At 36.0% G+C, this 57671-nt stretch carries 55 protein-coding genes (1 of these 55 running past the window's edge); 5 read left to right on the plus strand and 50 right to left on the minus strand.

Translation table 11 applies throughout. The features are described from left to right. Nucleotides 1–149: 149 nt before the first annotated feature. From murC to fmt, 14 genes are all read right to left on the minus strand, one after another. Nucleotides 150–1457, minus strand: a complete 1308-nt coding sequence (murC, locus tag ACTND6_RS02190; protein WP_441021590.1) for a UDP-N-acetylmuramate--L-alanine ligase — start codon at nucleotides 1455–1457, stop codon at nucleotides 150–152. Beyond that, nucleotides 1457–2287 carry a hypothetical protein gene (locus ACTND6_RS02195; RefSeq protein WP_441021592.1) on the minus strand — a complete coding sequence of 277 codons (831 nt, stop codon included), beginning with the start codon at nucleotides 2285–2287 and terminating at the stop codon, nucleotides 1457–1459. Before ACTND6_RS02195 ends, murC begins: the two co-directional genes overlap by 1 nt. 82 nt (nucleotides 2288–2369) lie before the next feature. After that, entirely contained in the window at nucleotides 2370–3083 is a 714-nt protein-coding gene (locus ACTND6_RS02200; protein ID WP_441021594.1) for a hypothetical protein, read from the minus strand. 5 nt (nucleotides 3084–3088) lie between these two features. Beyond that, complete coding sequence (trmB, locus tag ACTND6_RS02205) at nucleotides 3089–3739, minus strand: tRNA (guanosine(46)-N7)-methyltransferase TrmB (RefSeq protein WP_441021596.1); 651 nt, start codon at nucleotides 3737–3739, stop codon at nucleotides 3089–3091. Nucleotides 3740–3788: 49 nt separating this feature from the next. Then, nucleotides 3789–4730 carry a hypothetical protein gene (locus ACTND6_RS02210; RefSeq protein ID WP_441021598.1) on the minus strand — a complete coding sequence of 314 codons (942 nt, stop codon included), beginning with the start codon at nucleotides 4728–4730 and terminating at the stop codon, nucleotides 3789–3791. A 44-nt stretch (nucleotides 4731–4774) separates the two neighbouring features. Continuing rightward, entirely contained in the window at nucleotides 4775–7003 is a 2229-nt protein-coding gene (gene pnp / locus ACTND6_RS02215; protein WP_441021600.1) for a polyribonucleotide nucleotidyltransferase, read from the minus strand. Between the two features lie 126 nt (nucleotides 7004–7129). Continuing rightward, nucleotides 7130–7375, minus strand: coding sequence for a GIY-YIG nuclease family protein (locus ACTND6_RS02220; RefSeq protein WP_441021602.1), 246 nt, complete (start codon nucleotides 7373–7375; stop codon nucleotides 7130–7132). Continuing rightward, nucleotides 7372–10683 carry an FtsX-like permease family protein gene (locus ACTND6_RS02225; RefSeq protein WP_441021604.1) on the minus strand — a complete coding sequence of 1104 codons (3312 nt, stop codon included), beginning with the start codon at nucleotides 10681–10683 and terminating at the stop codon, nucleotides 7372–7374. Before ACTND6_RS02225 ends, ACTND6_RS02220 begins: the two co-directional genes overlap by 4 nt. Next, the gene (locus tag ACTND6_RS02230) at nucleotides 10677–11378 is read right to left on the minus strand and encodes an ATP-binding cassette domain-containing protein (protein ID WP_178175767.1); all 702 of its coding nucleotides are present in this window, start codon (nucleotides 11376–11378) and stop codon (nucleotides 10677–10679) included. The genes ACTND6_RS02225 and ACTND6_RS02230 overlap by 7 nt, the downstream gene beginning before the upstream one ends. A 69-nt stretch (nucleotides 11379–11447) precedes the next feature. Continuing rightward, the gene (rpsO, locus tag ACTND6_RS02235; RefSeq protein ID WP_178175768.1) at nucleotides 11448–11714 is read right to left on the minus strand and encodes a 30S ribosomal protein S15; all 267 of its coding nucleotides are present in this window, start codon (nucleotides 11712–11714) and stop codon (nucleotides 11448–11450) included. A gap of 116 nt (nucleotides 11715–11830) precedes the next feature. Then, nucleotides 11831–12205 carry a DUF4190 domain-containing protein gene (locus ACTND6_RS02240; RefSeq protein WP_178175769.1) on the minus strand — a complete coding sequence of 125 codons (375 nt, stop codon included), beginning with the start codon at nucleotides 12203–12205 and terminating at the stop codon, nucleotides 11831–11833. 8 nt (nucleotides 12206–12213) lie between these two features. Next, entirely contained in the window at nucleotides 12214–13308 is a 1095-nt protein-coding gene (hemW, locus tag ACTND6_RS02245; RefSeq protein WP_441021607.1) for a radical SAM family heme chaperone HemW, read from the minus strand. After that, complete coding sequence (lepA, locus tag ACTND6_RS02250) at nucleotides 13292–15100, minus strand: translation elongation factor 4 (protein ID WP_441021609.1); 1809 nt, start codon at nucleotides 15098–15100, stop codon at nucleotides 13292–13294. The genes hemW and lepA overlap by 17 nt, the downstream gene beginning before the upstream one ends. Before the next feature lie 2 nt (nucleotides 15101–15102). Further along, nucleotides 15103–16041 (minus strand): methionyl-tRNA formyltransferase, encoded by a 939-nt coding sequence (gene fmt, locus ACTND6_RS02255; RefSeq protein WP_441021611.1) that lies wholly within the window; start codon nucleotides 16039–16041, stop codon nucleotides 15103–15105. 112 nt (nucleotides 16042–16153) lie between these two features. On the opposite strand from fmt, the gene rpsT reads away from it, so the two are divergent. After that, nucleotides 16154–16417, plus strand: a complete 264-nt coding sequence (gene rpsT, locus ACTND6_RS02260; RefSeq protein WP_178175773.1) for a 30S ribosomal protein S20 — start codon at nucleotides 16154–16156, stop codon at nucleotides 16415–16417. Between the two features lie 39 nt (nucleotides 16418–16456). Here rpsT and ACTND6_RS02265 read toward each other — a convergent pair whose 3' ends face one another. The 7 genes from ACTND6_RS02265 to ybeY form a co-directional block, all read right to left on the minus strand. Continuing rightward, nucleotides 16457–17116, minus strand: a complete 660-nt coding sequence (locus ACTND6_RS02265) for a tRNA (adenine(22)-N(1))-methyltransferase (protein WP_441021614.1) — start codon at nucleotides 17114–17116, stop codon at nucleotides 16457–16459. Continuing rightward, nucleotides 17116–18420 carry an RNA polymerase sigma factor RpoD gene (gene rpoD, locus ACTND6_RS02270; protein WP_441021615.1) on the minus strand — a complete coding sequence of 435 codons (1305 nt, stop codon included), beginning with the start codon at nucleotides 18418–18420 and terminating at the stop codon, nucleotides 17116–17118. Before rpoD ends, ACTND6_RS02265 begins: the two co-directional genes overlap by 1 nt. Further along, nucleotides 18389–20152, minus strand: coding sequence for a DNA primase (gene dnaG, locus ACTND6_RS02275; protein WP_441021617.1), 1764 nt, complete (start codon nucleotides 20150–20152; stop codon nucleotides 18389–18391). The genes rpoD and dnaG overlap by 32 nt, the downstream gene beginning before the upstream one ends. A 13-nt stretch (nucleotides 20153–20165) precedes the next feature. Further along, nucleotides 20166–21557: a glycine--tRNA ligase gene (locus ACTND6_RS02280; protein ID WP_441021619.1), complete on the minus strand. Its 1392-nt coding sequence runs from the start codon at nucleotides 21555–21557 to the stop codon at nucleotides 20166–20168. Nucleotides 21558–21618: 61 nt separating this feature from the next. Further along, nucleotides 21619–22416, minus strand: coding sequence for a DNA repair protein RecO (gene recO, locus ACTND6_RS02285; protein ID WP_441021621.1), 798 nt, complete (start codon nucleotides 22414–22416; stop codon nucleotides 21619–21621). Then, nucleotides 22364–23257 carry a GTPase Era gene (gene era / locus ACTND6_RS02290; RefSeq protein ID WP_441021623.1) on the minus strand — a complete coding sequence of 298 codons (894 nt, stop codon included), beginning with the start codon at nucleotides 23255–23257 and terminating at the stop codon, nucleotides 22364–22366. The genes recO and era overlap by 53 nt, the downstream gene beginning before the upstream one ends. A 9-nt stretch (nucleotides 23258–23266) precedes the next feature. Then, a complete protein-coding gene (gene ybeY / locus ACTND6_RS02295) occupies nucleotides 23267–23719 on the minus strand; it encodes an rRNA maturation RNase YbeY (protein WP_178175780.1) in 453 nt (150 codons plus the stop codon). Between the two features lie 130 nt (nucleotides 23720–23849). Between ybeY and ACTND6_RS02300 the strand changes: the two genes are divergently transcribed. Then, entirely contained in the window at nucleotides 23850–25508 is a 1659-nt protein-coding gene (locus ACTND6_RS02300) for a Na/Pi cotransporter family protein (protein ID WP_441021626.1), read from the plus strand. An 18-nt stretch (nucleotides 25509–25526) separates the two neighbouring features. On the opposite strand, the gene ACTND6_RS02305 is transcribed toward ACTND6_RS02300, so the two are convergent. The 12 genes from ACTND6_RS02305 to ACTND6_RS02360 form a co-directional block, all read right to left on the minus strand. After that, nucleotides 25527–26489 carry a PhoH family protein gene (locus tag ACTND6_RS02305; RefSeq protein WP_441021628.1) on the minus strand — a complete coding sequence of 321 codons (963 nt, stop codon included), beginning with the start codon at nucleotides 26487–26489 and terminating at the stop codon, nucleotides 25527–25529. A gap of 81 nt (nucleotides 26490–26570) precedes the next feature. Then, on the minus strand, nucleotides 26571–26753 hold the full coding sequence (rpsU, locus tag ACTND6_RS02310; RefSeq protein WP_178175782.1) for a 30S ribosomal protein S21: 183 nt from the start codon (nucleotides 26751–26753) through the stop codon (nucleotides 26571–26573). Between the two features lie 65 nt (nucleotides 26754–26818). Next, entirely contained in the window at nucleotides 26819–28186 is a 1368-nt protein-coding gene (locus ACTND6_RS02315) for an MATE family efflux transporter (protein ID WP_441021630.1), read from the minus strand. An 83-nt stretch (nucleotides 28187–28269) separates the two neighbouring features. After that, nucleotides 28270–28908, minus strand: a complete 639-nt coding sequence (deoC, locus tag ACTND6_RS02320; RefSeq protein WP_178175783.1) for a deoxyribose-phosphate aldolase — start codon at nucleotides 28906–28908, stop codon at nucleotides 28270–28272. Continuing rightward, complete coding sequence (locus ACTND6_RS02325; protein WP_441021633.1) at nucleotides 28909–30387, minus strand: UDP-N-acetylmuramoyl-L-alanyl-D-glutamate--2,6-diaminopimelate ligase; 1479 nt, start codon at nucleotides 30385–30387, stop codon at nucleotides 28909–28911. After that, nucleotides 30365–31639, minus strand: coding sequence for a tRNA (N(6)-L-threonylcarbamoyladenosine(37)-C(2))-methylthiotransferase MtaB (gene mtaB, locus ACTND6_RS02330; RefSeq protein ID WP_441021635.1), 1275 nt, complete (start codon nucleotides 31637–31639; stop codon nucleotides 30365–30367). Before mtaB ends, ACTND6_RS02325 begins: the two co-directional genes overlap by 23 nt. After that, nucleotides 31636–32358: an RsmE family RNA methyltransferase gene (locus ACTND6_RS02335; RefSeq protein WP_441021637.1), complete on the minus strand. Its 723-nt coding sequence runs from the start codon at nucleotides 32356–32358 to the stop codon at nucleotides 31636–31638. Before ACTND6_RS02335 ends, mtaB begins: the two co-directional genes overlap by 4 nt. 21 nt (nucleotides 32359–32379) lie before the next feature. Next, nucleotides 32380–33642, minus strand: coding sequence for a hemolysin family protein (locus tag ACTND6_RS02340; RefSeq protein ID WP_441021639.1), 1263 nt, complete (start codon nucleotides 33640–33642; stop codon nucleotides 32380–32382). 121 nt (nucleotides 33643–33763) lie between these two features. Further along, nucleotides 33764–34633, minus strand: a complete 870-nt coding sequence (locus tag ACTND6_RS02345; protein WP_178175787.1) for an alpha/beta hydrolase-fold protein — start codon at nucleotides 34631–34633, stop codon at nucleotides 33764–33766. A 2-nt stretch (nucleotides 34634–34635) separates the two neighbouring features. Beyond that, nucleotides 34636–35052 carry a C-GCAxxG-C-C family protein gene (locus tag ACTND6_RS02350; protein WP_441021641.1) on the minus strand — a complete coding sequence of 139 codons (417 nt, stop codon included), beginning with the start codon at nucleotides 35050–35052 and terminating at the stop codon, nucleotides 34636–34638. 46 nt (nucleotides 35053–35098) lie between these two features. Further along, nucleotides 35099–36205 (minus strand): cell division protein FtsZ, encoded by a 1107-nt coding sequence (ftsZ, locus tag ACTND6_RS02355; protein ID WP_178175789.1) that lies wholly within the window; start codon nucleotides 36203–36205, stop codon nucleotides 35099–35101. A 13-nt stretch (nucleotides 36206–36218) separates the two neighbouring features. Further along, a complete protein-coding gene (locus ACTND6_RS02360; protein ID WP_441021643.1) occupies nucleotides 36219–37487 on the minus strand; it encodes a cell division protein FtsA in 1269 nt (422 codons plus the stop codon). 165 nt (nucleotides 37488–37652) lie between these two features. Between ACTND6_RS02360 and rpmB the strand changes: the two genes are divergently transcribed. Beyond that, nucleotides 37653–37856 carry a 50S ribosomal protein L28 gene (gene rpmB, locus ACTND6_RS02365; RefSeq protein ID WP_178175791.1) on the plus strand — a complete coding sequence of 68 codons (204 nt, stop codon included), beginning with the start codon at nucleotides 37653–37655 and terminating at the stop codon, nucleotides 37854–37856. Nucleotides 37857–37885: 29 nt separating this feature from the next. On the opposite strand, the gene ACTND6_RS02370 is transcribed toward rpmB, so the two are convergent. Genes ACTND6_RS02370 through priA form a run of 8 tightly spaced genes read right to left on the minus strand, consistent with a single transcriptional unit; the run spans nucleotide 37886 to nucleotide 46881 of the window. After that, entirely contained in the window at nucleotides 37886–38491 is a 606-nt protein-coding gene (locus ACTND6_RS02370; protein WP_441021645.1) for a thiamine diphosphokinase, read from the minus strand. Then, entirely contained in the window at nucleotides 38482–39126 is a 645-nt protein-coding gene (rpe, locus tag ACTND6_RS02375) for a ribulose-phosphate 3-epimerase (RefSeq protein ID WP_441021647.1), read from the minus strand. Before rpe ends, ACTND6_RS02370 begins: the two co-directional genes overlap by 10 nt. Then, nucleotides 39126–39986, minus strand: coding sequence for a ribosome small subunit-dependent GTPase A (gene rsgA / locus ACTND6_RS02380; RefSeq protein ID WP_441021649.1), 861 nt, complete (start codon nucleotides 39984–39986; stop codon nucleotides 39126–39128). Before rsgA ends, rpe begins: the two co-directional genes overlap by 1 nt. A 14-nt stretch (nucleotides 39987–40000) precedes the next feature. Beyond that, on the minus strand, nucleotides 40001–41704 hold the full coding sequence (pknB, locus tag ACTND6_RS02385) for a Stk1 family PASTA domain-containing Ser/Thr kinase (RefSeq protein ID WP_441021651.1): 1704 nt from the start codon (nucleotides 41702–41704) through the stop codon (nucleotides 40001–40003). Next, the gene (locus tag ACTND6_RS02390; protein WP_178175797.1) at nucleotides 41704–42447 is read right to left on the minus strand and encodes a Stp1/IreP family PP2C-type Ser/Thr phosphatase; all 744 of its coding nucleotides are present in this window, start codon (nucleotides 42445–42447) and stop codon (nucleotides 41704–41706) included. Before ACTND6_RS02390 ends, pknB begins: the two co-directional genes overlap by 1 nt. Next, entirely contained in the window at nucleotides 42444–43490 is a 1047-nt protein-coding gene (gene rlmN, locus ACTND6_RS02395; RefSeq protein WP_178175799.1) for a 23S rRNA (adenine(2503)-C(2))-methyltransferase RlmN, read from the minus strand. The genes ACTND6_RS02390 and rlmN overlap by 4 nt, the downstream gene beginning before the upstream one ends. A 19-nt stretch (nucleotides 43491–43509) precedes the next feature. Further along, the gene (gene rsmB / locus ACTND6_RS02400; protein ID WP_441021654.1) at nucleotides 43510–44709 is read right to left on the minus strand and encodes a 16S rRNA (cytosine(967)-C(5))-methyltransferase RsmB; all 1200 of its coding nucleotides are present in this window, start codon (nucleotides 44707–44709) and stop codon (nucleotides 43510–43512) included. A gap of 9 nt (nucleotides 44710–44718) precedes the next feature. Then, nucleotides 44719–46881 carry a replication restart helicase PriA gene (priA, locus tag ACTND6_RS02405; RefSeq protein ID WP_441021656.1) on the minus strand — a complete coding sequence of 721 codons (2163 nt, stop codon included), beginning with the start codon at nucleotides 46879–46881 and terminating at the stop codon, nucleotides 44719–44721. Between the two features lie 91 nt (nucleotides 46882–46972). Here priA and proC point away from each other — a divergent pair, with 91 nt between their 5' ends. Next, nucleotides 46973–47782: a pyrroline-5-carboxylate reductase gene (gene proC, locus ACTND6_RS02410; RefSeq protein ID WP_441021658.1), complete on the plus strand. Its 810-nt coding sequence runs from the start codon at nucleotides 46973–46975 to the stop codon at nucleotides 47780–47782. 34 nt (nucleotides 47783–47816) lie between these two features. On the opposite strand, the gene ACTND6_RS02415 is transcribed toward proC, so the two are convergent. From ACTND6_RS02415 to sufC, 9 genes are all read right to left on the minus strand, one after another. Continuing rightward, nucleotides 47817–49535: a Na/Pi cotransporter family protein gene (locus ACTND6_RS02415; protein WP_441021660.1), complete on the minus strand. Its 1719-nt coding sequence runs from the start codon at nucleotides 49533–49535 to the stop codon at nucleotides 47817–47819. A 95-nt stretch (nucleotides 49536–49630) separates the two neighbouring features. Then, entirely contained in the window at nucleotides 49631–50353 is a 723-nt protein-coding gene (locus ACTND6_RS02420) for a hypothetical protein (RefSeq protein ID WP_178175809.1), read from the minus strand. Nucleotides 50354–50395: 42 nt separating this feature from the next. After that, nucleotides 50396–51271, minus strand: coding sequence for a hypothetical protein (locus ACTND6_RS02425; protein WP_178175811.1), 876 nt, complete (start codon nucleotides 51269–51271; stop codon nucleotides 50396–50398). Between the two features lie 74 nt (nucleotides 51272–51345). Then, on the minus strand, nucleotides 51346–51867 hold the full coding sequence (locus ACTND6_RS02430; RefSeq protein WP_178175813.1) for a 5-formyltetrahydrofolate cyclo-ligase: 522 nt from the start codon (nucleotides 51865–51867) through the stop codon (nucleotides 51346–51348). 46 nt (nucleotides 51868–51913) lie between these two features. Next, nucleotides 51914–53329: a Fe-S cluster assembly protein SufB gene (gene sufB, locus ACTND6_RS02435; protein ID WP_441021663.1), complete on the minus strand. Its 1416-nt coding sequence runs from the start codon at nucleotides 53327–53329 to the stop codon at nucleotides 51914–51916. Then, on the minus strand, nucleotides 53326–53781 hold the full coding sequence (sufU, locus tag ACTND6_RS02440) for a Fe-S cluster assembly sulfur transfer protein SufU (protein WP_441021665.1): 456 nt from the start codon (nucleotides 53779–53781) through the stop codon (nucleotides 53326–53328). Before sufU ends, sufB begins: the two co-directional genes overlap by 4 nt. Nucleotides 53782–53793: 12 nt before the next feature. Next, nucleotides 53794–55011 (minus strand): aminotransferase class V-fold PLP-dependent enzyme, encoded by a 1218-nt coding sequence (locus ACTND6_RS02445; protein ID WP_441021667.1) that lies wholly within the window; start codon nucleotides 55009–55011, stop codon nucleotides 53794–53796. Next, on the minus strand, nucleotides 55005–55805 hold the full coding sequence (locus ACTND6_RS02450) for a SufD family Fe-S cluster assembly protein (protein ID WP_441021669.1): 801 nt from the start codon (nucleotides 55803–55805) through the stop codon (nucleotides 55005–55007). The genes ACTND6_RS02445 and ACTND6_RS02450 overlap by 7 nt, the downstream gene beginning before the upstream one ends. Then, nucleotides 55805–56650 (minus strand): Fe-S cluster assembly ATPase SufC, encoded by an 846-nt coding sequence (sufC, locus tag ACTND6_RS02455; RefSeq protein ID WP_441021671.1) that lies wholly within the window; start codon nucleotides 56648–56650, stop codon nucleotides 55805–55807. Before sufC ends, ACTND6_RS02450 begins: the two co-directional genes overlap by 1 nt. Before the next feature lie 164 nt (nucleotides 56651–56814). On the opposite strand from sufC, the gene ACTND6_RS02460 reads away from it, so the two are divergent. Further along, nucleotides 56815–57671, plus strand: the 5' portion of a protein-coding gene (locus ACTND6_RS02460) for a peptidylprolyl isomerase (RefSeq protein ID WP_178175252.1). Its footprint extends 214 nt past the window's final position; only the first 857 of its 1071 coding nucleotides appear in the window; it begins with the start codon at nucleotides 56815–56817; its stop codon lies beyond the right edge, outside the window.

Raw genomic sequence — 57671 nt, forward strand, 5'->3', positions numbered from 1 at the left:
TAGCCAAATATATTTTTAAATCTCATCCAATGACCCGCAGACAGATTACGAATGCTTTGAATGCTGCTTTTCCTATTTTTGCTCAATAGTGAATCTGATGGTTAATTATGTAAATAAAACTCATATAGAAAACTATATGAGTCTTGATTTTATTGAATTTTCTTTAAAAGATTTGCCAATCCGTAAATATCTTTACTTGACATAAACAAGAAACATGCTGGTCTTTCTTTTGCGAGCAGTTCTGCACCTTTCTCATCTTCTGTAATGACCTTAGAATCTGGAATCATCTTCTGCAGATATGTGATATCAATATCTGTTCCATCCTGCTTGTCATCAATACTTGTGAAATCACAAAGATAAACAGCATCAGCTTTCATCAACTGTTTCTTAAAGTCTTCCGCAAAATACTTTACACGAGAAGCACGATGTGGTTTAAATACCGCTACAAGTTTTTTGTCAGGGAATCTTTTTCTCGCAGTATCAATTGTTACGCCAACTTCTGTTGGATGATGTGCATAGTCATCAATAAAGATATTATCTTCATGTTTTTCTACAACAAATCTTCTCTTGACACCTTTGAAATGAGACAGGCCTTCTTCAATCAAGTCTTTTGGAATTCCTTCTAGAATAGAAACACCAATGACAGCTAAAGAATTCAATAACAGGTGATGTCCAACAAGTGGTGTAGAGAAATGACCAAATGGTTTTCCTTCAAATATTACATCAAAGTCCATGCCATCACTTCTTTCATCAACATTGACAGCCTGAATATCATCTGTATCTTCTAGACCATACCAGTATACTTTTGTACCATCCAGCTGCAGCATTCTTGCCTGTTCATCTTCACCATAGATGATCATTGCTTTTGTAACGTTCTTTGCAAATTCTTCATAGGAACTTCTATAATCCGCTTCATCCTTGAAATAATCAACATGATCGATTTCTACGTTTGTTACAATAGCATATTCAGGATGATATGCTAAGAAGTGTCTGCGGAATTCATCAGATTCCAGACAGAAATATTCTGTATCCTTTTCAAGATGTCCTGTGCCATCTCCAATGAGGTATCCTGTTTTCTTATACTGTCCCATTACAGTAGATAACATACCTGTTGTAGTTGTTTTTCCATGTGAGCCAGCAATAGAAATCAAATGATAGTTCTTCAAGAAATCACCTAAGAATTCATGATATCTAGCGCAGATACAAGTTGGATTGTTTCTTGCGGCGATAACTTCAGGAAAATCCTCTAGAAATGCATTGCCAATAATGACATGCATACCATCTTTGATATTTGCAGGATCAAAGTCATAGATTGGAATATTTCTCTCAATCAATCCTTGTTCTGTAAAGAAATGCTTTGAAAGATCAGATCCACTGACTTCATTTCCAAGATCTTTTAACATGCATGCCAAGGAAGACATACCTGTTCCTTTGATACCAATAAAATAATAATTCATTAGTCTAGACCTTCATCATCTGGGAACAATGTCTTGTCTAAAACCATTGTCTGATCATTTACTGGCTGTTTTTTTGGTGCAGGTGCTTCTGGATGAATATCTTCTTTAAATTCATTATCACTAGCTAATAGAATATCATCTAATGAGAATTCAGGAATATCATCTTCAGCTTTATAATTCTTTGCATTGCCAACTGTCTTTTCTAATACTTCACTCTTTTCAACAGTATCTGCAATCATGCTTGGTGCGTCTTCTGAATCTGCACCATACATTGGAGAAATAATTGGAGTGATATTAGAATCATTCTTGATTTTTTCTGTTGCACTGTACTTGCGAGCAGTATTCTTGACAGCGTTTAAATCCTTTTCATCAACACCGAAAATTGGTGAGATAACTGGTTTAAACTGATATCCTGTTACTGTTGGCTTTTGCTTTGGCTTGCTATTTGTAACTGGTTTAGCAACTGGTTTTGATGCTGGCTTCACAACTGGCTTTTCTTCCACTTTTTCTTCTGTCAATGTAATGCCAAGCTTTTTAGCTGGCTTTGGCTCTTCTTTCTGTTCTACCTGAAATAAAGAATCAAAAGAAGGTTCTACCGGTTTTTCAGCAACTGGCTGATTTACATCAATATTATTGAAAGATGGCTGTTCATTCCTGACGACAGGAGCAGGTTGAACAGGTGCTGGAGCAACAGGTTCTGCAAGTGGCTGTTGTTCTGGAACAACATGGTGTTCTTTCTTGACACGTTTAGGTTTTTCTTCAATTTCTTCCTCTTCGTCTTCCATATCATCATCTTCTTCGAATAAAAGATTCTGTAATTTCTTTAACATTATGGATCTCCTTTCCCGTCATATTCGTTTTGTGACAATAATCCATGAATAATTTTATCACAAAATATATGATTTTTAAGCCTTATTCTGAAACATCCTCAGAATTTGTGAACTGTTTTGGTCCATCTTCATTTCTCTGAGATGTATCTTCTTTACTGGATGGTTCTTCAAACAGTTCTTCAATTCTTCCACTTTCAGGAACAACCTGTTTAAATAACTCAATTTTTTCAGATTTATAATTTACTGTATTTCTATTTGCATAAGCATCAATGACTTTCGCATCATCGACTTTGACACTTCTAGCAATCTGCATCATATCTTTTACAATTTCAACAGAACTTAATGCATCCTCTACTGCATAAAAGATTACCGTATCACTTGTAAATTCCGTCATATACCATCCATTCTTTTCATAGATGTTTACAACATAGCGATGTGTTGCTTCTTCACTGTCTACATATTCACCTTCACTATGAACAACAGGATCAAGAAAGCTGACAAGCGCTGTATTAGACGTCGCATCATCTTTCTGAGTGATGGAAGCAACATTTAAATTCATCACAAACCGTTTTCCATGATCATTGAGCACTGTAGAAATTGAAGTAGATGTGTGTCTGCCAATCGATGGTGCAAGATAATAGGAATACAATGGTTTATTCATATTTGAATCAAAGATCTTCGCAGATAATACCTGCTGCAAGACAGTATCAATTTCATCTTGCATATGAATGTTCTTTTTTACAGTACATCCACATAAGCTCATCGCTAAGATCAATATACAAATAACTTTTTTCATGATATTCACTCTTTATGATCAACAACAGCACACAATCGATAGATCGGCATACCCTGTTCCAAAAACTTGCTTTCATATTCAGTAATTGCATCTTCAGAATGTTCTTCTCTTCTAAAATCAACAGAGAAATCTGTCAACGTAAATCCATTCTGCAAGAAATATAGAACACTGTCTTCAAACAGATCTTTATTATCTGTCTTCATTAATATCTTCCCATTTTCATTCAAAAGTGTCTTATAAATATTTAAAAATTTTTCAGAAGAAAGTCTTCTTTTATGACAATGCTTCTTTGGCCATGGATCAGAAAAATTCAAATGAATGACATCAATTTCATTTTCTTCAAACCAGTCCAGCATAAATTCAGCATTTCCACAGATCATATGATTGTTAGACAAATCATAATTTCCTTCCACTGCTTTTCTTGCGGCAACCGCTGCTGCACTTGGATCTCTTTCAATACCTACCCATGCAGCTTCTGGATACATCTTAGACATCTGACGAAGATAATCCCCTTTGCCCATGCCAATTTCAACATGAAGAATATCTTTATTCAACATCTTCTTCCATTGTCCTTTATAGTCTTGCGGCGTACTTGTAATATAGTCAGAATGTTCTTCCATCCATCCTTCTGCCCATTTCTTTTTTCTCATTCTCATATGTAATACCTCAAATCATCGTTATTTTACCATGGAAACGATAAGATACTCAATCCATAGCCGTTTCATTCACATTCGTAGAAAATTGCATATCTGTTATTTTCTGTGCAGTATAGAATGGAATCATGCGATGTTCAAAATGACCATATTCTATATCTTTTCTAGAAACTGTGTAACTGTCTCTTGTACCTTCCAGTGTAATATCTTCCAATTTTTTTTCTTGTAGAATGTCATATAAAACTGTTGAAGCAATCTGATACTGTTTCTGGTATGTATAAACATCTAAAGCAGTCCATGAATCTTCATCATTCGCCCGAATATAAATTTGATCTAGATCTTGCCTGCAGGAAGCAATCTCCTGTTTGGAATAATCTACAAGTGCATCATAGTTTTGATAAATCACACTATTTAATAAATGTGGTGTATCAATTTCTTCAAAATTTTTTAAATTAGAAATTGAAATTACTTCTTTTCCATTTGTAAATTTAACATGCAATGGATAATTTAATGTTTTATCAGAGTATTGTGCATTTTCTTCAATAACACCACTTTGAAATTCCATTAATAATGCATATGCCTCTTTCAATTCATCACGATTTTTAAATTCCTTCAAGAAAATGATTTCTGACTTGTATCCATCTAGAAAACGATAGGATATGTTAAAAAACTTACATAAATCCTCATAAGAAGATAGATAGTGATCCATCACAATTGTCTGATAATTATTCATCAGTACATTTGTTTCATAAAACGAAGCAGAATCCATTGTATGATGATCAATTGTCTGCCACTGTAATCCGCGATCAAAAGATTCCTGAAATGTCCATACCGTATCTTTATTTACTTTTTTCACGCTGATCATTTTTGCCTTTGAAGACTTTGTTGTCTGCAGGTTGTAGTCAGAAACATCAGCACTTGTATAGCGAATCACTTTACTTTGACAAGAAGACAATAACAAACCCAAAACCAATACCAGTATTCCTTTTTTCATATTCCCTCCTTAATCAAAGAAAGGCCTCAAACGAGGCCTGTCAATTATTCTGCAGTTTCTTCCTTCTTCTTGAATACACGCTTTTCAACGTTTGCTTCATTCTGAGGTTTGAAACTTCTTCTTTCACCTTTGTGTGGACGAGAAGGTTTTTGTGGTTCTACATAACCTTCTGGCTTTTCAAGACATTCCTTTGCAGATACCTTGATCTTTCCACTTTCATCAATATTGATGACCTTTACATGAACTGTATCACCAACATGCAATTCTTTCTTGATATCATCTACTCTTTCCCACTTCAGCTGAGATACATGCAGAAGTCCATCTGTGGAACCAAATAATGTAACGAATGCAAATGAATCACGTACTTCAGATACAACTGCATCATATTCTTCGCCAACCTTGGCTTCACGAATGAGGTCTTCAATCATCTGTCTTGTCTTATCAAGAACTTCCTGGCTTGTATGATAGAGAACTACCTTTCCATTATCATCAATATCGATCTTAACGTTATCGCATTCAGCAATGATCTTATCAATTGTTTCTCCACCCTTACCAATGACAATTCTGATCTTGTCTGTTGGAATTGTAAATGTAGAGAATTTTGGAGCCCACTTAGATAATTCCTTACGTGGTTCACTGATTGTAGCTTCCATGTTATCTAAGATCTGCATTCTGCCCTTATGTGCCTGCGCAAGAGCTTCTCTTAAGATATCCATAGAAATACCTGTAACCTTGATATCCATCTGTAAAGCTGTGATACCTTCACGTGTACCAGCTACCTTAAAGTCCATATCGCCATAGTGGTCTTCTGCACCCTGAATATCTGTCAAGATAGAATATGTATCACCAACAGTAATCAATCCCATTGCAACACCAGCAACCATTCTCTTGATTGGAACACCTGCTGCCATTAATGACATTGTTCCAGCACAGATAGATGCCTGAGAAGAAGAACCGTTAGATTCACATACTTCAGCGACTGTACGGATTGTATATGGGAATTCTTCTACTGATGGCAATACCTGAAGAAGTGCTCTTTCGCCTAATGCACCATGTCCAATTTCTCTACGACCTGGTGTACCCATTCTGCCAACTTCACCAACAGAGAATGGTGGGAAGTTATATTGATGCATGAATCTCTTTTCTGTCACTGTTGTAAGATCTTCAACTAACTGTGCATCAGACAGAGGACCTAATGTTGTAACAGAAATAACCTGTGTTTCTCCACGAGTGAACATAGCAGAACCATGTACACGTGGCAATAAATCAACCTGTGAGTTTAATGGACGTAATTCATCAAGCTTACGGCCATCTGGTCTAACCTTATCTTCAGAAATCAATCTTCTGATTTCAGCAGCTTCAACTTCTACACAATATTCAGCAGCCTGCTTCTGTGCTTTGATCTGTGCAGCTTCATCTTCATATTCCATTGCACCGATTTCTTCAACCATCTGGTTCTTTAATTCTTCGATACGGCCATAGCTTTCAAGCTTACCCTTAATAGAAACAGCCTTACGAATTTCATCAGCAGCATGTTCATCAACATATGCCTTGATAGATGGATCAATTTCATAAAGAACAACTTCCATCTTTTCCTTCGCACATTCAGCAATGACTTCTTCTTCAATGGCACATAATTCCTTGATTGCATCATGTCCAATCTGTAAAGCAGTTAACATTTCATCTTCACTGACTTCTTTTGCACCAGCTTCAACCATGTTAATTGCCTGCTTTGTACCAGCAACTGTCAAAGACAATACTGCTCTTTCAGCCTGTTCAACAGATGGGTTGATCACATATTCATCATCAACTTTCGCAACAACAACACCAGCAACTGGACCGTTGAATGGAATGTTAGATACACAAAGTGCTAATGAAGACCCAAATAAAGCAGTCATTTCACTGCTTGCATCTGGATCACAAGACATGACTGTATTTACAACCTGTACTTCATTACGGAAACCTTCTGCAAATAAAGGACGAATTGGTCTATCAATCAAACGAGCAGTTAAAGTAGCATGCTCTGTTGGTCTACCTTCTCTTCTTAAAAATCCTCCAGGAATCTTTCCTGCAGCGTACATTTTTTCATTGTACAAAACTGTTAATGGGAAGAAATCTGTATCCTTTGCCTGATTACTTGCAGTAGCTACAGATAATACAACTGTATCATCGTATCTGACAACAACACTTCCTCCTGCCTGTTTGGCAATTTCACCATTTTCAACTGTTAATGTTCTTCCGTGAAATTCCCAGCTTTTCTTAAACTTTTCCATTTTTCTTTTCTTTTCCTTTTCACTATTCGACTTTTTTAATCACGTAACGTTAGCAATTATATCACAGATAACTATATAAAACTATGAATATTTACGCTTAAAAAACAAGCGATGAATCGTGATTCATCACTTGTTTCCTTTGATTAGATTTTCTTTTTGAAGATGTGAAAACTGTTTGATTTCATATTCTCTTTTCATTGCCTGAATACGATCTTCAAATTCTTCAAAATATGCAATTCGAAGCGGATGATGCGTTCTCGTATATTTTGCACCTTTTCCTTTACAATGCATTGCAAAGCGTCTATTAAGATCATTTGTCCAGCCAGTGTAATAGGAACCATCTTCACATTCCAGTATATATACATAATTCATTCAACAGATTTCAAGCTTTCTACCATTGCAATTGCGGAAAGTTTCTTACGCATCAGAAGATTCACAAAAATTCCAAAGGCTGCCGTCAATATGACAGACAAGAATAAACTGAGCGGCATAACATCTACGCCATACATCACATACGAGAATTGCAATTCACGCATGATCCAATGATGAATTGCAATACCAAGAGGCAATCCTGCAACAGCTCCAAGCAATGTCAGTACATTATTTTCTTTATAGACATATGACTGCACTTCTTTCTTTCTAAAACCCAGAACCTTTAGTGTTGCGATTTCTCTTTGTCTTTCAGAAATATTGATATTCATCAGGTTGCCTAGTACAACAAATGCCAATGCCATAGAAGAAACAATCAATACAATAATAATATAATTCAATGTGCTGACCATCTGATTAAAGTTTTCTAAAGTGACATCATAGAAACTGATGGAATCAATATGGGAATCATTTGCAAGCATCTTCTGCAGATGTGTAGAATCATCTGTTGAACATGTGATAAACATCGTATCATCTTCTAATGTTGTATCAAACAGTTTTTCATACAATGGTTTAGAAATAAATGCATAATGCTGAATATACATTTCACAGATTCCACTGACCTGTACTTTCTTTCTGACACCCTTTTTACTTTCAATTGTAACCGTATCACCAGTGTGAATATTTAGATCTTCAGACAGCTTTTCAGAGATGATAATACCTTCATCTGTTAATGGAATTGGTTGATGTCCTTTTCTTGTACGTATCGTATACAGCTGTTCAATTTCTGCATTGTTTTCAAATACCTGTGTCAGTACCGTTTCATCTTCATCATTAAATGTAACAATACCTGTATAAGATGCTGCTGTCAGATTGCTTGCTGCTTCTTTATCAGCATTCACTTTTTCAATAAGTGCTTTTTTGTCTTCACTTGATGTTTCCGCATTGATTTTAGCAGAACCATCATAGTGAGTGATATCTGTAAACTGAAGTTTTACCATCTGATTGATGGAATCTCGAATTCCAAATCCAATCACCATTAAAGCAGAACATCCACCAACACCAATAACCGTCATAATCAAACGACGCTTATAGCGTAATAAATTTCGAACAGTCACTTTCCATGTAAACGATAAATGATTCCAGATAAAACCAATATGTTCAATGAATGTTGATTTTCCTAGCTTTGGAGAAGCTGGCCGCAACAATTGTGATGGTACTTCTTTCATGGATTGATGACATACATAGTATGTTGTAAAACACATGACAATAAGAAATGAAATCGTTGCGATGATAATCAAACGGAAAGGAATATATAAATGCATATCTGGTTCGATATAAAGCATTTTCCAGGATTCATAGATGATTTTTGGAAATGTTAATGTTCCGATGATAGAACCAATCATGCACCCAATCAAAGTTGCACTGAATGCATAGAATAAATATTTAAATGCACATTGAAACTGTGTATAGCCAAGCGCTCTTAATATTCCAATCTGTCCTCTTTCTTCATCAATCATTCGCGTCATTGTTGTAAGACAAACTAAAGCAGAAACAAGGAAAAAGAAGACAGGGAAAATATTACCAATTGCGGCCATCTGATCTACAGTTCCAGAATATGTTTCCATACCATAATGCTGTGTACGATCTAAAACTGTCCATTTTGCCTTTTCTAGATCTTCAATATCCTGTTTTGCCTTATCAAGTTTTTCTTTTGCTTCATTTAACTTTTGCTGACCAGTTTGTCTTTGTTCTTCCAGTGTCTGTTTTCCTTCTTCTAAAGAAGTTTCTCCCTCGTTGATCTTAGATGTATTGTTTTTGATTTCTGCCCATCCAGAATCAATCTGTGACTGGGAAGAAGAACGTGTTGCTTCTAACTGCTGATAAGCAGCATCCAGTTGAGACTGTCCAGAAATAACTTGTGTCATGCCTTGTTCATATTGTGCTAAGCCATCATCATATTCTTTGATCTTTGCACGTATTTCATCGATTGACATGCCAGCTTCTTCAATGATTTTTGCCTGTGCTTTATCAATGATAGATGCAACAGTAGAAACAAGAATCTTTCCATCATTTAAATTGCTGTCTGGTGGAAGAAATGCACTGAATTTCTTTAACTGTTCTAATAATTCCTGATATTGTGGATCATCACTGAGATCCTTATCTTCTTCTGGAAGACGAGATTTGATAGAACCTAACGTATCATAAGTATTCACAAGATTTTTTGCCTGACTGATTTCATCTGCATGTTCATCTAACTGTTTCTTACCATCTTCCAGTTTTGCTTTTGCCTGGTTTAATTCGTTTTGTTTTTCATCAAGTGTTGCCTGATTCAAACTGATTTGTTCATTTAATGTATTTTGAGAATCTATCAGCGTCTGTTTTCCTGAAGCAATCTGTTCTTTTCCACTTGTCAGTTCGTCTTCCGCATCTTCTAATTGTTTCTCTCCATCTTTGATGCCATCATTGAATTCTCTTAATGCATCTCTATATTCTTCATAGCCTTCCTGGTATTTTTCTTTTGCCTGTTCAATGATCGTATCTCTTCTATGTTTGCTTTGAACAATCCCTAGATCCTGGATATTTTCTTTTACTTCTGCACAATATTCTTTATATGCATCAGAAAAAGCATATAAGCTCTTTCCTTGTTTGGTTAATACATTGATTTCTGTGAAATAATCCATAGAAAAAGCATCAGAAGGAATATACATATATGTCGCAATATATTGATTCGATAATGTAGAAGTTTCTTTTGTTTCATTGATATATAAAGGTGTATCAATTAGACCAACAACTTTTACTTTTTCAACGCTCAAAAAATCGGATAAGTCATGTTCAGGGCGAGATAGCGTAATTTCATCTCCAACCGCAAAAAGATCCGTCATCTCTGTTCCACTTTCACATACAACTTCATTTTCATTTTGCGGAAGACGTCCTTCTTTTAATACAAATTGATTGATTTCATTATTAGCATCATAGGAATGCACTCTTGTAACTTTTGACATACGAGAGTTGCTTGCCAGTACATCAACAAACTTACTGCCTTCTGCTTTATCAACTTTACTCATTTGTGATATCGCATCTACATCTTCATCATCAAATCCATAATTTGAATAAATTGTAATATCTTTCAAATTTGTATCATCTGCATAGGCATCTACATTTTTTCCCATGATATATGAACTGCCTGATACACCGACGAAAAAGGCAACACCAATAATGATAATTGCCACAAGCGAAAAGAATCTTCCTTTCGTATTCTGGATCAGTCTAACGATATCCTTTTTTTGCGTTTCGTATATTTTTACCATTCGATTGTTTCAATATCCTGTGGATGTTCATTGACTGTATCAGATACAATCAATCCATTCTTAACTCTAAGCACACGATCTCCCATAGGAGTAATCGCAAGATTGTGTGTAATCACAATCACTGTCATATTCTGCTTTCGACAAGTTTCCTGCAAAAGCTTTAAAATCTGTTTGCCAGTCACATAATCCAAGGCACCTGTTGGTTCATCGCACAATAAAAGCTTTGGATTTTTTGCCAGTGCACGTGCAATTGCTACTCTTTGCTGTTCACCGCCAGATAACTGTGAAGGAAAGTTGTTTTTACGATCCTGCAGTCCAACTTTATCCAGAATTTCATCTGGATCCAGTGGGTTCTTGCATATTTCTGTTGCCAGTTCAACGTTTTCTAACGCAGTTAAATTCTGTACCAGATTATAGAACTGGAACACAAATCCAATATCAAATCGACGATAATCCGTCAGCTGTCTCTCGTTCAAAGAGTCAATTCTTTTCCCATCTACTAGAATTTCACCACTTGTACATGTATCCATACCACCAAGAATATTTAATATTGTACTTTTTCCAGCACCAGAAGCACCCGCAACGACAATAAATTCTCCTTTTTCTACTTGAAAAGAAGCACCTGCCAATGCATGAATGTCTACTTCACCGACATGATATGTCTTTTTTACATCACGAAATTCAATATAACTCATCTTTTTTACCTTACATGTATTATAAAAAAAACACTAGCTTTATGCTAGTGTCATTTTGCTTGAAATGTATTACTTTCTTAAGCCTAACTTCTGAACAAGATCTCTGTAACGGTTAACATCCTTGCTCTTTAAGTGAGCTAATAGACTTCTTCTACGTCCAACCATCTTTAATAGACCACGGTTAGAAGAATAGTCCTTCTTGTTAGCCTTCATGTGCTCTGTAAGAACGTTGATCTGTTCTGTTAATAAAGCAACCTGTACTTCTGTAGAACCTGTATCGCCTTCCTTACGGCCAAAGTTCTTTACGATTTCAGCTTTCTTTTCGTTTGATAACATTTTTATTTTCCTCTTTCTTTCTTATAACTTTTACACCGAGCATATCGTCAGAGGAACGGTATTCCCAGTCCTAAAAGCTTTGATACTATATCACTAATCCAGTCGATGTGCAAGATTTATTGATGAATTACACCTGTAATAAATAAGACAAATAATACTGCAGTAATCAATCCCACAACAATATCTGCAATTGCGATGTAATAGAACTTGTCTTTTTTATCTGCATTTCTTTTCATGCCTAAAAATCCAAGCACAAGTGCAACAAGTGAAAAAATACCAATCTGGTTGAACAAGACTGATAAAAATGCACCAATCAATCCATACAATGGGAACATTGTATCAATTGCATTCTTGTTGTAATTCTTTTTCTTTCTGATTGCTGCATCTTTCTTGGCTTGTTCTTTTTCTTGTTCTATACGTTTTTCTTCAGCCATGAGCTCTGCTCTTTGACTTTTTTTCTTAATATTTGATTTTTTTAATCCGCCTGCCATAATTTCTCCTACATCAGCTCTACAAGAATCGAATTCATAATTTCAAATCCTTGTTCGCTGCAACGAAAATATCCATTTTCTATTTCAACAAGATTTTTCTGCATTAAAGGTTTGATTTTTTCTCCATAAACATCTATAAATGATGTCTGGAAAGTCTTTTCAAATGCATGAATGTTCATTCCTTGTTTCATTCTTAAAGACATCATAATATTTTCAAACATTTCATCTTTTTTATCTAAGAGAATTTCTTCCTGTTGAAATGGATCTTGTATATATTGTCTGATATCTTTACTTTTTTCATATCGGATATGATTTTCTTTCCCGCTTGCACCAGCACCACATCCATAAAAATCTTCATATCTCCAATATGCCTGATTATGTTGTGATTCATATCCTTCCAATGCAAAATTTGATACTTCATATTGATGATAGAAAGAAGCATTGAGTTTCTGTACGATCCATTCATACATATCAGCTTCTGTATCTTCATCCAGATGATCATATCCTTTTCTTTCAAAGACAGTGTTTTCTTCAATTGTTAAAGAGTAGAGTGATAAATGTGTTGGATGCAAAGACAATGCATCATTAACACTCTTCTTTAGAGACTCCATTGTTTGAAATGGCAAAGAATACATGATGTCTAATGAAATGTTTTTAATTCCATATTGCTTTAACAAAGAAACAACAGACTGAACACATGAAAATGTATGATGTCGATTCATCAGCTTTAAAAGCTTGTCTTCTGTTGTCTGCAATCCAATCGAAACACGATTTACACCATGCTTCTTCAAAATCTGTATCTTTTCTTCTGTTAACGTTTCTGGATTGATTTCAATCGTATATTCTTTCACTTCAGATACATAGCTGTCAAAAAGTGATAGTAATCTATCCAGTTGTCTTTCATTGAGACTTGTTGGCGTACCTCCACCAATATAAATTGTCTTTAAACTAGAAATCTCTTTGCTTTCTATTTCTTTCTGTAATGAAAAAAGATACGCATCTACGATATCTTCCTGATATACACGATGAACAAAGTCACAATAGTAACAAATCGTTTTACAGAATGGAATATGAACATATAAATAATCAGCTGTTGTCATCATCCATGGATAGAACTGCCATGAAAGCTTCCTGTGGAATGACTACAGAACCAACTGCCTTCATACGTTTCTTACCTTCTTTCTGCTTCTCTAACAATTTCTTCTTTCTAGAAATATCACCACCATAGCATTTTGCCAAAACGTTTTTACGTAAAGATTTAATATTTGTACGTGCGATGATTTTCCCACCTAAAGCAGCCTGTACTGGAATTTCAAACTGCTGCTTAGGAATCAGATCCTTTAATTTTGAAGTAATTTCACTGCCTCTGCGATAACTTTCAGAACGGTGAATAATCACAGACAATGCGTCGACAGCTTCCCCATTCAAAAGAATATCCATTCTCACAAGATCATCCTTACGATAGCCAATCAATTCATAATCCAAAGAAGCATATCCCTTAGAACTTGACTTCAAGCGATCAAAAAAATCAAAGATGATTTCTGACAATGGCATTTCATAGATAATTGTATTTCTTCCAGCATCAATCACTTCCATTGTCTGATAGATACCTCTTTTTCCTTGGCATAGTTCCATAACAGCACCAATGAATTGATCTGGTACCATGATGGATGCTTTGACATACGGTTCCTCTACATGATCAATCGAAGAAGCATCTGGCATTTTTGCCGGGTTATCAATTTCAATCATTGTTCCATCAGAAAGATACACATGATAAATAACAGATGGCGCTGTTGCAATCAAATCCAGATTGTATTCTCTTTCTAGTCTTTCCTGGATGACATCCATATGTAAAAGACCTAAAAATCCACATCTGAATCCAAATCCAAGTGCCTGAGATGTTTCTGGCTCATATTGTAATGAAGCATCATTCAGCTGCAGCTTGTCTAATGCATCGTGCAGATCCTGATATTTCGCCGCATCACTTGGATACAATCCACAATATACCATCGGATTCATTTTGCGATATCCTTCCAATGGCTTTTCACATGGACGATCTGCATTTGTAACCGTATCACCAACAAGTACTTCATGAATATCTTTCATACTTGCGGCAAACCATCCAACGTCGCCATTGATCAGTTTATTGACTTTGACTTCTTTTGGATTTCGAATACCAGCTTCTAGAACTTCATATTCTGCTCCTGTTTCCATAAAGCGGATCTTATCACCCACTTTTAATTCACCTTCACGAATTCTAACCAAAGCAATAACACCACGATATGGATCATAGAAGGAATCAAATACAAGAGCCTGTAAAGGTGCATCTTTATCTCCACTTGGACAAGGAATCTTTTCTACGATCTGTTCCAGTACCTGATCTACATTGAGACCGCTTCTTGCGGAAATCAATGGTGCATCACTGCAGTCTAAACCGATGATATTTTCAATTTCTTCTTTTGTGACTTCAGGCTGTGCATTATTCATGTCTACTTTATTGATAACAGGAATAATTTCAAGATCATTATCTAAAGCAAGATATGTATTTGCAAGTGTCTGTGCCTGCACGCCTTGTGTTGCATCTACCACTAAGATTGCACCTTCACATGCAGCAAGAGATCTGGATACTTCATAGGAAAAGTCTACGTGACCTGGTGTATCAATCAGATTAAAGAGATATTCTTCTCCATTTTTTGCGGTATAGGAAAGCTGTACCGCATTGAGTTTGATTGTAATTCCTCTTTCTCTTTCTAGATCCATATCATCAAGCAGCTGTGATTTCATATCACGCTGTTGAACAGTATCCGTCATTTCAAGAATACGGTCAGCAAGTGTTGATTTGCCATGATCAATATGGGCAATAATACAAAAATTTCGAATGTGTTTTTGATCCATTTTTATTCAAATACCTTTCCTCTCACTTCACTTACATAACCATTTTTAAATGCATCTGCATCCATTTTCTTTTTTCCTTCCATCTGCAGTTCATAAATCTTTAAGATACCGCCAATACAGGCAACTTCAAGTGCATGATCTTTAAAACCAATGACTTCTCCTGCTTTTTGTGTAACTTCACAAACCTGTTTACGCACTTTATGGAATTTAATACGTTTTCCATCTAATACACCATATGCAATTGGCCAGTCAATCAAAGCACGAATATGGTCGTAGATTTTATGAATATCTTCAGAGGCAAAATGTACTTCTTCCTCTTCTTTTGTGATGTTATTACCAATGGTTACTTTTGATTCGTCTTGTTCAACACCAGGAAGCTTTCCATCAATATAATCTTGCAGATTGTCTTTTAGCAATTGACATGCTGCATGGTTTAAACGAACAGATAATTCCTGTTGTGTTTCATCTTCCCCAATTGGCAATTCCACCTGAGCATATACTTTACCTGCATCCATTTTTTGAATCATCTGCATCAAAGAAACACCAGTCTTTGTTTCAGATGCCATGATTGCATGATGAATTGGTGCACCACCTCTAAACTTTGGCAGTAAAGAAGGATGAATGTTAATACAGCCATATTTTGGATAGTTCAAAATCGTACCTGGCACAAACTGACCATATGCACATGTAATAATGAGTTCTGGTTCATATGCAAATACTGCATCAACTTCTTTTGAAAGTTTTTCTGGCTGAATACATGGGATATTATGTTCAATACATAATGCATGTACTGGTGTTGGTGTGATCACATGTTTTCTTCCAACGGGACGATCTGGCTGGGAAACACACGCAACAACATTACAATTTAAATCTATTAATGTCTGTAAAATGGAGACCGCAAATTCTGGCGTTCCAAAAAATATAATTCTAGTCTTGTTCATAGGTACCTCCTACTGTCGTATAATTATACAGTAAACGGATAACTATTTCATTGCATTTTTATACTTGATTTGTTATAATCACTTCTGCTAAAAGAAGGATGGAGGTGTTCTCATGGCAAATATCAAGTCACAGAAGAAACGTGCATTGACTAACCTTAAGAGACAGAATGCCAAAGCTGGTCAGAAGAGTGAACTCAAGACAGCTATTAAGAAGGTTCTTGTTGCTGTAGAAGCAGGAAACAAGGAAGAAGCTGTTAAGGCATATAACGTTGCTAACAAGGCTCTTGATAAGGCAATCGTATCTTCTATTAAGAAGAAGAACTACGTAGCTCGTCAGAAGTCTAGACTCGCTAAGGCAGTAAATTCAATCGCTTAATGAATTGCATAAAAAAAGGCTTCAATCGAAGTCTTTTTTTCATTGTTTTAAGAATTCCTTGAAGATAAGGAATTTTTTTTGTATAGAAGCATCCGATCTTCCAGAAGATCTTTCAAGAATTGTTTTATATTTTTCATATTGCTTTTGACAGTATGCAATATAATCATCTTCATTTTTCTGCATCAATACAGGTCCTAACAGAATTTCTTCTTCTGTATAGGAAGGATGATATTCACATGTAAAGCTCATAATGACATAGTCATGATTTCTTTCATGAACATATCTTTCTTCAACAATTGTAAAATTGTGAGAAGAAATCCATTTTCTCATTTCATCTGGATCACGATTGATTTCTAGAATAATCTGCTTGAAAGAAGGTAGGCGATGCATCGCCGCATCCAGAATACCACACGCAGTTAAATATCCCATTCCCGCTATTACTGCAACTTCACTATCAGCAGGAACATGTTCAAATCCATTGGATAAAATCGTTTGAATCAAAGAGGAATAGTGATACTTTTCAATATTTGTCTTTGCAGAAGCTAAAGGTCCTTCCGCAATATCACAAGCATACACTTTAGTAGATTTGTTATTTTGTACAAGCAGAATAGGTAAGAGAGCATGGTCTGTACCAATATCTGCTACTACCATGCCCTCTTTTACCATATCCGCAATTGTTTCAATACGGGTATTTTTCATTATTTATCAAAGAAATCCTTTAATCTCTTGCTTCTTGTTGGATGTTTTAACTTACGCAAAGCTTTTGCTTCGATCTGACGAATACGTTCACGTGTAACGTTAAACTCTTTACCAACTTCTTCCAGTGTTCTAGTACGTCCATCGTATAAACCAAAACGCAGACGAAGTACTTTTTCTTCTCTTTCTGTTAAACCAGAAAGAACTGCATTGATTTCATCTTTTAACAGCTGATTACTTGCATACTGATCAGGACTCATTGCATCCTTATCTTCAATGAAGTCACCTAAGTGAGAATCATCTTCTTCACCAATTGGTGTTTCCAAAGAAACAGGTTCTAAGGCAATCTTCTGAATTTCTCTGACCTTTTCTGCAGAAATACCATCCATCTTCGCAGCGATTTCTTCTGCTGTTGGATCACGTCCTAATTCCTGTACTAACTGACGCTGGATACGTGTTAATTTATTGATTGTTTCAACCATATGAACAGGAATACGAATTGTACGTGCCTGATCAGCAATGGCACGCGTAATTGCCTGTCTGATCCACCATGTTGCGTATGTAGAGAATTTAAATCCCTTCGTATAGTCAAACTTTTCAACTGCCTTTACAAGACCCATATTACCTTCCTGGATCAAATCCAAAAACAGCATGCCTCTACCAACATATTTTTTAGCAATAGATACAACAAGTCTGAGGTTAGAAGTAATCAGGATATTTCTTGCTTCTTCATCGCCTTCTTCAATTCTCTTTGCGATTTCTGGTTCATCTTCAGGTTTTAATAGAGGAACTCTACCAATTTCCTTCAGATACATTTTTACTGGATCGTTCAGTTGAACCTGTGTATTTCCATGCATTACTGCACGAGAAATCTGATCAATTGTACGAATATCTACATCAGCCTTTGGATGTTCATCATCGTCATCATCAACATCGTCAGTATCATTACCAAGTAAATCTGCTTCCATTTCATCCTGGATATCTTCATCTTCAGAGATATCGATATTTTCATTTCTGAACCAGTCCCACAGGCTATCAAGATCATCGTCATTCATATCCAGCTTTTCTAATGAAGCCATGATATCTTTCTGATAAATCATTCCTTCTTCAGCATAAATCTTTTTATAATCTTCTTTCAATTCATCCAGTGTCTTTACTTGGGAATTGCCGCCTTTGCCTTTTGTACCTTCGATCTTCTTTTCTTCTTTTTTCGTTTTCTTAGCATCTGTCTTCTTTACAGAGGCCTTTTTTGTCTGTGTTGTTTCTTCTTCATTTTCACTCATTGCTGCTGTTTTGGTTTTCTTCATTTAATAATCTCCTCTGTTCTTTTAGACACTCGTTATATTTATTGATTAACAAGCTTAAACTTTCCCCATTCAGTGCGTGATTGATCTGCTGTTTGAGTTGCGCAGACTGCATTGACAATACTGCCATTTTGATCTTACGTACAGCACCTTTCATCTTTTCTTCGTCAAATGCCTGATCATAGTCATCTCTTGTCACAAGCCTTGTAACTAGATTTCTGCTGGCTTGATCACTTGATGCATCAATCAGCACTTGAATATCACATTTTCCTCTTTCGCGAGAAATATCTAATATCGTTAATGCAAGCTTCGAATATGTATCTTCAATTAAATACCCAAGATCATTTTCAAATATCTGTGTTGCCTGATAGGATTTCAGCATCATGCTTAATATCATTTCTTCAGCATCTTTTGTTCCATCTGGAACAACAAGACGAATCGAAGGCGTGACATTCTTTGTAACAGGTACATTGACATCAAAATCACTATGCAGTTTCGTTACTTCCTGAATTTTATCAATGAAATAAGAACGATCTGTGGAATCCGTTAATGTTTGAATATCTTCTTTTGCTTTTTGAATCAATTCTTTTTTTTCTGAATAACTATTTAAATTTGTATTTTCAACTAGATAGTTGTAAAGAAACTCAACCCATGTAATCGGTGTTTTTACAAGATTGATCAATCCTTCATTTCCATACATTCGTATGATTTCATCTGGATCTTTCCCCGTCTTGTTTAATACAATTCCAACCTGTGCTCCTAAAGATAAAGCAAGCTTACATGCTTTATAGGTAGCTGATTGACCTGCATGGTCACCATCGTAACAAAAGATGAGTTTTGTACTGCATCTTTTCAACAATGATAACTGATGCTGCGTACATGCGGTTCCTAATGTACATACCGCATTTTTTATTCCAGCCTTATAAAAAGCAATAACATCCGTAACACCTTCACATAGATAGATACATTTATTTCTGCGTGCTTCGTTTTTGGCACGATGCAGATTATAAACAATATCACCCTTTGTAAAGATATCTGTCTGGTTTGTATTGATGTATTTGCTAGGATTGTCTGGATCCATTGTACGCGCTGAAAAACCAATTGGATTTCCATTCATATCATGAATTGGAAACGTGATTCTTTCTGCATATACATCAAACAAGCCATTTTCATTGACTCTGGATACATTTGAAGAAACAAGATCTTTTTCTTCAAATCCTTTTGCCCTTAGAAACTTTGTCACTGAAGTACGATCTGGATCATATCCAATCTGAAATTCTTTTCTTGTTTCAGCATCAATGCCTCTTTTTTCAAGATACTCTTTTGCGTGAAGCGCAACACTTGTATCTAATTGATACATCGTATAATTGATTGTCTCATTTAAAACGTTATACAACGCTTTCTTATGAGGATCAACTTCAGCTTTACTGACTGCCGGTTTAGAAGAAAGGTGGAATCCCGTCAGTTCGGCAACTTTTTCAACTGCCTCAACAAACGATACTTTTTCAAAGTTTTGAACAAATGTGAATACATTTCCACCATTTCCACAAACAAAGCATTTATAGATTTGCTTATCAGGCGAAATTGACATAGAAGGATCATGGTCATTATGAAACGGACAAATTGCTTTATATCCTTTTCCACTTCTTTGAACAGGAATGTAATGTGAAATCACATTAACAATATCTGCTTGATTTCTTAATGCATCAATTTCTTCTTGTTCAATCCTCGCCATCAATATCCTTTCCTTAGAAACGGATTTCGTCTAAGATCTTAGATCTTACTTTTTCAACAGAAAGTCTTTCCTGTTCCATTGTGTCACGATTTCTAATTGTGACTGTTCCGTCTTCTAATGTCTGATCATCAACTGTAATACAGTATGGTGTACCAACTTCATCCATTCTTCTATATCTCTTGCCAATACTTCCAGCATCATCATAAGCAACTGCGAAATCATAAGATAAGGACTTATAGATTTCCTGTGCCTTTTCAGAATGTGCCTTCTTCTTTAATGGAAGAACAGCAGCCTTAATAGGTGCAAGCACTGGATGGAAATGCATTACAATTCTTGTATCGCCATTTTCCAATGTTTCTTCATCATACGCATCTGTAAAGAACATGAAGAATAAACGTTCAACACCTACTGCTGGTTCAACAACATATGGAAGGAACTTTTCATTTGTTGTTGGATCAAGATATGTAAGATCCTTTCCAGAAGTATTCTGATGCTGCGTCAAATCGTAGTTTGTACGATCTGCGATACCCCAAAGTTCTCCCCAGCCCCATGGGAATTTATATTCAATATCTGTAGTACCCTTAGAATAGAAAGATAATTCTTCCTTTTCATGATCTCTGAAACGAAGGTTTTCCTTGTTTCCACCAAGAGAGAGGATCCAATCCATACAGAACTGTCTCCAGTAACTGAACCAGCCGCTTCCATCTTCTCTCATATCTGTTCCAGGTTCACAGAAGAATTCCATTTCCATCTGTTCAAATTCACGTGTTCTGAAAATGAAGTTACCTGGAGTGATTTCATTTCTGAATGACTTGCCAATCTGGCCAATTCCAAATGGAAGCTTCTTTCTATATGCACGCTGTACATTCTTGAACTGAACAAACATACCCTGTGCTGTTTCAGGTCTTAAGTAGATTGTATTTTTAGCATCTTCTAAAGTACCCTGGAATGTTTTAAACATTAAGTTAAACTGACGAATTGGTGTAAAGTCGTGTCCACCGCAGTCAGGACATGGAATGTTATTGTCATGAATGAACTGTTCCATTTTTTCATTAGACCAGCCTTCACAGCTAACCTTTCCTTCGCTCCAGTTTTCAATCAGCTGATCAGCTCTATGTCTAGTCTTACACTGTTTGCAATCCATTAAAGGATCTGAGAAACCTTTTAAATGTCCGCTTGCTTCCCAAACCTTTGGATTCATTAAAATAGCAGCCTGAATTTCTACATTGTTAGGATCTTCCTGAATGAACTTCTTCTGCCAGGCTTTTTTGATATTGTCCTTTAGTGCAACGCCATACGGACCAAAATCCCATGTATTACTTAAGCCGCCATAAATTTCAGAACCCTGAAATACGAAACCAGTTGTTTTAGCATGGGATACGATTTTATCAAATGTTTTTTCCATAGTAGTGACAGTCCTCCCCTATTTTCACATATTCCACAATAATATAGCACTAATAAAAGGCTTATTCAATCGCAAAAAGTCTTTCGAATAAGCCAAAAGATGTAATTTTTATACCTGTATGAACCGTAATCATTTCTATAAACGTTTTCAAATCACGGTAAGAAACATGACATGATTTTATAATCACATCATAATTTCTGATTGATGCTTTACTTAACAGACGAAATCTTTTTAAATCTGATAAATCTGTGCATGGAACATTCAGCAGCGAAGCACAGCTTTTACAAAGAAAGCCACCTTCTTTAATGGAAAGAGCTGAAACAAGCCTGCTGCCACAATGCACACACTCATCCACATCAGCCGCAATTCCAAAATACTTCATGATATCACTGCAGAACAATGTGAGAATCGTCAATACATCCCCGCCATTTTCTATACAGGCATAGCATTGATCAATACATGCATACACGTCCTTGTAATATTCACTTTCTTCGCCATTCATTACAAATTTATCTGCAATTTCCGCAATGATTGCACTTGCTGTCGATTTTTCCAGATCCATATGCATATTCTTATATGTCTTAATGGTGGATACATTTTTTAATGTGTACATCGTTCTGCCATCTTGATAGTCAATCAAACATTGCGCTTTTGTATATGGAATGACTCTGCCTGCATTTTTACTGGATGCTTTTCTTACACCATTAGCAACAAGAGAAATCTTTCCATATTCTTCTGAAAGAAAAGTCAGAATCACACTCGCATCTTTATAATCAATTTGTTTTAGAATGAATCCATGAAGAACATCATTCATCTTTTCCTGCACCGCCATAACCATACTCACTGATGAGATGATCATGGTTTCTCCATTCATCTTCTACACGAACAAACAATTCAAGATAAACTTTTCTTCCAAGAAGCTTTTCAATATCTTTTCTTGCTTCAACACCTATTCTTTTCAGCATTTTTCCCTGCTTGCCAATCATAATTGGTTTTTGAGAATCTTTTTCTACAAGAATCGTTGCCTGAATATAGCAGGCATCTTTTCTGAATTCTTTATTGTCGATCTTGACTGCTGCCGCGTGCGGAATTTCTTCACGTGTAAAGTCTAAAATTTTTTCACGGATCATTTCCGCAATTCTAAAGTTTTCTGCACCATCTGATACAATTTCTTCAGGATACAACAATCCACCTTCTGGCAAATACTTCTTTGTCGTATTGATCAGATCAAGGAAGGAACGATTATATTTCGCACTCATTGGGAAGAATTCCGCAAATTCATATCGCTTTTGCCAGGATACTAAATTCTTCATGATGTCTCTATCATCCATCTTGTCAATTTTATTTAGAATCAGAAAAACAGGAAGTCCTGCATTTTTCACTGCTCCTAAAACAAATTCATCACCTTTACCAAAAGGAACAGAACCATCTACTACCAGATAAATCACATCAACACCCAGCATAACATCAAATGCCTCTTTATTCATTCTTGCATCCAGACGTTGTGTCGGTTTATGAATACCTGGTGTATCTGTAAAAATAATCTGACAGTCTTCTCTTGTTAAAATACCTCTGATCTCACTTCTTGTTGTCTGTGGCTTTGAAGATACAATGGCCACCTTCTCTCCAACTAAAGCATTGATCAATGTACTTTTTCCCGCATTTGGTCTTCCTGCTAATCCAACAAATCCACTCTTCACGTTTTCAACTCACTTTCTAGAAATGATCGGATCTAAGATCTGATCTTGTAAAGCAAACATTACTTTTTCATCTTCTTCACACATATGATCATAGCCTAAACAGTGCAGCATTCCATGTGTAAACAAGAATCCCATTTCTCTATCATAGGAATGACCATATTCTTTTGCCTGCTTCTTGCAGTAATTGATATTAATAAAAATATCACCGAGATCTTTTTCCTCTTCACTGATGAAATCATCTTCATCATCGCGAATGGCAAATGAAATCACATCTGTAGGACGATCTACATTTCTATAATCTCGATTGATTTTATGAATTGTCTGAGAACGTACAAACGTTACAGATAATTCATAATCTTCTGGTAATTCTAATATTTTTTCTGCGCTTTTTGCTATTTTCTGAAACAAAGATGCATATACACTAACATCCTGGTTTGTTCGATTAATTAATGTAATTTCCATATAAGCTACCTCTTGCAAATATTATACATGTAAATTGTTCATTGTGAAATTGCAACAAAATGTAAATTTTATGTTGGAAGATAATAAAGTTTTGGTAAAATTAATATGTTTCATATCGTCAGGAGGGAATATGACTTTAGGATCAATCAGCTGGAACATGATCTTAGGCGGATTTGGCTTATTTATGTTCGGCATAACCTTTATGGGAGATGGTCTAAAAGCTGTCGCTGGAGACAAGCTTAGAGAATACATCGACAAATATACTTCGAGTACATTTTCGGGCATCATCATTGGTGTGTTGCTTACAATATTATTGCAGTCATCATCTGCAACCACAGCAATTGTCATTGGTCTAGTACGTGCTGGACTGATGTCATTAGATCAGGCTGCTGGTGTAGTTCTGGGTGCGAATATTGGTACGACAATTACTTCATTCTTGATTTCTATCAGCTTGGATAAATATGCATTGTATATCGTTTTCCTAGGAGCATTGTTTATATGCTTTGGTGGAAAACAAAAGACAAAGTACTATGGAAATGTCATTCTTGGATTTGGATTAATTTTCTATGGTATGGATGCAATGGGTACTGCCTTAGCAGAATTGAAACAATTACCACAGTTTACAAGTTTTGCATTAAGCATGGCAAGTAATCCTCTGCTTGGATTCTTAGCTGGCATATTGATTACAGCTGCACTGCAGTCTTCTGCAGCAACAATTGGTGTAATTCAGAAATTATACAATGCTGGAGCTGTTTCCTTAGGTGCATCGATTCCATTTATGCTAGGTGCGAATATCGGAACAACAATGACTGGTATTCTTGCTTCTATTGGTGGAAGTACCGCAGGAAAAAGAACAGCTGCAATGCATACGATCATGAATGTGATTGGCGGTGTGATTGGACTGGCGTGTCTAGTACCGTATACAGGTTTTATTTCTTCCGTCTTTGGCAGTCTGAATCCTATGATGCAGATTGCGATGGCAAATATTATATTTAAAACAGTTACTACATTGATCTTTGTTCCATTTGTGAAACAGCTTGTCGCAATTGTTAGAAAGATCGTTCCTGGCAAAGAACCAGAACTTATGGAAATTGATATTGATGAATTAGATACAAATGTTGCTTCTGTATTACCTTCCTTTGCTTTAATTCAGGCACAGCAGGCAATCTTGAAAATGAGTGATGTCGTAAAAGAAGATGTCAATCAGACACGTATCTTCATGAATGAAAAAGGCAGTGAAGAAGATCTTGAAATGCTGAAAAGAAATGAAGCAATGTGCAATAAGTTCGACAAGAAGATTACAGAATATCTCATTCAATTATCTGTTCAGCCAAACCTGACAGAACAAGACATCTTAGAAAACCGTCTTTATCTTGATACAACAAAGAACCTTGAAAGACTTGGCGATCTTGCAATGAATCTTGTAGAGTTCTATAACATGGTTTACTCTGATGATCATGTATTCTCAGACTTAGCAATGAAAGACATGAATGCCATGTATCAGCAGTTCATTGAAATGTTTGATCTGACAATTGAAATCTTTGTTACAAAAAATCAGGTTGCCTATGGCAGACTCATTGAAATGGAAGATGTCATGGATAAATTAGAATATGATGCTAGAGAAGCACATTTTGTACGTATGAGTAATCATACATGTACTTCTCCAATCGCAGAGAGTGTCTATTGCGATATTCTAGGTACTTTGGAGCGTATGGGTGATCATTGCTGCAATATTGCAAGATCTTCTGTTACAAGCCAGACAAAAGTGATTCAACCAGATATTATCTAAAAAAGATTGAGAAATTTCTCAATCTTTTTTGATGGATTCGTAACGTTCAATAATTTTTTGAACAAGTGGATGTCTGACAACATCGTCACTGGATAAATGCAGAATCGCAATGTCATCAATCCCTTTTAAAATAGCACTTGCTTCTTCTAGACCACTCTTGATTTTATGTTCAAGATCAATCTGCGTAATATCACCAGTAATAATCATTTTGGAATTAAACCCAAGACGTGTCAGGAACATTTTCATTTGTGATGTGGTTGTATTTTGTGCTTCATCTAGAATGACATAACAATCATCTAATGTTCTACCTCTCATGTAAGCAAGTGGAGCAATTTCAATCGTTCCTTTTTCAATCAATACTTCTGTCTTTTCATTTCCAAGACACACACGTAAAGCATCATATAAAGGTGTTAAATATGGATCCACTTTCTCTTTGAGATCTCCTGGAAGGAATCCAAGATTTTCACCTGCTTCTACTGCAGGACGCGTCAATACAATACGTTTGACATCTCCTTTTTTCAAAGCAGTGACCGCCTGAATGACAGCTAAGTACGTTTTTCCTGTACCTGCAGGTCCAATCGCAAATACAATCGGCTTCTCCTGCATTGCCTTTACAAATGCAAGCTGCCCTTTTGTTTTTGGCATAATTGCTTTTCCTGCAAGTGTTCTGCCAACAACATGCTGATTCATATCTTCAAGATTGATATCTTCATTTCTCGTTACTAAACGATAAATATAGATCACATCCTGTTCACTGATATTCTTTCCATTTTCCGCTTTTTCTAATAATTTAGCTGCCACACGCGCAATATTCATTTTTGTGACTTCATCACAATCCTGGATCATCAGCTTCTCATCACGGAATGAGATTCTCTTCCCGCAGCATTGAGACAATACTTTTAAATTCGCATCATTTACTCCACAGAATGAAATATATGTTGCTTCCTGCAATCCAGAAAATTCTATTACTTCACTATTCAAACTAAATCTCCTTCATTTCTTTATATGATTATATCAACTTTCAACTATTTCACAAAAAAAAGATGAGTTCTACCTCATCTCTTACTTACCTCTTCTTCTAGCCTTACGAGCTGCTTCACTCTTAAGCTTTCTCTTGATTCCAGGTTTTACATAGTATTCTCTCTTACGAGCTTCTGCTAATGTACCATTACGGCTAACCTGACGCTTGAAGCGGCGTAATGCATCATCTAGATTTTCATTTTCTTTTACGACTACTCTTGCCATTGTTACTCACCGCCTTTCTCATCCGAGCTCATCTATAATACCAAATTCAATCCCTTTTTGCAAACTTATTTTTTGAAATCTTTTAATGTTGTCTCTTGCTGATAGCCAAGGCCATTCTTACGCATGATGAGATACGCTGCCGATATAACAATCACTGTAATGATCCAGCTGATTGGATACGCAAGCATCAATGTTGTAAAACTTCTATGGAAAGCAAAATATGTAAAGATATATACAATTCTAACACCACAGATACATACAAGTGCAATTAGTGCAGGTGTCAGAGATTCTCCATATCCTCTCATTGCACCAGAAATAATATCAATGGTTCCATTAATTACTTCAAATGACAAAATCCAAAATAATCTTTGATAGCCAAAGGCAATGACATTTGGATCAGAATTAAATAAGCGAAGCAGCTGCTTTCCAAATATAATAATTAAAAAGGACACAGTTCCACCAACGATCCAGCTTTCTACCAGGCTGATCATTAGTGTTTTATGACATCTTTCTGGCTGATTTGCCCCAAAGTTCTGTCCGATAATCGTCGTACATGCCTGTGAGAAGCTATTGACTACAAAGTATCCAATAATTTCAAGATTTCCTGCTGCTGAGCTTCCCGCAACAACATCTGTTCCAAGGGAGTTGACCGCAGACTGAATTAGAATATTAGAAATTGAAAACACCATTCCCTGCAAGCCAGCTGGTAAACCGATTTGAAGCATTTCCTTTAATAGATCAGCATGAATACGAAAGCGCTGCTTTTCAATTGTTAAAGGTGTTTTTCCTTTCAAAAGGAAGGCAAACAGCAGCATAGATGAAATACCATTGGAAATCACAGTTGCTAAAGCTACACCATTGACTGTCATACCAATCACAATAACAAAGAATAAATTTAAAATGACATTGACAATACCTGAAATAATCAGACACATCAAAGGTGTTTTTGTATCCCCTTGTGATTGAAAGATTGCTGCTTCAAAGTTATATAGAAATATAACAGGCATGCCACAAAGATACACACGCAGATACAATACTGCCATATCTAAGCAATCATCTGGAACAGACATCATCTCTAGTGTTATTCTTGCGATACATTGTCCAAGCACTAAAATAAAGAAACCAGAAATAACAGCAACAAGAATTGCTGTATGTGCTGCATTCTCTGCATTTTCTTTATCTTTTCTGCCTGTATAGCGTGAGATTACAACATTGGCACCTAATGAGATACCCGTAAACATTGTAATCAGAATATTAACTACTGGAGCATTCGCTCCAACAGCTGCCATTGCTTCTTTTCCAACAAATTGTCCAACTACCGCAACATCAGCCGCATTAAACAACTGTTGAAGAATGCCTGATGCTGCTAACGGCAAAGCAATCATTAAAATCTTATCCCATAGTGATCCATGGGTCATATCAATCTTTTTCATAATACACTTGGATCAATCAATCCTTTACCCCTCGTTCAATTTCACAAATACAAAAGACATACAGTGATGTATGTCTATGTTGTTTACATTAATTTTGTACCTGCAGAAGTACCAATTCTTTCAGCACCTGCTTTAATCATTGCATCAAAGTCTTCTCTTGTTCTAACACCGCCACTTGCTTTCACTTTCACATGAGTTCCTTCTACAGCTTCCTTCATCAGCTTCACATCTGCTAATGTTGCGCCACCTGTAGAAAAGCCAGTAGATGTCTTAACAAAATCTGCACCTGCAGCTACAACATCTTTACATGCTCTTACCTTTTCTTCATCTGTAAGCAAACATGTTTCAATGATGACTTTCAGGCAATGTTCACCACAAGCTTCTTTGACAGCTTTGATTTCATTTGTTACATATTCATCATTGCCATCTTTGAGCTCTCCAATATTGAGTACCATGTCAATTTCATCTGCACCATTATTTAATGCATCTGTTGTTTCAAATACCTTTACAGCTGTTGTATTTGCGCCTAAAGGGAATCCAATGACGCAGGCAGCCTTGACATCTGTACCATTTAATTGTGGTTTTACAAATGGAATCCAGCATGGATTTACCATAACTGTAGCGAAGTCATATGCTTTTGCTTCATCTACAATTTTCTGAACCTGTGCTTTTGTAGATTCAGGTTTTAATAATGTATGATCAATATATTTACTTTTCTTCATTTATTTTTCCTCCTTTGCAAAGTAATATCTTTTCAAGACTTCATGAGTTATCGTGTCATCACCTTCATATGGAACTCTTCCAAATTCACGGTAGATGAATTTTTCATCTCCCTTTCCTAAGATAATGATCGTATCATTTACATCTGCCAGTTCAATTGCTTCACGAATCGCTGTAAAACGGTCCAGAATCATGACATAGTTTGTCTTTTCAATACCAGATGCAATTTCTTCAGCAATCTGATGTGGATCCTCATCACGTGGATCATCTTCTGTAAGAATGATCATATCGCAATACTTATCAAGGATTTTTCCAAAGATTGGGCGTTTGATCACATCTCTTTTACCAGCAGATCCAGTAATTGCGATAATTCTCTTTCCCTTTGGTGTAATTGCTGCAGCGTATTGACATACTTTTTCAATGCCATCTGGAGTATGTGCAAAGTCAATCAGAATGTTAAATGGCTGTCCATCAGATATTCTCTGCATTCTGCCTTCAATTTGAGATAGTTTTCTTAAATGTGGAAGCATATCACTGATTGGTAAACCCTTCATATTCAATGAAGCAATCACGGCTAATAAGTTATAGACATTAAATTTCGCAACAAGGTTTGTTTCCACTTCATATTCCATATTTGAAACTTTTAAAGTAAACTTTGTACGATCTTTTAACAATTGAATATTAGTTGCACGATAATCAGCATCATGATCAACCCCGTACGTTACAACTTTACATGGACAATCTTCTACAATTTTCAAACCATATGGATCATCTACATTTGTAACAGCGATAGCATCTTCTTTTAAATGATCAAACAGTTTTTTCTTGGCATTGAAGTAGTTTGCCATTGTGCCATGATAATCAAGATGATCATGCGTAAGATTTGTAAACATCGCTACATCAAAATCAATAGAATCAACTCTCCCCTGTTCAATACCAATGGAACTAGCTTCAAGAGAACATGCCTTCATTCCAGCATCTATCATATCTCTTAAAATACCATGTAGATCATCAATATTAGGTGTTGTTAATAAAGGTGGAAGCTTAACATTTCCATATTCAATGGAAATCGTTCCAATATATCCTGTTGGCTGAAATTCATTCAAGATATCTCGGATCATGCAGGAAATGGATGACTTTCCATTTGTACCTGTTACACCGAACATCAACAGCTTATGACTAGGATAACCATAGAAGGCATCTGCAACTTTATTAAATGCCTGTACTACATCTTTAACACGGATATATGTAATATCATCTCTCATATGAGAGATTGGATCTGAATAGATAATAACTTTTGCACCATTATCAATTGCCTGATCAATGAACTTATGTCCATCAAACATCATTCCCTTGACGCAGAAAAAGATTGCATCTGGTCTTTTCTTTCTGCTATCTGCCATCAGGCTTTTAATTTCAATATCTGGTACGTTTTCAAACAATTCCGTTAACTTCAAATCAATCACTGACCTTTCTAGCATACATTTGATGATCTTCATACCGTTCCAGTACAACAGTATATTTCTCACCATGTACTAATTCTTCTTCTATTTTTACAGGAATATATTCCGAAGTATGTCCCGTCGTATAACCATCTTTGACCCATTCCGCAATGATTTCAGCTCTTTCATTTACTTTTGAAAGCTGATATGCATCATACAGCTGTTCACTTAATGCAATACATTTTTTTGTACGAAGCTTTTTCACTTGTGGATCAATCTGACCATTCATTTTTGCGGCTGCTGTTCCTTCTCGCAATGAATACGGAAATACATGCAAAAATGAAAAGTGACATTTTTTCAAAAATTCATACGTCTCTAAAAATTCTTGTTCTGATTCCTGTGGAAAGCCGGTAATCAAATCTGTTGAAATCGATACACCTGGAATTTCCTTGCGAATCTTCTCTATTTTAGCATAATATTCTTCTGTATCGTATGGTCGATGCATACGTTTTAATACAGAATCACATCCAGACTGTAAAGGAATATGTAAGAATTTTGTCATCCTGTCATTCTCTTTCATCAATTGAATTAAATCATCACTGACTTCCGTAATTTCAATTGATGAAATACGAATACGCACATTTTCTGTTTCTATCAGAATACGTCGAATGATATCTGTTAATGTAATATTGTATTCTTTTCCATATCGTCCTGTATGAATGCCTGTCAAAACAATTTCTTTATATTTTTTACTTAATCTTTTTGCTTCCGCTATAACAAGATCAGGTTCCATGCTTCTTTCTCTTCCTCTTGCATATGGAATGATGCAATAGGAACAGAATTGATTACATCCATCCTGAATCTTTAAGTCACATCTTGCCTTTGAATCATGTACAGAAGATGTAAAAGAATCAAACGGAACATTTTCTAAAGAAGCAATATCTCTGTTTTTTTTATGATCCTTTAAATACTGTTCAATGTATTGTGGAAGCTTCTTTTTATTCGCACTTCCCACTAGAATATCTGCTTCTTCCAGCAATCCATCATTTACCTGAACGTAGCATCCAACTAACGCAGTGATTTCGTCTTCTTTGATACGTTTTGCCTGATGCAGAATCTTTCTGGATTTGGCGGCAGCAGTATTTGTTACTGCACACGTAAATACAATTGTAGCATCTGGCTGTTCATCGAAGGAAACTCTTGTGTGCCCATTGTTAGAAAGCATTTCACTGACTGCTTCTGCTTCAAATGCATTGACTTTGCATCCTAAATTAACGATTGCATATTTCATTTTCTATCCTCATACATTTCACTTAAAATACTGCATGCATACATTGCGGCTGTTTCTGCACGCAAGATACGTGAGCCTAGTGTAATGGAAGTAAACCCCATGGATTCCATTTCTTCCACTTCCTGATTAGAAAAACCACCTTCACATCCAATGACTACCGTAATGGATTGCTTGACTTTTGCACATTCACTTAAAAAACTTGCTTTTCCATAGGAATTTTCATAACAGGCATAGTTTGCCTGTGAGAGAAACTTATTCAGCTGTTTAAAAGGAACAATATCAGTCACTTCAGGAATGCAGTTTCTTTTACATTGTTCACTTGCTTCCTGTACAATTGCATTCCATCTTGTTTTCAACTTGTCAGCCTTTTCTTTTTTAGAACGCACAACACATCTGCTGCTTTCAAATGGAACAATTCTTTTTACACCTAATTCTGTTGCTTTCTGTAAAACAAGTTCAAATTTTTCCCTGCGAATCAAGGCAACAGCTAAAGTAACATCACAAAGAGATTCATGAATGTTATCGTCTTTTTCATAAACATGTGCAATAAATTCTTTGTCTTTTGTATATGCTTCCGCAAAATATGCCTGTCCTTGATAGACAAGTCTAACTTTTTCGTGATCAAGACGAACAACAGTTTTTGCATGATGTGCCTGTTCTTTTGTGAAAATATAATCTTCACCTACACGTAATGGTGTATCTACAAAATATTGCTGCATAGTTCAAAAAGGAAAACGAGATCAATCGTTTTCCTTATCCTCCTCTTCTTTTTGAATTTCTACCTTCACTTCAAGTACTTTTCTTTGATCTGCTTTTGTAATTGTAACATGAAGGTTTTTATAATCGAATTCTTCATTCACTTTTGGAATGTGATGTAATTCAGCGATTGCCCAGCCAGAAACAGTAATAAAGTCAAATTCTTCATCCTCTTCTTCTACACCAAATCGATCAATCAGATCATCAATTTCGGCATCGCCTTTTACCATCCAGGTATAGTCATCTACTTTTGTATAAAAATCTTCTACTACATCATGTTCATCCCAGATTTCGCCAACAAGTTCTTCAATGATATCTTCCAGTGTAATAATACCTTCTGTTCCACCATATTCATCTAGTACAACTGCCATATGTAATTTTGCAGCCTGTAATTGTTTCATACATGTAGAAATCTGTGTATTTGGAGATGTATAGATCACTGGCTTAATGATTCTACGAATTGGTCCCTTGTTGTTGTGATACATGAGTTCATAGAAATCTTTTTCATGAATGACACCAACAATATTATCAACCGTGTTTTCATAAACAGGCAATCTAGAAAAGGAATTAAAGCGGAATGCCTTTTCAATCTGTTCATGAGAGGATGCAATATTTACCGCAACGATATCAACACGTGGTGTTAATACGTCTTTCACATCTAAATCATTAAATTCAATCGCTGCAGAAATCAAATCACTTTCATGTTCTTCCAGGTTTCCGTCTTTTTCTGCTTCATCAACCATTGTAATCAATTCATCAGAAATATCTCCTTCATCCTGTTCAATATGAGCAAAATGATTTACAAGCCATGTCCAGCCTTTCAAGACAATTGTGAGTGGTGTGAAAACAAATTCAAAGAAATTCACTACACCTACCGTAGCACATGCAAACTTTTCAGGTGCCTGCTTAGCTAAGGATTTTGGAGCGATTTCACCAAACAGCAGTGTAATGACTGTAATCACAATTGTTGAAACTGTAGGACCTTTGCCACCTTTTAGAATCAATGAAAACAACAGCGTACTGATTGTCGCTGAAGCAATATTGACAATGTTATTACCAATCAATACAGAAGTTAAAAATTTATCAAAATCATCTAATATAACAAGAACACTGCTGGCTTTCGTTTTGCCATCATTTGCCATGTTTTTTAAACGAATTTTTGATGAACTAGAATATGCTGTCTCCGTCGCAGAAAACAGACCAGAAAATAAAGTCAAAATTACAATCGCAATAATATAGGTACTCATAAGGCAATGACCTCATTTCTTGTATGTATATTAAGCGGTATCGAAGAATCTTCCAAAATAATTACCTCTCTTTAAATATGTCAAGAATTATAGCATCTAACATGCTTTGAGTAAATATCAGCTAAAATGCATTTCCATGAACTTGCTGATCATCTACAAAGAATGAAAATGCAATCTGGATATCTCTTTCCCAGACTCTCCACTCATGATCTCCTTTTCCTAAGGACCACTTTGCTTCCATTCCAATTTCTTTCAAGAATGCCTTGAATGGTTCAATTTCATTCTTGAAGATAGAATCGTCTGTTCCACATGTAAATAACATCTCAGGAAGTTTTGATACATCAGCTTCCTTCATTTTTCTTCTTAGATTGTAATAAGAATCAAGATATGCATCTACAGAACCAACATTATGCATACAGTTATACAATCTCTGCTTAGAATGCATTACATCATTATTTGATATAACTTCATCTATTGATAAAGCATACAGCTTTTCTAATTCCTGTTTGTCATTTTCCATATCTGATGGCAGATAGGAAAGAATAGCAGCTTTTGCAAATAATTGTGGGTATTTTAATGCAAAATGCAATGTACCTTTGCCACCCATAGATAAACCTGCAATAAAGTTATCTTCTCTTTTATTAGAAGCAGGCAGCCAGTTGTATACAAGTGGCATCAGTTCATCAACAATATACTTTTCAGCATTTAATCCTAAAGTAAATGTTGGCCAGTCTTCATAATCCGCATTTGCAATACCAGGCATCACTACAATAAAATTCTTTTCACACGCATATGTCTCAATATTGCTTTTACGGATCCAGTCAGAATATCCGCCAAATGTTCCATGTAAAAGCCATAAAACACGATACTTTGCCTTATTTCCATAAAAGTCCTTACATGAAATATCTCTTGGTTTATCCGGAACAATGATATTTACATTCTGATTGCTTCCCATATATTCTGATTCAAAATCTAAAGTAATTAACGCCATACTTATTCTCCTTTTTTGTCAAACACCATTTCATCTACAAGTCTACATGCGATACGAACACAGTCTTCACATTCACAAAGAACATTTCCTGTTTCAATACCTTTAATATCTCTACAGCGTAATGCACCAACATTCTTTTCAAATGTTTTTAATAAATTTCGTATTTTTGGATATGTCGATGCCTTAGAATCAGGATGATCTAAATGACATGTTGATGACATAACTGACTGGATCATGCATGCAGCATTTAATGCACCACAGGTACCAAGCGTACAGCCTAGACCTGAACCAAAGCCTTCTGATAAAGCAAACAGTTGCTTTTCATCCATTCTCAATTCTTCTGCATATGCACATAAAACAGCCTGTGCACAATTATATCCACTATTTCTTTTAATTACCGCAATATCTTCATGTTTCATACTAACCTCAAATTGAAAAAGGCTGTTGATTCAACAGCCTGTAATATTAGTTTCTTGTGAAAAAGCTTGGAATGATATTATCATCATCGTCGCTTGATTCTCCACCAAAGGAAATATCATCGTCATCACTGGAAGCAACAACGCCAGATACAGGAGCACTGTTAATTACAGGACTCTTTTCTGCTGCTGGTCCATCACTAGGAATAGATTCAGGCTTTGGTAAATCAAAACCAGTAGCGATAACAGATACGATGCAGGAATCACCAATCTTATCATTGATAGCTACACCGAAGATAATATCAATATCATTACCTGCAGCATTTCTAATGAATTCTACAGCTTCACTGGCATCATAGGCACTCATTGTTGCACCACCTGTAACGTTGATGATTGCACTCTTAGCACCCTTGATCTGTGCTTCAAGCAATGGAGACTGAATTGCTCTTTCAGCAGCTTCAGAAGCCTTGTTATCACCTTCAGCCATACCAATTCCGAATAATGCAGAACCCTGACCTTCCATAACAGATTTAATATCTGCGAAGTCGAGGTTGATCATTGCTGGAACAGCAATCAAGTCTGTAATTGTCTGTACGCCCTGACGTAAGATATTATCAGCTTCCTTGAATGCATCTTCAAATGGAATATGACCGATAACTTCAAGAACCTTGTTATTGGAAATAATAATTAATGAGTCAACATATTCTTTTAACTGTTCAAGACCCTGTTCAGCCTGTACCATTCTCTTCTTACCTTCGAATGAGAAAGGCTTTGTTACGATACCAACAGTTAAGCATCCAAGTTCCTTGGCAACCTTAGCAAACATAGGAGCTGCACCAGTACCAGTACCGCCTCCCATACCAGCTGTAATGAAAACCATATCTGCGCCTTCCATTGCCTTACGGATATCATCTTCAGATTCAACTGCTGCCTTACGTCCATTATCTGGATTGCCGCCAGCACCCAAACCTTCTTTACCTAACTGAATTTTATTAGCAACTGGAGATACATCCAAAGCCTGCAAGTCAGTATTAGCTACATAGAATTCAACACCCTGAACACCATCAGCTACCATTCTATTTACTGCATTGCTTCCTGCACCACCAATTCCAAATACTTTAATTTTTGCAATTTGATTATATTCTAAATCTGCCATGTTCTTCTCTCCCTTACTTTGCCTTATTCTCGAAGAATAATCCTTTTAATTTACTTGTTAATGTATCTTCCTTAGAATCAATTTCTTTTTTCTTTTCGCGATAGCTGACGGATTTTTTAAATGCGTCCATATCTAAGCTATCATCGATATATCCCGTAATAGGAAGCTTGTCCTGATATGCATATAAAAGGCCAAGAGGTGCTGTTAAACCAGCATTTCTTCCACCCAGTGTTTCAGGGATATAACACTTTACACTACATCCTAAGCTCTCAGAAAGGAGATCAGAAAGACCTTCTGTTTCTCCACCTTCACCTGTAATAATAACAGTAGTAGGTCCAGCTTGCAAGATAGGCTCGCAAGTTTTTATGAGATCTTTAACCCATTGTGCTACATTTTTTTGAATGCTTTCGACAAATTGTTTTTCAGAAATTGTCTTCGTTTCACCGTCTTTTGACCAGATATGTACAGGATTATCTGTATATACTTTCTGATTGAAACGAATACTGTATTTCAATAGTTCAACTGCATCTGATGTTGCAACGCCATATTGATCTACACAGTCACTAACAAGATTTCCAAGACCTGCAGGCAATACACCCGCTGTTGTTAATCTACCCTTTCTAAATAATCCAAGAACCGTAGACTGTCTTTCAATCTTTAAAACAACAATTTGTTTTTCAACTGCTCTTTCAAATAGAGCTGCTTCTTTTCCAACTGCATATACTTCAGGGAAAATATCTAATACCTGTAAACCAGCATTTTCAACACATCCCACAAGATCATATGCAAGTTTTCGATCAGCACACAATAAATCAACATCAATAGATAATTGAGAACACTTTTCACCGATTGGAATACGACGTGTAGCGATACCATTTACAATATATTTCACACATACTGTCTGGATCAAAGCATAATCTTTTGAAATATTGACACTCTCTGCCTTCTTGATTGCATTTCTAACATCCTGGATCGTAATGACACCATCAATACCAGAAACATCTACTGTAGAACGCAAAGAATATTTTTTTGTTTTATAGGACGGAATTGCTAAGATAACTTTCTTGATTTCCGCTCCAATTGTACGCTTCGCACTGCCTGCTGCCTTACGTAACGCATTTGAGATCTCATCTGGATCAAGTACTTGATCGTATGTAATTCCAAAGCATGGGATCCTTTCAACTTTTATAATATTGAAGCGGGCATTAAAAAATTCTCCAACAACCAGGCGCACCTCATGGTCTGCTACTTCAACGCTTGCAAATATTTGTTTATCGCTCATGAAGAACTCCTTTCATCTCATAAACATGTTAAATTGTAACATAAATCAAATTTGAAAAATAGATATTAAAAGAAAAATAAGCCAAAATATCTAAAATATTGTTATTGCAAAAAGTCATATTTCATGTTATTCTACTTGAGCAATTGTGAACGAAGGAGGGTATATATGTCTAGAGTTTGTGCCGTTTCCGGTAAAAAAGCATTAAGTGGTAACAGACGTTCTCATTCTTTACGCGCTACAAGACGTAAGTGGAATGTAAATTTACAAAAAGTACACATGATTGTTGATGGTAAGCCAATGACAGTCAAAGTTTCTGCTCGTGCACTTAAGACACTCAAGTCCAAGTCCGCTAAAGCAGTCAATGCTTAATTAAAAAAGATTCCTGATGGAATCTTTTTTTATGCATCTTTTGTCTGCAGTACAAGAAGACAGCCCTCTTCTATTGTGAGTATTCCTTCATCATGCAATATTGAATTGGATAAAGTAAAGATCGTATCTTGATTCATTTCATAATGCGTAATTGTATATTCAAATCCTTCTAAACTGATTTTTGCATTTGTTTTTGTAAAGAAGGAAATAAATGCATACCCATCTTTTTTAATATGATAGACACCTTTTTGTAATGCATATACTTTATTTGTCTTATCATACAGTGTTAAAACATTTGGATGTTGATATGCCAGACATAGATTGTAGTAAGAATGGTCCATTCTTCCACCAAATGCTCCCAGCATGTCAATTTCATCATAGCCTCTTTTGATTGCTTCATTGAGAGCACACAAAGAATCAGAGTCATCTTTGATGGGATTCAATTGAATGATTTCATCTGCGTATTGTTCAATACATGCAAGATCTTTTTTTTCAACGGAATCAAAATCTCCGATTGCAAGCTTCATAGGAATATGCAGTTTTGCCAATGTCAAAGCACCCTTGTCTGCTCCAATATAATCACAATCTTCTTTTACAACGTCTTCTATCAGCTTTAAAGCAATCTTTACTCGCATAAAGACTGCACAGCTTTCTTGATATCATTTTTGAAGACATAGCTGCCCGCAACAAGCACATCTACACCAGCTTCTTTACAAAGCTTGCCAGTAACATCATTGATACCGCCATCTACTTCAACAAGTGCATGAGAATGCATTTCCTCAATCAATGCCTTTGTTTCACGAATCTTCTCTGGTGCGTTTTCTCTGAATTTCTGACCACCAAAACCTGGTTCTACAGACATAATCAATACAAGATCAAAATCAGCTATGTAAGGTCGCAATACTTCTACTGGTGTATCCGGTTTAATGGAAATTCCAGCTTTTTTATTACGGGCATGAATCTTATCTGCCAGTACTTTAATATCTTTTTCTTCCACAGCTTCATAGTGGAATGTGACTAGATCTGCACCTGCATCCATAAATACATCTGCATAGTACATTGGATCTTTGATCATTAAATGTACATCTTTGTATAATGGAGAAGCTTTGCAGAATGCTTTAAGAATATCCGGTCCAAAGGATAAGTTTGGTACAAAATTTCCATCCATCACATCATAATGCATCCATTCAGCACCAGACGCATTCAATTCATCAAGTTGTTTTTTTGTGTCACTGTAATCAAGTGACAATACACTAGGTGCAATAATCATTAGAATTTTTCCCTTCTTTCATGAATCATTTGTAATACTTGTAAATAATTTTTATATCTTTCCTTCGGAATCAAACCATCTTCTAGCGCCTGCTTGACAGCACACATTGGTTCATTTTCATGAATGCAGTCATTAAACTTGCACTTTCCGATATACGGAAGGAAATCAGGCACATAATTTCCCAATTCATTTGCATTCACGTGTGCAAAATCCAGGGATGAAAAACCAGGAGTATCCGCAACAAGCCCACCAGCAACCTTATGCAGTTCATTGTGACGTGTTGTATGTTTTCCTCTGCCTAACGCTTTTGAAATTTCCTGCGTTGCTAAATGAAATGTAGGATCCAGCTGATTTAATAAAGTACTTTTGCCAGCACCTGACTGACCTGTCAGTACAGATATCTTTCCTTCTAGAAAAGAAGAAACTTCAGGATTCAAAGAACCTTTGGCAGTACGAATAACTTTCATTGGTCCTCTTTCATATTCACGAATTCTTTCTTCCGTTTCTTCACTGATTCCAAGATCAGTTTTTGTAACGATCAGCATTGGTTCAATTCCACTTTTCATGATCAGCATTGATAGACGATCTATCAATGCTGTTGAAAAATCAGGATCTTTGACAGACATCACAATCAACACCTGATCAACATTGGCAACACTTGGACGAATCATTTCATTTCTTCTAGGCGATATTTTTTCAATGACATATCTGCCATGGGATTCTTTACATTCAACAATATCACCTGTAACAGGTACACGCTGTTTTCGAATCTTTCCTGTCAGAATACTGTCAAAAGTATTTCCCTCTTCATCCATTAATGTATATTCTTTTGAAACAATTTTTACTATTCTTGCTTTCATTCTTCCTCTTATGATTAGTAATAATACAGTGTAATATAGTTATTTTCTTTCTGTGTATAAGATGTGCCATATGCTGGATCACATGAAATAACGACACCAGGCGTAATACTATCTAATTCTTCCTGACTCATTTGTGTTGTATCACGATTACTTGTCCTCACAACTGCCCCCATATGTTCAAGTTCTCGCTGTGCACTTTGTACATCCATACCGATAATATCATCTGGAATCGTAATCGTTGGATATGTTGCGTATACCAATGTAATTTCATTTGGTTTAGAAGGATCAAATAACGTTCCTGCCTGCAGCTTTTCCTGGCGAAGAATTGTTCCACCAGTTTTCATAGAATCTTCTGAAACTGCATTTACAGTTAGATTTGGATATTGACTGTTCAATTGTTTTTTTACATCTGTAATATTCTGACCAACAAAATCATCACATGTAACGCCAATACCACTAGACACAACAAGGGAAATAGAGGTATCGCCGCCAACTTCACTGCCTTCTTCAGGAGAAGATGAAATGACAATTCCCTGTTCAATATCTTCTGTCAATTCATAAGATATGTTGGATTCATCAATATTTAAATTTGCTTTATGTAATGCTTTTTCAGCATCCTGCAGACTCATTCCCTGAATAGAAGGAACTTTTGTATTGCGCGGGAGGAAATTGAATATCAGTGCTGCAATGATTCCAACAACAACGACAATTCCAAATATTGTCGCAACAGGCTTTGTATAGTTTTTTCCTTTTTCGTGAGAAGAAGTCTCATATGTATGAGAAGATGTGAAATTTGTATGTTTTCCTCTAGCTGGTTCTGCCTTTACATTTGTCTGTTCTTTTTTCTGCTTCTGAATATTTTCATGCAATACAAGTTTTCTCTCATTCAAACGTTCTGGTCTTAAACAAGTTGAAATATCCTGCAGCATTTCTCGACATGAACCATAACGATTGTTTGGATCTTTTGCGGTTGCACGTGTAATTACATTTGCGATGCTTTGTGGAACAGATGCATTGATCAAACGTACATCCGGCATTGGCTCTCGCATATGCTTTAAAGCAATCTGTACTGCCTGATCCGCCTTGAAAGGAACATCTCCTGCAAGCATTTCATATAGCACAATTCCTAAAGCATAGATATCTGACTGCGGAGAAGCAGCTTCTCCTTTAGCAAGTTCAGGTGCAAGATAATGCACACTTCCCATAACATTATTTGCCTGCGTCAATTGCATTGATCCTTTCGCTGTCGCAATACCAAAGTCAAGAATCTTGATAGAGCCATCTGCTTTGACAATAACATTCTGAGGTTTGATATCACGATGAATGATGCCTCTACTGTGTGCTTCAGAAATCGCGGAACACAATTGCTTCATAATATCTACAGCTTCTTCATTTACGAGTGGTCCACGAGATCGAATAACTTGTTTCAGCGTCTTTCCCGTAACATATTCCATGACAATATAGTGATGTCCCTTATAATCACCAACGTCATAGATTTCAACAATATTTGGATGCGCTAAAGCTGCAGCTGCCTGTGCTTCTCTTTCAAAACGTAAAATACTGACTGCATCTGTAGATAAGTCAGCCCTTAAGATTTTAATTGCAACCTGACGATTCAGAATCGTATCGACCGCAAGAAAAACATCGGCCATACCACCCTGTCCGATATGAGAAACAACTTCATAACGATCTGCAATAACATTCTTACGATTTGTCATTACGCTTCACCATCCAAATCAATAAATATGACTGTTACATTATCATATCCACCTGCATCCAATGCGCTCTTCATCAGTTTACGAGCACTCAATGATGGATCCATATCTGTATCCAGTAAAATGGATTTCATTTTTTCTTCTTCAACATATCCATGCAGCCCGTCAGAACATAATAAAATTCCATCCATATGTTCCTTATGCAGATCAATATCCGCATGTACACTTTCCCATACACCAAGTGCATTTGTGAGTATATTTTTCTTTGGGTATGTTTTTGCTTCTTCTGGCGTCAATTCTCCATGAATCAGCATATCATTTACAAGGGAATGGTCCGTTGTCAATTGTGTCAATCTAGAATGATCATATAATGCATATGCACGAGAATCTCCAATATTTACAATCATCTTTCCAAAAGAAGTAATCATGACACCACAGAATGTTGTACCCATGCCTTTTAGATTCTCATGTGTCTGTCCATATTCAAATATTTGTAAATTACATGCGTTGATAGCTGAAGTGATCCACTTTCTAGCTTCTTCTTCACTTGTGAATTGTTCCGTTTCAGAAAATACTTTTGAAAAGAAACGTACTGTCATTCTAGAAGCAATATCTCCTCCAAAATTACCGCCGATTCCATCTGCAACAATCGCAAAAATGTCATTTGCTTCATTTGTCGCAATGACATAAGAATCCTGATTATTTTTTCTCACAAGTCCTTTATCTGTAATTCCATAATATTTCATGAAGATTGTTTATTCCTCTCATGTTTTGCACGTAATTGACCACATGCAGCATCAATATCATCACCATGCTTCTGACGAAGTGTAGCCTTTACACCATGCTTCATCAATATGTCATAGAAATGCAATGCTTTTTTATCATCCACACCAATATATCCATTTTCATCTACCTGATTGTATGGAATCAAATTGATATATGCATTCATTCCACGAACTAGATTTGCTAATGTGATTGCCATTTCATCAGAATCATTTACACCATGCAGAAGAATATATTCAAATGTCAGACGTCTATGATTGTCTTCACTGTATTCTCTTAATGCCTGCATCAGTTCATCCAATGGATAAGCCTTGGCAATTGGCATTAATTTTCTACGCAGTTCATTTGTAGGTGCATGTAAAGAGATTGCAAGATTGTATTGATAATGTCCTTGTGCAAATTCTCTGATTTTTGGAACAATTCCACAAGTTGAAATTGTGATGTGTCTAGATCCGATTGCTAAGCCAAGATCTGAGTTTACAATAGAACAGAAATTCATGACATTCGTATAGTTATCAAAAGGTTCTCCTGTACCCATCACAACAATGTTATCAACCCTTCTACCTTCTTTGTCTAACTGTTTTTGAACAAACATGACTTCTCCAACGATTTCACCCGCTGTTAAATCACGTTGCTTCTTTAATAGACCAGAGGCACAGAATGAACATCCCATATTACATCCAACCTGAGATGTTACGCATAAAGAATCACCATACTGAAAGTGCATTAAAACAAGTTCCACACTAGAACCATCTTGTAATTCTGCTAGAAACTTAATTGTTCCATCATGAGAAACCTGTCTTTGAATTTCCTTTAATGGTTCAATGGAGTATTCTTGTTTTAACTGTTCAATAAAAGATTTCGGAAGATCACTCATTTCATCAAATGAGGATACTCTTTTCCGATATAGCCAAGAAAAAATCTGTTTTGCACGATAGGCTTTCTGTCCATGTGCTTCCAGCATTTCTTGCATTTGTTTCAATGTTAAATCATATATTGTTTGCATACACACTTATTCTATCATATTATTCTTGATTTTTTGTCAGCTTTGCGATATAAAAGCCATCATAATGCTCTTCAAACGGGAAGACTGTTCTTTCTTCGATACATGTAAATTCTGGATGTTCTTTCAAAAAGTTTTTAATTTGTCCTGAATTCTCTTTTTTATTTAATGTACATGTAGAATATACAAGAATTCCACCCTTTTTCAGATACGAAGAAGAAATTTCTAGAATCTTCTTCTGCGTATGAATAATTTCATCAATATTTTCTGGTTTTAAATGATAGCGGATTTCTGGCTTATGAGAAAGATCTCCCAGCCCTGAGCAAGGTACATCACATAAGATACGATCAAAACTCTCTTCTTCAAAAGAAACTTTTGTTGCGTCATTCACTTTTGTTTCTACATTTGTATTTCCACACTTTTTCATCAACTGATCAATCAGCTGACAACGATGTTCATAAAGATCACAGGCAATGACTTTTCCTGTATTCTGCATATAGCTGGATATGAGCTGTGTCTTTCCCCCTGGTGCAGCACAAATATCTAAAACCTGCATGCCTTCTTTCACATCAAGATATTTAACTGGCAGGATCGAAGCTGGATTTTGAATCAGTACCTGTCCATTTTTGAAATAGTCACTCGCAAGAATGGATTGATGCATCGTGAATGATTCTTCATTGATAAAATGAATTGATGGATCATTCATGAGCTGTTCCTTCGTTATCTCTAATGGATTGATTCTTCCATAGACCTTTGGAATCTTTTGATCTGCTTCAAGAATTTTCAGCGTTGTTTCTTCACCATAATGTGCATTCCACATATCGATGATCCATTTTGGATGTGAATAAAGAATTTCCTTTACTTCCGTTGTCTGTAAACCATTCGCCTGCACTTTTCTAAGGATTGCATTCACAAAGCTTTGATCATGTGTATTTACAAGATCATGTACTTCATTCAAGATTGCATATTCTTTTTCATTTGTAAAAAACATCTCAAATACCGCAATATCGATTGCAAGTGCTGTTTTCAGTTTTGTTCTTTTTGCGTATTTTCTCCATTGATATTCAAGATACGTATAGTTTCTTAATACACCATATACAATATTTGTTACAGATGCCATTTCTTCTTTTTTGATTTTACTTTCACGCATGATTAAAGATGCATATCCGTCATCATGCATTATTCTATATAAAATATTCAATGCTTCACTTCTCGCACTCATAAAACTCCTTTAATCCAATGTCAATGGATTGACATCAATACGTATTGTATTGATATCCATTTCTGTATCTGTTAATACATTTTTAACCTGTTTTCTCATCTCGTCTAGATTTTTCCCTTTTAATAAGATTCTTTGACGATATAGATCTTTTTTCTTTAATAGAGAAATAATACCAATGACTTTAAAATTCCCTTGTAAATGATGCATCAGCAACAGTGATGTATGATCCACTTTATTCTGTTGAGTGGATGATACTGTAATTGCGATGAGATATGTATATGGAGGATATTGTCCAGCTTTACGAAACTGCATCTCATGCATAAAGAACTTCTCATAGTTCTGCTCTTTCGTACACTGAACAACATAATGGGACGGATCAAATACCTGTATGACAACTTCGCCATTTGTATCTTTTCTTCCACTTCTGCCACTTGCCTGCATCAGTAAATCAAATGTTGCTTCTGCACTTCTAAAATCAGTACGATTCAATCCTTCATCTCCATTGATGATTCCAACAAGCGTTACATTTGGAAAATCCAGACCTTTCGCAATCATCTGTGTCCCTAATAGTATTTCAGCTTCTTGATTTTCAAAAGCTTTTAATATTTTTGCATGTGCATTTTTTCGACTTGTTGTATCAGCATCCATACGTAGTGTTTTAACACCTGGAAACATCTGATGCACTTCTTCTTCCAGTCGTTCTGTTCCAAAGCCAAACGTTGTAAAACCATCTCCACTTCCGCAATGTGGACAGATTCTAGGTACATACATTTCATATCCGCATGTATGACATTTCATTTTCCCAATATCTCTATGATAGCTCATTGCGATATCGCAATGTGGACAGCGAATGACTTCCTGACATGATTTGCATCGTAATTGAGAATGAAACCCTCTGCGATTCAAAAGCAGGATAATCTGCTTATGCGATGCTAACTGCTTCTGCATTTTCTCTTTCAGGGTATCAGAAAGAATAAAAGATTCTCCATGCATCATTGCTCGTTTCATATCTACTAATGTAATATCCGCAAAACAATGATTGATTCTTTCTTTGATTTCAACAAGATGATATACATGACGCAATGCTCTTGCATAGGAATCTAGCGAAGGCGTTGCAGAACCTAGAATGACTTTACAGTGATGGTATTTTCCTCTTTGTATCACAATGTCACGTGCATGATAACAAGGCTGTACATCTTGTTTATAGGATACATCATGTTCTTCATCCATCACAATCAGACCTAATTGATCAAACGGTAAAAATACAGCACTTCTTGTTCCTACCACAATACGTGCCTGGTTGTTTTTTACAAGCTTCCACTGTTCATATTTCTCCTGTGCATTTAAACCAGAATGATAAATCGCCAGTGCATTGTGAAAGCGTGAAGAAACTCGTTCAATCATCTGTGGTGTCAATGCAATTTCTGGTACAAGAATCAATACTTGTTTACCTTGCTTTAAGCATTCCATCGCAAGCTGCAGATAAACTTCAGTTTTGCCTGAGCCTGTTACTCCATGTAAAAGATACACCGCATCCTCTGTATCCGTAATTTCATGCATTGCCTTGTTTTGACTATCTAGCAAGGCAAATGGTGCAGCCATCACTTCATTTTCAATGGGTTGTGCATCTCTTTCTTCTTCAAATAAAATGAATGCATTCTTTTCTACCAGTGTATGCGGAATTGTTTTAAACATTTCACGCAGCGTAGAATATTTCACTTTTCCATTCTGTTGAACATAAAGATATGCCTGCAATTGTTTTGGTGTCAAATTCACTTCTTCATCCGATAATTTCACCCATTTTTCTTTTACGCGATGTTTATCTTTTCCAAGTGGTTTCACAATGGATGGAAGCATTGCCTGAAAACACGAAATCGTTGTAGATAATGTCTGATCTTTCATCCATAAGGCAAGATCATGCAGCTCTTCATTGATCAATGGCTGTTCATCAATAATATTTGAAATATATTTAAGAGAAAATCCAAATCTCTGTTTGATTTGTTCTTCTGTTTCTTCTGTATACGTACAGCTTTCACTAAAGCCTGTTAACTGCTTCACGCCAAAAGGAACAGAAACTCTGCATCCTTGTAGAATTTCAATATTTGAAAGATAGGAATATGTCTGATCTAACGAACGAACGGGATGTTCGATCCACACTTCAACAATATACATACCTATTATTTTACATGGAGTTGTCATATTCGCATAGAATAAAGCGAAAGAAGAAGGTAAAATAGATGCTAGATAAGTGAGGAAGGCTTTTATGAAAATCACAAGAAAATATACACTTGGTATCATTGGACTCGGACATATGGGAACAGCCATTGCACGTGGTGCAGTTAGAAAAGAATATATTGAACGCTATAAGATTGCAGTATATGACCATAGCGAACATGCGAAAAATGACTGTCGTATTGAAGGTTTTGACAATCTTTCTTCATTGAAGGAACTTGTTGAAAATTCTCATATCGTTTTACTTGCGGTAAGACCTCAACAGGTTGAAGAAGTATTAGATGAAATCAAAGATTATGATATTCATACATTACTATCCATCGTCACAGGTGTTTCCATTCAGCATTTGCAATCCAGACTCAACAATGCTCCAATCATTCGTTCTATGCCAAATACACCATTACAGATCAATGAAGGTGCAACTGCATTATGTAAATCAGAAAACTGCAAGGCAGACGACTATGACTTTGTATTCCAGCTGTTCGCTACGATGGGTGTAACAAAAACTGTCAAAGAAGAACAGATGGAAGATATCGTTGCCGTCCATGGTTCTACACCTGCCTATATTTATTACTTTGTACAATGTATTTTAAAAGATGCGAAAAAAAGAGGCATCGACGAAGATGTTGCACGATCTTTACTTGTACAGACGGTCATCGGTTCTGGCAAACTGTTACAGAAATATGCGGATAAACCACTAGACGACTTCATTGATGAAGTATGCTCTGAAGGCGGCACAACGATTGAAGCTGTCAAACAGTTCAAGAAAGATAATCTAGAAACAATTGTACATGATGCAAATGAGAAATGTATTGCACGTGCAAAACAGCTTGGAAAATAAATGCCAGGGAGTTCATTGAACTCCCTGCTTTTATTCATGCGGTTTGTGTCTGTACATCTTCTGTATATGTTTCTGGATTCAGCTGTAGAAGCTGGATATGATCCTTTGCTTCTTCTGCAATGCAGGCACATGCATCCGCGATTCTTTCTAGATTATCAAGTAAAGTAGAATAGCTGACATGTAAAGATGGATCACATTCTTTACTCTTGACTCGTTCTAGATGTGATTTATGGTATTTCCTTTCTTCATTTCTCAGTACATTGCGAATCAGGATGGCTTCCTGTGCACATTCTCTATCACCAGTCTGAATAGCATTCATCGATTTTCTTAACAGATCTGTCACTCGATCAATACTATGATCCATCTGTTCACTTGCCATCATAGAAAATGATTTATTCATTGCACTTGTTTCTTTCAAGATATGATCAATATCTCTGCAGCGATCTGAAATTCTTTCCAGGTTATTGGATACATATAAGTAACCCGCAAGCTGTTCTGCTTGTTGTTCTGTAATAGATGCATTGGAGAACATTTTAGTGATATAGTCTGCAATCTCTTCCTGTAAGTCATGTACCTGCTTTCGCATATTATGGAATGTGGCAAACTGCTTTGAATCTTTGCCATGATGTAATGCAGATTTTAATTTCTGTAATACTACTACTGTACTGCTGCCTAATCTAGAAGTTTCTTCAGAAACAAGGTACATTGCGACAAGTGGCTGATCAATCACATGTTCATCCAGATATTGTGGCTGTGAAGTTGATTTTACAGTTTCATTTCCATCTGGAATGATTGTTGTAACGATCTTTACCATCAACTGAATCAGCGGCAGCCATGCCAGTGTACATACAACATTGAACAATGTGTGTGCGTTTGCAATCTGTCTGGCAATAATATCCACTTCATTTCCCTGTGGAGAAATCATTGTTACTACCTTAGCGAATAAAGGAATAATCATTAGAAATACGATACTGCCTGTGATATTGAAGATACTATGTGAGATTGCTGTTCTTTTAGCATTCTTGCTTTGAGCGATGGATGCTAATAAAGCTGTAATCGTTGTACCGATGTTATCTCCTAATAAGATAGGAATTGCACCTGTCAAGCCGATAACACTATGCACGCCATCAGCTCCTGCTTGAGAAGCAAAGTTCTGCAATACCGCAATGGTTGCGGAAGATGACTGTACAACAAGTGTCATACCTGCACCTAAGATAACACCTAGAACTGGAATATCTTTTACTTTATCCATCATTTCTAAGAAGAACGGTGCTGTTGCTAATGGTTTCATGACTGTACCCATGATTTCAATGCCTTCAAACAACAATCCAAATGAGAATATTGCTAAACCGATATTTTTCATCTTTTCATTTTTACAGATGAAATTCATCATAAATCCAGCAAATATAATTGGGTAAATATAGTCTGTGATTTTAAAAGCCATGAGCTGTGCTGTCATTGTTGTACCAATATTGGCACCAAAAATAACAGAAATAGCCTGTGGCAGTGTCATCAGATTTGCAGAAACAAATCCAATTGTCATAACTGTTGTAGCACTAGATGACTGTAATACAGCAGTAACCAATGCACCTGCAAGTGCACCCATAACAGGATTCTTTGTTAAAAAACCAAGAATCTTTTTCATCTTCTCACCTGCAGCTTTTTGTAAAGCATCAGACATGCTATTCATTCCATATAAGAATAATGCAAGTCCACCTATCAATCCAAACAAGATTTTTACACTTTCGTTCATAACCTTCCCTCTTTGTTAAGATCATGTTAAGTGTAAAATTCATCTCTATCTATCTTCTCACTCGAAAGTTTTTGTAAAATATTTGTAAAATGGCTTTACTTGCAGGAAGTAACAGTACCATCTTCATTGACTTGACATTGTAATGGGGAATCCGCTGGCAGTATAAGATCTACAACCGGTGTATTTTCACAGGAAATAAATGTTAATTTAGTATTGTTTGTTAGATCTGCAGAAGTTACTCCAGTATTGGAGAATGTAAGTGTCTGCAGTTCTGTAAAATATTCGATACCTTGTAGACTTGTTAAAGAAGAATCTTCTGGTGCAATGATTGCAATCACACTAGAAAGCTCTTCTCCACTGAGCTCTCCATTGCCATCTTTATCAAAATTCTTTTGAATATATGTACGAAATAACGTATCTGGAAATGTTGTTTCATCTAAAGCAATCGCATCCTTGGCAGGCTGTTGATTCGAGGTATCTTTGACTGCTTTCAACTGTTTCTGATGACTTTTCAGATAGATACCACCAAACGCTACAACAACACCAGCTAACATGAAGCAAACAATGATGGATACAATTTTTCTTTTTCTTTTTTCATTCTGCTTCTGTAGGGAAATGACATGCATTGCCTGTGTTTCTGCAGGCATGTCACGATCAATATGAATAATCCCTGTATCTTCAAAAATATCACGGTCGGTCTTGCTCATCTGATCCATAGCGCGTGTAAATTCTTCTTCACTAGGTCCATCATTTATTTCTTCTTTGATTGTAGAAAAATCTAGAAAATCATCATTCTGTTCGTTCTTTTTTTCACTCATACTTATTTCCTTAAAAATGGACTGTTTTACCAGTCCATACGTTTACCATGCTACATAATAATCTGTTGTTCCTGCAGGACAGCCTGTATCCAGAACAATACATGTTCCCTTAGAACATGGGAATGTTGTGCCCTGCGGCATATCACTTGCGGCAACAACGTAATTATCACCATCTCGATAGAAACCTTCAGAATCCAATGTCCATGTAGGTGTCAGATAATGATATAAAACATTGGAAGAATAATATGTTTCTCTTCTTCCACCATAATAATTCACACCAGATGCCTTTGTTAAGGATCCACTAGAACCCATAGAAGCAAATAAAGCAGAATAATCTACAGCAGCTACAACAGGAACAGGTGTCTTTTCATCTTTCACTTGATCCTTTAATACATAGCCCTTAACACCATCAAAATCAACTTCATAATATGAATAGTCATTTGTACCAACAACATGTAATTCATCATCCGTTGTTTTCGTGAAGATTGTTGTAGATTCTTCCTGTGGTAATTGCTTGACTTCAATATCACTATCCGCATATTTGATTTCATCTACTGGATTAAAAATATCTTCATGACTGCTCGTCAGCTTATTGACATTTACATAGCCAACTTTTCCACTAGGTGTAATGATCTTGCAGAGCTCACCTTCCGCACTTAACAGCTGCACTTGTGTTCCTTTTCCATCTGTTTCAATTGTGGAAGAAACATTTGTGCCATCTTTTAGAATATTTGCTTCACTTGTCAGATACATTGTCTGTTTATCCGTATCTACAAGCTGCGTAAAGTCAGCAGATACTGCATTTGTATATGACTGGGAATTTGAAAATTTGAAGTTCCCACTTGCATCAACATTTAAACCACTTAAAAAGAGAACAGCTGCAGTTACAGGCAACATTGTAATAAATCTTTTCTTCATATTTGTCCTCCTTTTTTTTATACGCTAGAATGTATTCTACACAATTTCTTAAGATTAATCAAACTTTCGCATCATTAACACGAAATCACATAATCTAAAGAAACATCATATGATTCTACTTCAATTTCATTGACGCATTGTTCATAAAATGCGATACCAGCTTTGTATCTGCATTCTCTTAAGATAGAATCATAATACCCCTTTCCATACCCACAACGATGAAAAGAAAGATCATAACAGGACAATGGAACAATCATGAAATCAATGTCTTTTAAATCTGCCTTGTTTTGGCTGTATGGCTCTAATACATGAAATGCACCTTCCTGTAATTCAGAAAATGATGAAATGTAGTAAAACACTAATGTATTTCCAGTCACTTTTGGAACACAAACATGTTTATGATTTTCAAAACACCATGCAAGAATCTCAAATGTATCTACTTCATCTTTCATTGATACATAGCATCCAATCACATTTACCTTCTCCATGTATGGTACCAATTTTAGAAATAACGAATGTGATCTTTGCTTTCGTTGTGAAGAAGGAATTAAAGATCTCTGTTTCTGTCCATATTTTCTAGCATCCATTTTTTTCATGCAACCATCATAAAAGCATTGTAGAAAAACTACAATGCTTAACAACTTAACCGATAGAATTTGTAAAATCGATTTTCATCAGCTGATTCAATTCAACTGCATATTCCATTGGAAGTTCTCGTGTAAATGGTTCTAAGAAGCCCATAACGATCATTTCTGTTGCCTGTGCTTCTGATAAACCTCTACTCATGAGATAGAACAATTCATCTTCAGAAATCTTAGAAACCTTAGCTTCATGTTCAATGGTTGCAGAATCACAATCATTGATATTCAGTGGAATTGTATCAGATCTGGATTTGTTATCAAGAATCAAAGTATCACATTCAATCTTTGTACGAGAATTTTCTGCCTTTGGTGTGAAACGGATCCAGTCTCTGAAATTCGTTACACCCCCATTACGCGAAACTGATTTTGAAACAATAGAAGAAGTTGTATGTGGTGCTAAATGGATCATCTTTGCACCTGTATCCTGGAATTGATTTTTAGAACCTACCGCAATGGAAATACATAAACCATGTGCATATTCTCCAGCAAGAATACAAGCTGGATATTTCATGGAAATACGAGAACCGATATTTCCATCAATCCATTCCATTGTTCCGTGTTCTTCAACCTTTGCACGCTTTGTAACAAGGTTCAATATATTGCCACTCCAGTTCTGTACAGAAGAATATCTGCATTTTGCACCTTTTCCAACAAATACTTCTACAACAGCCGCATGCATGGAATCCTTTGAATATTGCGGTGCAGTACATCCTTCTACATAAGAACATTCAGCACCATCATCAACAATGATAATAGATCTTTCAAACTGTCCCATAGATTCAGAGTTGATTCTAAAATATGACTGCAGTGGTTTTTCAAGTTTGACACCCTTTGGTACATAAATGAAAGATCCGCCAGACCATACTGCACTGTTTAATGCTGCAAGCTTATTATCACTTGCTGGTACGATTGTAGCAAAATACTTTTTAAAGATATCTGGATATTCTTTTAATGCAGAGTCAATATCAAGGAATAGAACACCCTTTTCACGTACTTCATCCAGCATATTGTGATATACCGCTTCAGATTCATATTGTGTTGTTACACCTGCAAGGTATTTTTTTTCTGCTTCTGGAATACCTAATTTTTCAAATGTATTTTTTACTTCTTCCGGTACATCTTCCCAACTTCTTTCTGCTTCATTACTTACTTTCTTATAATATGTAAAATCCTGGAAATCAATTTCAGATAAATCTGGTCCCCAGTTTGGCATTTCCATCTTTTCAAATTGATGAAATGCTTTAACTCTGAACTCACACATCCATTCTGGTTCATTTTTCCACGCGGAAATCTGACGAACGATTTCTTCTGTCAGTCCTTTTCCTGTTTCAAGAACCGTCTTGACATTATCATCATGAAATCCATATTTATAATCATCCTGTGAGGCAATCACATCTGTGTTCTTTTCTTCGCTCATTCTTTTTCCTCACTTTCATGAATCATCTGATCGATTGCTTTCCAGCCAATCGTTGCACATTTGATACGATTTGCCTGCTTATAGACATTCTTTAATGCTACTGCTTCTTCCAGCACATCAGGATCATATTCTTTTGCATCAATCATATTAAAATATTGATGAATGATAGCTTCTGCTTCTTCTACAGTTTTTCCTTTTAAAAGATCTGTCATCATAGAAGTAGATGCTGTGGAAATCGTACAGGCAACCCCATCAAAACGAATATCTTCAATTTTTCCATCTTTGATCTTTGACTGAACTGTAATATCATCAATACAGCTGTCAGAAGCCATATGTACACTTTTATAATCAGCTTCTTCTGTCAATTTATGATTATGTGGATACTGGTAATGATCCATGATCAGCTCTCTTAGAATTTCAGGATCATTTAACATATCATTTGTATTACTCATCAATATAACTCCTTAAAAGAAAATTCCAACACAATTTTCTAATGTAATTTCTTTACATGCTTCAACAAAACGATCAATTTCTTCTTTTGTATTGTAGAAATATAAAGAAGCACGAATTGACTGATCTGTATGAATAATGTTATGCAGAATCTTAGCACAATGGTTGCCTGATCTAACCGCAATATTTTTACTTGCGAGGAATCCAGCTGCATCTTGTGCAAATACACCTTTTGCATTGAAATCAATTGGTCCATACAGATTATCTGGATTAATGATTTCAATATTGTCTAGCTGAGACAGTTTATCAATTGCATATGCACGCAATTCTTTTTCATATTCATGAATATTATCCAAACCAATGGAAAGAAGATATTGAATTGCAGCACCTGTACCAATCACACCTTCTATATTGGGTGTACCAGCCTCAAACTTTACAGGAGTATCTTTCAAAAGCATTTCTCCATCTTTATTGAATCTAGCATTCATATCTCCACCATAGAATACTGGTTCCATCGCATCCAGCAGTTTCTTTTTTCCATAGAGAATTCCTACACCAGAAGGACCACACATCTTATGTGCGGAAAATCCTAAGAAATCAACATCCAGATCTTTTACATCAACTTTCATATGTGGAACAGACTGTGCACCATCAACAATCATATATGCGCCATAGGAATGTGCAATTTCACACATCTCTTTCACTGGCTGAATCGAACCTAGTACATTTGTTACTTCTGCAACAGAAACAACTTTGACACCTTCGTGCATTGCTTTTTTAAAAGTATCAATTGTAATATTTGCTTCATTATCTGTTTCGATGTATTCAATATTGATACCAATTTCTTTTTGTAAAGCAAACCATGGCAATACATTACTTGCATGTTCTGCATACGTAATCAATACTGTATCACCTTTCTTCAGCATTGGCTTTAAGCCAAATGCAATCTGGTTCAGAGAATGAGATACATTATGTGTATAGACAACTTCATCTTTATCACAATGAATCAATTCAGCAACAAGATTTCTTGTTCCGTCATAAAGTTTGTCATTTATTTCAGCAACACGATAATCTCCACGATGAACGTTGGATGTATGTCTGGCATAAAAATCACCCACAGCATCAATCACGCATTGTGGCTTCAGACTTGTTGCGGCAGAATCTAGATAAACAAGATCTGGATTATTCTCGATCATTGGAAAGTCTTTTCTGATTTTGTCTACATCTAACATAATTCATTCAACTTCCTTTCCATTTCTTCTTTCAGTTTTTCTTTGAGAACATCATTATTCAATGTATCTGTAATAGGCATTAAATATCCTGTAGAAATCAATGAAGTACATTGCTTTACAGATAATCCACGACTCATCAGATAATACAGCTGATCATCGTCTACTCTGCCAATACTCATTGCATGAGAAGCATTGACATCATTTTCATCAATGAGCAATTCCGGAAGAATTGTTGCATGTACACCTTTTTCAAATGACAATGCACGAGAAGTCTGATGAGATTGTGAACGACGTGCACCTTTCACAACTTTACCGATTGCATCAATCATTAATTCCCCTGTCTTTAATACAACAGAATAATTCTTCATATCACCATATGTATGTGGTGCATAGTTAACAACCTGCATACGATAGTTTTTCTTGCAGTCAACTAAAGAAGCACTTGTAACAAGTGCAGAAGCACCTTCCTGTCTTAATGCAACAAATGTATTTCTCATTGTTGCGGCACCATTACATTCAACATATGCGACGGTTACATGTGCGTTCGCTAATACTTCATGAGATTCATCTACATGAATTTCACTCTTCGCAGCATTCCAGAACAGATACGCTACATTTGTATTGCTTTCAGCAAATGTACGAATATTTATTTTTTTAGCATTTATAATGCGGATGTATACATCACTATCTTCTTTCGCAAAGAATGTCAGTTCAATATCACGCTGCGTATCAATGACATATTCACTGTATCCTGCAGGAAGAAGTACATCCATATTTACATGGATCTGTTCCATTATTTCTTTCCTGCACTTTCTGCAGCAGTACGAACTGCACATGTACCAATACCAGTAGAAACTGTTCTTACATTGTTCTGTGCTTCTGAAGCAGGCTGAACGTTATATTCCTGATAGATCCAGTCATAACCTTCCTGGTCGATCTTTTCAGCTAATTCTTCTCCACCTTCCACAACGATTTTTCCATTAACCAGTACGTGTGTGAATTGTGGCTTGATTAACTGGTAGAATCTTTCATAGTGAGATACAACGATCATACTCATATTTGTTTCATTCTTCATCTTATTCAAAGCATCCGCAACAATACGTAATGCATCAACATCAAGTCCAGAGTCAATTTCATCCAGCATACTCAAAGTTGGCTTTAACATTTCCATCTGTACGATTTCATTTCTCTTCTTTTCACCACCAGAAAAGCCTTCATTCAAGAAACGGTGTGCAAGATCTTCTTTCATTTCCAGATCTTTAATTGTAGATTCCATTTCTTTAATGAACTTGAATAAAGAAATTGGCTGTTCTCTTCTTACATTCATAGCTGCACGCAAGAAATCAGAGTTTGTAACGCCTGGAATTTCCTGTGGATACTGCATTGCAAGGAACAATCCAGCAACGCTTCTTTCATTGACTGGCATTTCAAGAATGTTCTTTCCATCATATGTAATAGACCCTTCTGTAACGATATATTTAGGATTCCCCATAATTGCGGCAAGCAGTGTTGATTTACCATTTCCATTAGGACCCATTAAAGCATGGACTTCATTTTCATTTACAGTCAGATCCACACCTTTCAGTATTTCTTTTCCTTCAACTTCTACATGAAGATTTTTAATTTCCAAAGTTTTCATAAATACACTTCCTCTATTCGTTTCCGTTCGTTATTTTATCATTTTTGGAATTAGATGTCTTGTAATGTGTTCACTTTCTTGTTCATATAACCTTCACATTGTTAAAATTGCTTTTCAAGAGTGCTTGCAATATAATTAATAAGCTTATTTTAATAGGAGGATTTATGGGTAAATTCTTGAAAAAGAACTGGTTTGTAGTCCTTGTCGCTACATTGTTTATCGGTGTAGTTGGATATTACATCTATGATACAAACAAAGGAAAGCTCAAAGGCAAGAAAGCAAATGGAGAAGATGTTGTATATGAAATCAATGGCAATGATACAACTGCTTCTGCATTCTATGATGAATTATATTCATCTAACGGAACTAGCAGTGCTGTTGCTTTATTCAAACAGGCAGTTGCTGATGCAGACGTTAACACAACAAGTGAAATGAAAGACAATGCTAAAAAACAGGCAGAATCAATCAAATCCAATTACCAGTCTAACTATGGTTCCAGCTATGAATCATATTTAGCAAAAGACTTGGCTTCTACAGGTTTCTCTGATTTAGAAGAATACTTGATTGAAGCTCAGAAGATCAATTCTATTACTGCTGATTATGCTAAGAAGAATTTTGATGACCTCAACATCAGACAGGTATCTTACATTCTGATCAAGTATGAAGATACTTCTAATCCAAGTGCTGAAACAACAGACGATGAAAAGAAGAGAATGGCTGCTGTTGATGAAGAATTAAAGAATGGTACTGATTTCGCTACAGTTGCACAAGATCATTCTGAAGACTCTTCTACAGCAAGCAAAGGCGGTAATTTAGGTGTCATTGATAAAAATACAACTTCTATTGACTCAACATTCTTATCTACTTCCCTTGCATTAAAAGAAGGTGAAGTATCAGACTGGGTAAGAAGTGATTCCTTTGGATACTTCAAAATCATGTGTACAGCTTCTACGCAGAAAACTCTAGAAAGCAATAACACAGACACTGATCCATACTTATCCCTTGTTCAGCAATACGACAC

Origin of the sequence: Bulleidia sp. HCP3S3_C9, assembly GCF_052064035.1 — a bacterium.
In the GTDB taxonomy this organism is placed as follows: Bacteria; Bacillota_I; Bacilli_A; order Erysipelotrichales; family Erysipelotrichaceae; genus Bulleidia.

Coding starts and splice junctions, on each gene's coding strand:
- murC (WP_441021590.1), bottom strand. CDS start 1,457: ATGAATTATTATTTTATTGGTATCAAAGGAACAGGTATGTCTTCCTTG.
- ACTND6_RS02195 (WP_441021592.1), bottom strand. CDS start 2,287: ATGTTAAAGAAATTACAGAATCTTTTATTCGAAGAAGATGATGATATG.
- ACTND6_RS02200 (WP_441021594.1), bottom strand. CDS start 3,083: ATGAAAAAAGTTATTTGTATATTGATCTTAGCGATGAGCTTATGTGGA.
- trmB (WP_441021596.1), bottom strand. CDS start 3,739: ATGAGAATGAGAAAAAAGAAATGGGCAGAAGGATGGATGGAAGAACAT.
- ACTND6_RS02210 (WP_441021598.1), bottom strand. CDS start 4,730: ATGAAAAAAGGAATACTGGTATTGGTTTTGGGTTTGTTATTGTCTTCT.
- pnp (WP_441021600.1), bottom strand. CDS start 7,003: ATGGAAAAGTTTAAGAAAAGCTGGGAATTTCACGGAAGAACATTAACA.
- ACTND6_RS02220 (WP_441021602.1), bottom strand. CDS start 7,375: ATGAATTATGTATATATACTGGAATGTGAAGATGGTTCCTATTACACT.
- ACTND6_RS02225 (WP_441021604.1), bottom strand. CDS start 10,683: ATGGTAAAAATATACGAAACGCAAAAAAAGGATATCGTTAGACTGATC.
- ACTND6_RS02230 (WP_178175767.1), bottom strand. CDS start 11,378: ATGAGTTATATTGAATTTCGTGATGTAAAAAAGACATATCATGTCGGT.
- rpsO (WP_178175768.1), bottom strand. CDS start 11,714: ATGTTATCAAACGAAAAGAAAGCTGAAATCGTAAAGAACTTTGGCCGT.
- ACTND6_RS02240 (WP_178175769.1), bottom strand. CDS start 12,205: ATGGCAGGCGGATTAAAAAAATCAAATATTAAGAAAAAAAGTCAAAGA.
- hemW (WP_441021607.1), bottom strand. CDS start 13,308: ATGATGACAACAGCTGATTATTTATATGTTCATATTCCATTCTGTAAA.
- lepA (WP_441021609.1), bottom strand. CDS start 15,100: ATGGATCAAAAACACATTCGAAATTTTTGTATTATTGCCCATATTGAT.
- fmt (WP_441021611.1), bottom strand. CDS start 16,041: ATGAACAAGACTAGAATTATATTTTTTGGAACGCCAGAATTTGCGGTC.
- rpsT (WP_178175773.1), top strand. CDS start 16,154: ATGGCAAATATCAAGTCACAGAAGAAACGTGCATTGACTAACCTTAAG.
- ACTND6_RS02265 (WP_441021614.1), bottom strand. CDS start 17,116: ATGAAAAATACCCGTATTGAAACAATTGCGGATATGGTAAAAGAGGGC.
- rpoD (WP_441021615.1), bottom strand. CDS start 18,420: ATGAAGAAAACCAAAACAGCAGCAATGAGTGAAAATGAAGAAGAAACA.
- dnaG (WP_441021617.1), bottom strand. CDS start 20,152: ATGGCGAGGATTGAACAAGAAGAAATTGATGCATTAAGAAATCAAGCA.
- ACTND6_RS02280 (WP_441021619.1), bottom strand. CDS start 21,557: ATGGAAAAAACATTTGATAAAATCGTATCCCATGCTAAAACAACTGGT.
- recO (WP_441021621.1), bottom strand. CDS start 22,416: ATGATCATCTCATCAGTGAGTATGGTTATGGCGGTGCAGGAAAAGATG.
- ybeY (WP_178175780.1), bottom strand. CDS start 23,719: ATGGAAATTACATTAATTAATCGAACAAACCAGGATGTTAGTGTATAT.
- ACTND6_RS02300 (WP_441021626.1), top strand. CDS start 23,850: ATGACTTTAGGATCAATCAGCTGGAACATGATCTTAGGCGGATTTGGC.
- rpsU (WP_178175782.1), bottom strand. CDS start 26,753: ATGGCAAGAGTAGTCGTAAAAGAAAATGAAAATCTAGATGATGCATTA.
- ACTND6_RS02315 (WP_441021630.1), bottom strand. CDS start 28,186: ATGAAAAAGATTGATATGACCCATGGATCACTATGGGATAAGATTTTA.
- deoC (WP_178175783.1), bottom strand. CDS start 28,908: ATGAAGAAAAGTAAATATATTGATCATACATTATTAAAACCTGAATCT.
- ACTND6_RS02325 (WP_441021633.1), bottom strand. CDS start 30,387: ATGCTAGAAAGGTCAGTGATTGATTTGAAGTTAACGGAATTGTTTGAA.
- mtaB (WP_441021635.1), bottom strand. CDS start 31,639: ATGAAATATGCAATCGTTAATTTAGGATGCAAAGTCAATGCATTTGAA.
- ACTND6_RS02335 (WP_441021637.1), bottom strand. CDS start 32,358: ATGCAGCAATATTTTGTAGATACACCATTACGTGTAGGTGAAGATTAT.
- ACTND6_RS02340 (WP_441021639.1), bottom strand. CDS start 33,642: ATGAGTACCTATATTATTGCGATTGTAATTTTGACTTTATTTTCTGGT.
- ACTND6_RS02345 (WP_178175787.1), bottom strand. CDS start 34,633: ATGGCGTTAATTACTTTAGATTTTGAATCAGAATATATGGGAAGCAAT.
- ACTND6_RS02350 (WP_441021641.1), bottom strand. CDS start 35,052: ATGAAACATGAAGATATTGCGGTAATTAAAAGAAATAGTGGATATAAT.
- ftsZ (WP_178175789.1), bottom strand. CDS start 36,205: ATGGCAGATTTAGAATATAATCAAATTGCAAAAATTAAAGTATTTGGA.
- ACTND6_RS02360 (WP_441021643.1), bottom strand. CDS start 37,487: ATGAGCGATAAACAAATATTTGCAAGCGTTGAAGTAGCAGACCATGAG.
- rpmB (WP_178175791.1), top strand. CDS start 37,653: ATGTCTAGAGTTTGTGCCGTTTCCGGTAAAAAAGCATTAAGTGGTAAC.
- ACTND6_RS02370 (WP_441021645.1), bottom strand. CDS start 38,491: ATGCGAGTAAAGATTGCTTTAAAGCTGATAGAAGACGTTGTAAAAGAA.
- rpe (WP_441021647.1), bottom strand. CDS start 39,126: ATGATTATTGCACCTAGTGTATTGTCACTTGATTACAGTGACACAAAA.
- rsgA (WP_441021649.1), bottom strand. CDS start 39,986: ATGAAAGCAAGAATAGTAAAAATTGTTTCAAAAGAATATACATTAATG.
- pknB (WP_441021651.1), bottom strand. CDS start 41,704: ATGACAAATCGTAAGAATGTTATTGCAGATCGTTATGAAGTTGTTTCT.
- ACTND6_RS02390 (WP_178175797.1), bottom strand. CDS start 42,447: ATGAAATATTATGGAATTACAGATAAAGGACTTGTGAGAAAAAATAAT.
- rlmN (WP_178175799.1), bottom strand. CDS start 43,490: ATGCAAACAATATATGATTTAACATTGAAACAAATGCAAGAAATGCTG.
- rsmB (WP_441021654.1), bottom strand. CDS start 44,709: ATGAGTGCGAGAAGTGAAGCATTGAATATTTTATATAGAATAATGCAT.
- priA (WP_441021656.1), bottom strand. CDS start 46,881: ATGTATATTGTTGAAGTGTGGATCGAACATCCCGTTCGTTCGTTAGAT.
- proC (WP_441021658.1), top strand. CDS start 46,973: ATGAAAATCACAAGAAAATATACACTTGGTATCATTGGACTCGGACAT.
- ACTND6_RS02415 (WP_441021660.1), bottom strand. CDS start 49,535: ATGAACGAAAGTGTAAAAATCTTGTTTGGATTGATAGGTGGACTTGCA.
- ACTND6_RS02420 (WP_178175809.1), bottom strand. CDS start 50,353: ATGAGTGAAAAAAAGAACGAACAGAATGATGATTTTCTAGATTTTTCT.
- ACTND6_RS02425 (WP_178175811.1), bottom strand. CDS start 51,271: ATGAAGAAAAGATTTATTACAATGTTGCCTGTAACTGCAGCTGTTCTC.
- ACTND6_RS02430 (WP_178175813.1), bottom strand. CDS start 51,867: ATGAAAAAAATGGATGCTAGAAAATATGGACAGAAACAGAGATCTTTA.
- sufB (WP_441021663.1), bottom strand. CDS start 53,329: ATGAGCGAAGAAAAGAACACAGATGTGATTGCCTCACAGGATGATTAT.
- sufU (WP_441021665.1), bottom strand. CDS start 53,781: ATGAGTAATACAAATGATATGTTAAATGATCCTGAAATTCTAAGAGAG.
- ACTND6_RS02445 (WP_441021667.1), bottom strand. CDS start 55,011: ATGTTAGATGTAGACAAAATCAGAAAAGACTTTCCAATGATCGAGAAT.
- ACTND6_RS02450 (WP_441021669.1), bottom strand. CDS start 55,805: ATGGAACAGATCCATGTAAATATGGATGTACTTCTTCCTGCAGGATAC.
- sufC (WP_441021671.1), bottom strand. CDS start 56,650: ATGAAAACTTTGGAAATTAAAAATCTTCATGTAGAAGTTGAAGGAAAA.